Below are 57,671 nucleotides of genomic sequence, written 5' to 3' on the forward strand. Positions count from 1 at the left end.
TTCAGCAGGTCCAGTTTGCTAAGTGTCTGCACGGTTGCGAATGTCATGTGACTGCCGATATGGACCCTGCCTGCCGTTATCCTGCCCAGGATATCTTCTGGATAATATTGCCTTGCCCTATCGTATGACTGGTTCAGAAGGTCAGCCGTATGCGTTACCCACAGAGTTCTACGCTGCAGTTTCGCAGCAAGGGCTATCCCCATCTGTGTCTTGCCGCTGCCGCAGGGGCTTTGCAAGATGCCGCATCCAGCTATCTCCATTGCTTCCACAGCCTCCTTCTGATAGTCATATAAAGGGACTTCTGCGCCAGGGTATAGGATTGACCCATTATCCGCCAAATCCTGTTCAATGATGGTGTCTGCGCCCCGGTACGGCCTTACCAGCTTCCCCGCGCCACACGGGATCACCAGGCTTGATCCATCCACGTGATAGAAATACAACTGCTGGTCTGTATTTCCCGTCCAGAGTCCCATACGCTGCTTCTTGATATAATCCGGGTTCGGCATGGTGAGCTCCTGCCTTACCGTCTCAATCAGTTCCTGGGGCGGGTCTTGTATCCGTATTTCGTTGCTGATGGTTACTTTCATAACTGCTCAATCCTTTCAAGCCATGCACCCAAAGGCGCTCCATAATATTTCGCATGTCCGCGGTCTATATGCCGTATCCCATTGGACCATGCTTCTTCCAGGTCACTGATTCCCATGAGGAATGCCTCCCCATCCGGAAATCTCACCACAAAGATTCCTTCCGAGTTGCCACATTCCATCCATAGCTTCATAGCGTTTTTCTGGTTTTCCTCTATTCTGCGTAAATAAAAGCTGCCGGACCGACAATCCTTACAGTCAAATACCAACGTTTCCCCGTCCCTGGCCGCTATCACATCGAATGGCTGGCCGTTCTGGTTGTCCTGCATCCTGTGTACCCAGAATCCATGTTCTGAAAGCATCTGTGCAAATTCCTTTTCAAAGGCTGTCCCATTACTTTTATTGCTCATTTCTTATCACTCCAATCATAAGGTCTTACCATTTTCCGATTTTGTCTTACGCCGATTTTGCCAAAAAACAGCCCGAAACCCCAGTAAAATCAAGGGGTCTTACCATCTTACCTAAAAACCGGGAACATAGACGCACTTTTTTACAACACAAAAAAAAATATCATTTTTCTTTACTGGGGTTCTTCGTATGGTAACCGGTAAGACTAGTAAGACGGTAAGACTATATATCTTAAAGCCGCATTTTAAGCGGGTTTTATGGTCTTACCAAGCGTCTTACCAAAAATATTCCGGTAAGACTTTTAATCAAACGGCAGTTCCATCTGTCCATCTTCAATATCCTCCGCCTGCATAAATCCATCTTTATCTGTATCTGATTTCATAACTATCTTGATGTAACTGGCTTTTAGCCCGTATACCTTAGTCTGATGCACACATTTCCCCTGGGTATTCTTCACCAAATACCCTTTTTCAGCCCACTTCTTGCTAACTGCAGCATAGTCGAACCCGCCTTTTTCCAGGAACTCACACAGTACATCCTTGTTGATGACAGCCACCGGCGGTGTCTCTGGATGCTCTCCATCATCATCAATCCGGCCCCATACCTCCCCTTTGTTCGCGGAATCCTCCTCATTTGGGTTCTGAAAGCGTACCGGGTTTTTTGCGATCCAGTTCAAGATTGACTGATAAGACCGTTCTGCAACATCTACCTCATTTGCGCTACGCAGATACATTTTTACATCATCAACCGTGAGCGGCCTCTCACCTGTAAAAACAACTTCCGTTAGGATCCTGTCCGCCAATAAGATACAGGCCATTGCCATTGCCTGCTTCTCTGTGGTGTCCAGTTTGCACATGACATCAAAATATCTCTTGTACTCCTCCTGCAGTTCTTTCTTTTCCACTCCCTGGAGATATTCAACCAGTATTTTTCCGGCATATCCATAATTTTCTGTCAGGATACCCACCGTCCGGTTTCCATCTTCCAGGAGCTTTTCTTCCACCTCGATCTCTATGACACGGTTCTTAGAGCCTGCACGGCTGTTTTGTTTTGTGATCGGTTCTTCCCCTGTAAACATGTAGCTGCACCGCCATGTCTTTGTTTCTTCCACGCCGCCTGTAGCCCTGCCGCGCCCACGGTCAATACCTTCCGTTATCTGATATATCAGTTGATCAAAATTTGTCGTCCACTTGTCCTTCATTGTCTGCAGTTCATCACCCGCATATGGGATCGAGTACAAAAACGCAGATGTCCGCATGATATTTACCTTTGTGGTGTTCATGGTCTTGACAAGTCCGCCCATCTTAGGATTACCCCAAATGGACATAGCTGCCATAATAGCAACCGTCTTGCATGTACCTGATTCCCCTGACCAGATATGGAACACAAATGGCAGCGCATTCACCAGCTCGATCAGACAGCTTGCAAAACTAGCAGCAAACGCCATGCGCACGATCTTATTCTGCCGCAGGATGCTGCAGTGCTCTTTCCAGACGGCATAGCTGCCGTTTTCCTTGATGTTTTTATAGATCACGTCAAAAGTTTCGTCTCCGTCATATACAATATCATCTGCGTAGGGCATAAACTCACTCCCTGCCCATCCCAGACGGTTGATGGACTTTCTTGGTGCCAGTTTAGCCGGATTAAGCCCGATGCAGTCACTGATATACTTGACAAGAGGCTTTGCGTTCTCAGATGTGACCTCAATGCCGATATCACTCAGCACATCAACAATGGCGGAATTATCCGCACATACCTTACGGTTCACGGTTACATTCTGCCACTGTCCATATTTAAAATAGGCCAGTTTTACCCGTTCCCTTCCGGTATCCACATTTTTATAGATTTCTACCGGCAGGATGGGGTGGGTACAGGCGTTGACAAAGACCGGCTGTCCATGGTTGTCAAATTTCTGCATGGATACCCCCAGGTCATTCGCTCTCCAGGGTCCGCACTGCAGTTCCAGCACCTGGCCGGTGAAATTCGTAGTATTGCCCGTTTCCTTCATCTTCTGACTGTAATCCATAAAGAAGGCTTTTAGGATAGAATTGAACTCATTTGCCCGTTTCATCTGCCTTGCCTTATTTTTCAGAGCTTCTATGTACTGGGCGCGTTCCACATTGCCTTCTATCTCGAAGATCTTATAAAAGATTTCATCTGGAAATGGCTCCCCCGCCGTCAAAGCTTCCATACCAGTCAATAACTCGTTTTCGGATCTCTCCAACCTTCTTCACCGCCTTTTCATCGTTAAAATAATCCTCCAGGTCGTTCCTCAGGCAATCCAGGCGGTACTCTACGATCGTGAGCTCCTGTGCTGCCTCTACAAAATGCCGGTCCCGCGGGTCCCTTATCGCCTCACACAGGAGCCGTCTATACACTTCTAGCACGGTATAAGCTTCCCTCCGGAACTGTTCCCGCCGCTTTCTCTCCCTGATCCGCTGTTCCCTTTCTCTCTTTTCCCGGTAGGAAAGCCCTTCTGTTTTTATGGGCAGGGAAAAGTCTTCTATCAGCTTTCTGGCCGCGCCCTCATTATTGATCTCATACAGCCTGGAGACAAATGTGATAACATCCCCTCCCGCACCGCAGGAAAAACAATAATACCCCTTATCATTCGGATATATCTTCATGCTGGGCTTTTTGTCATTATGGAAAGGGCAGAGGCACCGCCCCTGCCTGTCCACCGGATATCCATAAAAATCAGCCGCCTGACGCATACCCACCTGCTGTTTGATCTCCTGGTAATCTTCTTTACATAAATGGAAGCTCTTCATCAATATCATCCGGGATGCCCATAAATCCCCTGCCTGCGAGTTGCGGATCTGAAGACGGGGCCGAAACAGGAGCAGATACTGCAGCGCTTGCTGTGTTTTCCAACAGCTTATCTTCTGGTATCTTTGCATCCTTCAGGCCGTCAATACTACGGATCTGAAATATCTTTGTAGCGAATGCCATCCTATGGTCATCTGTTTCAAACTGCTCACGCCCCATCACCGCACCGAATTTCTTTCCGATGAGAGTTTTTTCATTTCCCTCCTGGCCCCAAGGGAACTGATAACCAGGGTTCGACCTTTCGATGCTGGTCATCAGCCCCTTGAAAAACGGCAGGCTGGAGCCGTCCATGATCTGCTTATAAACGCCTTTCCATTTTGCTTTATCTCCGCTCATGCTCTTTGCCAGTTCATACTGGGACTGGTAAAAATCTTTATGCTCCCCTTCGGCAATATCAAACAGGATCGCCATCTGCGGTCTTTCATTCTGTGACTGTGTCTCACTGACCTGTCTTATCTTACAGATATACAGCCCTGCCGGAAGCTGCATGGATTCCCCTGTATAAGCCTGCGCTTCATCATACCCCTGTGGTTTCTTTATCATCTTTCTTATCCTCGCTTTCTTTGTTCTTTGGATTTTCTATCCCGTAATACTCCCTGATAGTGGTATCCACCATCAGGAGGTCATTGTCAATCTCAATATCGGCAAACATGTCATCCGGTGCCTTGCTCACCGCGCCATCCCTGGACTGAGTCACGAACGCATACCGCTCACCCTTGACTGCCCGCAGGACAATGGTGAACATCCCTTCCAGGCAGACTTTCTCATCCAGCAGCTTCCCGATAGTTTTGGGCTTGATATCCCCGAAATCGTTGGTGTCCTCATGCATGATGACATAAACGATCCTGTCCTCCGGAGCTTCATCTGCAATGCATTTCACCAGTCTGTAAAAATCATCGGCAAGCTGGTTATACAGGGAAAAGACGGCGTTCCCCTTGCCCGTGGTGTTGTGCCCGTCCATAAACTGTCCGGTGATCAGATAACCGGCGTCATCAATTACTATAGATCTCGGCCATTGTGCGCTCTTTACCGCTGCTTTGATCTTGCTGTAATCGCTGCACACATTCCCCAGCAGCTTCCCTTTGAAAGGCAGGGGTTTGTTCAATACACGTATTAGCCCAAAGTCTTTGTCTACACAGTTTTTTAAGCTCCGGCTTTTCCCTGCGCCGGACTTACCTATGATCAATACCGGTATCCCCATCTATTTGTCCTCCTTCCTGAAATCAATCCGCTCAAGCGCATCCAGCACCCGGTTCCCGTCATCTCCTAATTTACTGCTGCAGATGGCCAGGGCTGAACTGTCATTTTTCCAAAGCATGATATCTCCTTGTTCATTCCTGGCTGATGGCCCCATAGGTGCGCTCTCATTTTCCAGATCTTTCAGGTCTATTATTCCGTATAAATCTTCTGACACGGCGATCAGTCTGTTTGTATGCCTGCACTGCATTATCCTATAGGAGTTCCAGTTTGCGGCATATACGACAGGCGTCACTGTAAACGGAGTTTTTGCCTCCATAAAGCGCTCCGGAAGGTTCAGAAATGCATTTTCTGAAATCTCATATTGTATAGGACTGTCTTTTTCAGCCTTAAAAACACAGCCGTACTTTGGGAGTTCCCCCGTATATTCCATAACTGCGGCTTTTACCCAGTTGGGGATAAAATTCTCATCCACCCACACTACCCATGGGCTCCCGGCTATCACCAGTCCGTCATATAGGTAGCCAACGGTCAGTCCGCCATGATTAATAGCATTCTTTATCCATTTCTTAAATATTGTCTTATTTAGGAACATTTCTTTCCTCCTTGCCTTTTTCAATCCCATGCCGGATCCCGTCCAGCACAAACTCCATTTCCTCAAAAGTTAAGTGCCACACAGATGAGACCATGGTCTTGGTAAGCTTTGCTGATAGCTCCATGAGCTGGCCCATGCGGTATGGTGTCATTTCTATCTTCTCATCCATAAGCGTTACCTGATATTAAGGTGGGTCCCATATGGTCTGAATGCAGCCCATTCCACTTCCTTTTCTTTCAGCAGCTCACGCACCTTGTCCTTATCTACTATCGGTGGCTGTGGGATCAGGAACCTGCCTGGTATGTCATCCAGGTTGTCCGTGATCTCCAGGGGCTGCTTGCCGCCATTTTTTGATACACTAAAGCTGAACAGAGCAGTCTTAAATTTTGTCTTTCCGATAAATTCCAGGTTCGCCTGCAGGTTTTCCTTTAACCGCTGTGCCTTGTCCTCCAGGGACATCCTGCGGGCGGTAAGCCTTGCAGCTTCCGTCTTAAGAGATTCTGCATCAGCCAGCATGGATTTAATGAGTTTCGCATAGTTGTCGGCCTTGTCCTCAATCTCCCCCTCAATGGATTCCAAGGTATCTAAGATCACCTGCTCGTCTGTCTCACCGTCATATAACATTTGGGCAATTGCTTCCCATTCCTCTGTTAATTCGTATAATTTACTCATTGACTTTCCTCCCATCTTCCCTCTATAATGAGGGTGTGTTATTATTTTTGTGCCCCTGATTGCTTGCCGGCCTCAGGGGCTTTTCCATTCTCGAATCCCAAACTAAAGATTTTTTCAAGCTGCTTGCTTGTGTAACTGCGTGTTCCGCTTGTTATGTATCCGATCAGCCAGCAGCGGACACCATCATTGTCATATTCCTCTGTTTCACGCAGGCTTCTGACTTTTTCCGCTATCTCCGCATAAATCTTTTCAAACTCTGCATTGTTCATGATTTTTTCCTCCTCCCCTCTCCCCAGTCTTTGGCCGTTTCCAGACCAACAACCAGCAGCACAAAAATAAATATGTAGCACATAACTGCTTGTGGTGCATCCCGTGGCTGCCACCATCCTGTCATAGCTGCCAATGCTGTGCATAGGGCGGCATCTTTTACTGTGGTGTAGTGCATTGTGTATCACCTCCCCTACAAAGTCTCTGTGCCGTAAAATCCTAATGCTTTAGCGATTTCTTGTGGCTTGTACTCAGGAACATGTTTTCTTGCATTTTTATCAGCAAGCCTGTTTTTGAATTTCCAATAATCTGTAAAAGCAAGGTAATTTACTCTTTTCAAAGTTCCTTCGCCCATTACAGCAAATTCTCCGTATCTTCCCCTGTTTGCTTCGATTTCTTTCATATATTTTCTTGCGGTACGGTCGCTGATATGGAACTGTTCACAAATTCCTTTCACATTCATTACCGGGTTGCCATACATCTGTTGAATAACGGTCATTCTTCCTTCCCTTCCTTCTCATCATCCAGAAAATATTCAATGGGTACATTGAAGTGTTTAGCTACTTTTTTCAGATTCCTTAATGACGGGCACGAACTTTCCCAGCGACCAATAGTTCCATTACCGATATCGCATTTTTTTTCCAGTGCTGCAATGCTGATTCCTTCTTCATCTGCTAGTTTCTTAATTTTCTTAAAAATTTCAATCACCTCCAGTACATGTTTATTTATATGGATTTAGAGTAAAATCTATTGACTTTTTTTAGAGAATAGTCTAAAATATATTTTACCAGAACATATTTAGGTTACCTCTTTATTTAGGCTTTACTCTAAACCCTAAACTTATTATATAGAGTAACCTCTATTTTGTCAAGCTTATTTTTTAGATTTTTCTCTAAATTTTAGGAGGTACTCTATGACGAGTGTGGAAATAGTTAAAAACATTTGTAAAGAACGGAAAATACCAATTTCAAAGTTAGAAAAAGACTTAGGTTTTTCTAATGGCTATATTAGTCAATTAAAAAAGGGGGTTTTTCCTGCTGATAGATTAAAAAAGATTGCTGATTATTTTGGCACATCAATTGAATATCTTATGACAGGAACAGACACCTCCTCTAACAAAGCCGAATTAACCGCAAAAGATGAACGTGAAATAGGGAGGGATTTAGACCGGATAATGAAGGAAATAAAAAACGGTGACGATGGTCCATTGTTTTATAATGGCATTGAAATGGATGAAAGGTCTTTAATCCTTTTAGAAAATGCCATAGAGTATGCCTTAAGGGAATCAAGGAAAGAGAATAAAGTTAAATACAACCCGCACAAGAACAAAAAGTAGGTGGTTTTAATTGGTACGTAACAATGATATAAAAAAAATTGTCGCTTATTATGTCCGCCTGTGCGGAACAAATGACCCTTGGAAAATAGCAAAAATGCTGAATGTGCATATTGCCGTCCTACCAATGGGAAATGTTTTGGGAAATTACCGATACCTAAAGCGTATCCGATGGATTTTTATAAATGAAGATATCATGGATGATGAGTCTCTATTGAAAGTAGTAATGGCCCATGAATTAGGACATGCTTTAAGGCATTGTAAAGAAAACTGCTGTTTTATGGCTCATCATACTCTTTTACTTACATCTCGTGTCGAACGTGAAGCCAATGAATTTGCGGCACATTTATTGATATCCGATGATATGTTGCAGGAATATGCAGGATACACCCGTGAACAATTCTGTCTATGTACCGGATACCCAAAAGAACTTATCGATTTACGTTTAGAATAGATTAATTCGCTATGGCGTTTTAATAAATATTATTTCAAAGTAGGAGACGATAATAAATGAAGAAAAGAGTGGTTTTATTACTGTTATCCAGTATCCTTTCTATCGGCATGTTGGGTTGTTCAAACACATCAACAGCAGATAGTCCCAAAAGTAAGGATGACTTTAAAAGTGAAGTTGCATCACAATATGATTTTTATGATGAATCTGTTGCTGTCTTAAAAAAAGAGATGGACGTAAATTCAGAACAAGCAGATTCTATATTCCAAATTCTTGTATCGATAGGAATGGATGAAAAAATTACATATTGCTTCGATAAGGATGAGTTCTTTAAGGTTTGGTGGGGCTCAAATTCTGTAGATATGTATGCAAAAGATGGAATAGTGGAAAAAATTATGGATGGTTCCAACCAGTTATATCCCTCATCTGATAATATGAGCGATGCTGAAAAGATACTCTCATCACATCAAGATATAATTTGGAAAGATGATGAAAATATAGGAATAGTCAATCTTGAATTGGATGGTGAACATGTTAAAGAAGCAATTATAAACGATTTTTACGTTTCTATTGCGAATTATCTAAATGATTTGGATAAAAATACCCTTAAAGACTATGAAAGCTTACAATTTGTTGGAAATGTAATGAATGATGGAAAAATCAACTGCACAATTAAAGGCAGCATGAGTATCCCGGCGATAAAGTCTTATGAAAAGGAATTTGATTATATGGTTATTGAAGATAATATAACCGACTTATTTATTCCTAAACCTTTACAATAAATAAAAAATCGCCCCGGTGCTACTAACACCAGGACGACTTATACATCCGAAGATGCATACATATTACTTCGCATATAATATTGTATCATCTCCGGAGCAGCCATGCAAGCGGAACAATTGTTCCTGCTGGCTGTTATTTTTGTACCCTTTTTCGGTATCTATAAAAAGAAAGGATGATATGAATGTGGATTGAAAAACAGAATAACGGAAAATTTAAGTATGTAGAGCAGTACGAAGATTATCTAACAGGTAAACAAAAGCGTGTCTCTGTAACTCTGGATAAGAACACAGCTTCTACCAAGAAGACAGCCCTGGAAGTCTTAACACATATGATCGAGGAACGGCAGACGGGACACCAAGAAAAATCCGATATCACACTCGGAAGCCTGATCAAGAAATACCTGGAATTCCAGAAGTTGTCAGTTAAAAAATCCTCTTTTAACTCCACCTATTATCTGTGTAACTCCATTCTTAATATCTTCGATGCAGATATTATGGTGAGCCGGATTACAGCCAATTTCTTGAAAGAAACTTTGATTAGGACAGGCAGGTCAAATGGTTATCTGAACAATATCCGGAGCCGGATAATTGCAATTTTCCGCTGGGGTTATGAGAATGATTACATAGCTGATATTTCCTTCCTGGGGAAATTTAAACCTTTCAAGGATACCGTGCGCCGTGAAAAGCTGGAGGATAAATTTCTAGAATCGGATGAGCTACAAAAACTCATAGCCGGTTTTAAGAGTGAGAAATGGGAGCTACTAACTAAGTTCCTGTCTCTATCCGGTCTGAGAATTGGAGAGGCTATTGCCCTAAATACACAAGACATTGACTTTGCCAAGCATGTTATCCACATTAATAAGAGAATTTTCCCCGCAAAGAAAAGTATAGATGCACCTAAGACGATCTCCTCTAACAGGGATGTGTATATGCAGCCAGAGCTCGAAAAGGCGTGCAGGGATATTCTACTTTTCACCAAACAAGAAAGTGTGTTCAAGGGTTACCGCACCAAATTGTTTGTCTGCAATACGCATGGTGACTATGTGTCTTACATCGTCTATAATAATGCCCTCAAACGGACTGCGGAGAGAGTTCTGGGCTTCGAGGTTACGCCTCATGTTCTCAGGCACACTCACGCCTCCCTATTGCTTGCCAATGGAATGACCCTTGATGCTATCTCTCGGCGCCTTGGCCATGAGGATAGTGTTATAACAAAACAGATATATTTACATGTTACACAGAAACTAAAAGAGCAGGAAGAAGAACAAATTAAAAATATCCATATTGTCGGGTGATTTTTAAGGGGACAAAAAGGGGACAAAAGGGGGAAAAAGGGGGATTTTTTTGGTATTCTTCGTTCCGCGAAAAAGCAAGCGAAAACCCTCGAAACCCTTGATTTTACTGGATTTTTCCGCCATATAGCCACCAAAAGAAATCTGGTCTTTACAAATAGTTTTAAAAACTATATAATAGAGCGTAGAGGTGATAAGATGACAATTGATACCAAAGACATGCTGAACAGTATTCTGGCTAGTATTTCCCGTATTGACTATATAAAGCCTGAGGAAATTCCGGGAATTGATTTATATATGGATCAGGTAACCACTTTCATGGAGAATCACCTGTCCGCCTCCAAGCGCCACACGGACGACAAGATTCTGACCAAAACCATGATAAACAACTATGCCAAGAACGACCTTCTCCCGCCGCCGGTGAAGAAGAAATATACAAAAGAGCATTTGCTGATGCTGACCTTTATCTACTATTTTAAAAACATTCTGTCCATCAATGATATCCAGGTTCTGCTGGGACCACTCACAGAAAAGTATTTCAATAAGGACGGCGAGCTGAGCCTGACTGACATTTACAATGAAATCATGCATCTGGAGATAAAGCAGATTGACCCCCTGACAAAAGACATTGTCCGAAAATACAAAATGGCCTGTGATTCCTACGAAAATGCAGAGGAAGAAAACCAGGATTTCCTGAAAAAATTTGCATTTATCTGTATGCTGAGCTTTGACGTTTATGTTAAAAAACAGGTGATTGAAAAACTCATTGATGACATGGCGGAACCGAAAAAATAAAAAAGTACAATTTAAATGCTGCTTTTGGGTTTTCACTCCCGAAAGCAGCATGTTTTATTCTCTATTCACTTTTCATTTTATGTCTGAACACCAAAATAGCGATCACATCCACCGCTGCAGCATAGGCCAGCACCCACCAAAGTTCCGGCATGATCTTTCCGTATTCCCCTGCAAGGGCATATCTCCCCGCATCCACTGCGTGCAGAAAAGGCAGGCTCTTTGCCAGTTTTCCGAATACACCGCCAACCATGGCCGGATCAAACCAGGTCCCGGACAGCCATGCGCTCAGGTTGGTGAGCAGAGCGCCGCAGGCGCCTCCCACCTGTTTATCATTGAACACACTGCCGCACAGCAGGCCAATCCCGATAAACAGCAGTGCTGCCGGTATGGAGACAAGCACAGTCAGCAGAATATTCAGGCTGGCGGAAAGCCCAAGAAACAGGGCAGTGACAAAACAGATCAGAATCTGTGCCACTGCCATGGGAATCAGCGGAAGTGTATATCCGGCTATAAAATCCCCTGACTCCATAGGTGAGGCAAAGAGCCGCATCATGAAGGAACTTGTTCTGTCCTTTGCAATGATCATTCCTGAAAAAAGTGAGAGAAAGGACATACCGAATACAGCGATCCCAGGTGTCAGCTTATCCACATCAAACAGATCCACCGGTGCATTTGCCCCGATAAGAGACAAAAGCAGCAGCAGGATCACGGGAAATCCAATCCCAAATCCCAGGCTCGTCTTGTCCCTTAATATTTCCTTGGCGTTACGTGATGCAAATGCCATTATTTTCATGATAAACTGCCTCCTCTGCAGAGAGCGACAAACGCCTCCTCAAATTTTTCCTTTCCAGCCTTTTTCATCAGCTCCTCTGCAGTTCCAACCGCAGAAAGTCTGCCCCCGGCCATAATGCCGATTCTGTCGGAAAGGCTCTCCGCCTCCTCCAGATAATGAGTGGTGAGCACCACTGTCACTTTACCCTTTAATCCCTCGATCATTTCCCAAAGTTCTCTTCTCGCCAGCACATCCAGCCCCAGCGTGGGTTCATCCAGAAAGAGAATATCCGGTTCCGATATCAGTGCCATGGCAATAGAGAGACGTCTCTGCCATCCTCCTGACAGTGTTCCGGCTTTTTTTCCGGCTATTTCGTCCAGGCTGCATCTCTTGATCATATCCTCAGTCTTACCGGCTGCCTCCTCTTTTGTGATTCCGTAAATCCCGCAGATAAACTCCAGGTTCTCCCGCACAGTCAGGTTGGGAGCCACCGCTGTTTCCTGGGGCGAGAGATTGATTTTTTCTTTCACCTTCATCGGTGCTGTCACCACACTGTCCCCCAGCAGCCTGGCATCTCCGGATGTGGGCGCGGTCAGACAGGAAAGCATCTTGATCGTAGTTGTTTTTCCTGCTCCGTTCACACCCAGAAGCGCAAACAGTTCTCCCTGTTCCACAGACAGGCATAGGTCATCCACAGCAGTCACATCCTTATATTTCTTTGTCAGATTGTTCGTCTCGATTGCCCTCATCAAATCTTCCCCCTTTTTCCAGAATTTCCTTGGCAAGCTCCATGAAAATCTCTGTCTTCACCATGGCAAGGCCCTGCTCTTCATCCCCAAGGATCAGTAGACTGTCACCCGGTTTAATATTGAAAATATCCCTCGCCTTTTTCGGTATGACAATCTGTCCCCTCTCACCCACATTCACAGATCCAAATACATGCTTTCCCTTCGGCGGAATCTGCAGTCCTTCCTTCTTTGCCTGATAATTCACCAGATTATCTATGCTCACCCCATACAGTTCGGCAAGAGCAACGGTATTATCCAGATCCGGCACGGTCTCACCGTTCTCCCATTTTGCCACTGCCTGACGGGAAACACCGATTTTCTCAGCCACCTCCTCCTGGGAGTAGCCCATCTGTTTCCTCAGTGTATTCAAATTCACAGAAATCATATTTTTCACACTCCTTTCCATTAAGTATAACGCCCGGATGCGGATAGTTCTACCAATCTGTGTTAACAGAAACTGTTATTTTCAGTTGCGTAGCTGTAAATCAAAAAGAAAAAGCATGGCGTATACCGCTTTATATATCAGCGGCCTACCCATGCCTCTCCCCAATCAATTATCTCACCCATAAATCTCCGGATGCTCACTCAAAATCTTCTCCGCCAGCACCCGGCTCTCCACACAGACTTCCTCCATGATCTCATCCACATCCGGGAATCTCCACAGACCCATATAGGACTTGAAGATCACATCCGGGATACTTCCCTCTATCATCTCCAGACTGTCATCGTAGAGCACCAGAGTCCGTTCCATGCTGACAGAGATAAAGTTCCCGTACCAGCCCATTTTCTCTGCCTCCTCGTCGGACAGATCCGGCCTGTAATTATCCCGGATACTCATGTAAGTCTCCACACCGGACTTTGCAATCACATCAAGCAGTATATCATTGCGCAGTATGTCCCGGTAGAATGCCTCATATTTCTCCGAGGAAAAGACCATGTAATTCAGATTGACAAGAAGTCCTGAGTACAGGATCGGCTTCTTGTGCCGGCTCACATACATTTTTGCAAATGCGGCAAACCGGTGGTACATCCGCTGCACGATCTCCAGCGCAATGTCACGTTTTGTCTTGAAATGATAGGCCACCAGTCCCAGACTCACATCAGCGGCAGCCGCAATCTGCCGCATACTTGTCTTCTCATACCCTTGCTCTATAAAAAATTCCCGGGATACTTTCAGAATCTCTTCTTTCTTATTTTCCTGTTTTTTTCCTTCTCCCGCATTTGTTCCCATAAATACTTCCTCAACTTTTCATAAATATTCCGGCACTCCCATAATAGCAGTCTTATTTTTAGAAGTCAACGATTATTGTCCACTTTCTGGCTTGTTCCCCCTCTGGAGGTAACAGTTCAGACAAGATGAACCATTGCCTCTGCAGACACCCTGCCATGTGTGTTCCTGCATAAAGAAAGAAAATCTCCCTGCCCATACAGAGAGATTTTCCTGTTTAGATTTCCTTACCTGCAGTTGCAGTCAATGGCGTCATTCGGACAATTCATGGCACAGCGTCCGCACTCCAGGCAGCCAAAATGTTTAATCTCATATTTGCCGTCAGCCGTGGGATGGATCACGTCCTCCATGCAGGCCTCCTCACAGGTGCCGCATCCCACACAGCGCTCCGGATCGATCACATAAGCCCAGGGACGGACCTGTGCGCCGCCGAAGCAGAAGCGCAGGCGGCAGACAATGTCATCCTCAGGAAGATGGAAAATCTCCCCCTCCCCGCTGTCCAGGATAAAGATACGGAACATATCCAGATCCTTTCTGTACAGTGCCTTGGTTCCCGGATTCAGTTCCCAGTATTTTGTATAGATCTCCGGATGCACTTTTGGGTCAACCTCCGTCACATGGGCATTCAGCCTGACACTGGCAGACAGGCGCTTCACCGTCTCCCGGATGATCGTCCCCACCAGGTAGGGATTCTTCTGCAGTTCATAATAGACCGGCTTGCCCTTGGCAATTCCTATATAAAAATTGCCTTCTCCATCCAGATAGTGTACCTCCAGCCCTCTGGCTGTAGGCATTTTCCCGTCTATGGCTGTTGTGCCGAACACCATATAGCCCACTTCATGGACAAACTGAAACGCCGCGTTTTTGATTTCTTCATTGGAACTTTTCTCCGTCAGCCCCAGAGCCGGAGCCGGATTAAAATCTGACATTACAATACCTCCCCAATCTGATATTTTCTTCTGTAACCCTTATGCTTCCTCGTAGCTGACCTCGATCTCCACCTTGTGGAATTTCTGGCGGATCAGCGGATAAATACATGCAACAGCCAGATAGACCAGAATTCCGATCACATAATTCATGTGGATCTCCAGACACTCATAGTAAACAAATGCCGCACTGACAATGGCACCCATGACGCATAAAAATGTATATAATTTGTCATTGATATGGAACTGGGAGCGTTTCCAGATCTCCGGTATTTTCTTAGGCATGGTGATGATCGCCAGACACAGAATGACCTGTACGCAGTTTGCCAGTGTATTTCCGATATTCGCAATATCTCCTACGTTCATGCCGCTTAATATGATAACTGAGCAGAGCACATAGATGGTCAGGATAATATAATGAGGCGTACCAAACTTGTCATTACGTTTTGCAAATATCTTCGGCCACCAGCCGTCCTCTGCTGCCTGGGCAATAGGAGCCTGCAGCCATCCCAGATTGGCGTTCAGGGATGTGACCAGGGCCACCATGGCACCGCCCACGATGAAGAAAATGTACAGCGGAGCGGGAAGGATCTCCCTTGCCACCTTGGACAGGTTCTGACCTGCCACATGTTCTACCGGGAACACACCTGCTGCCACCACACCGACACCGATGTAAAGAATAGTAACGATCACGGTTCCCACAACGATACAGAACGGAATATCTTTTTTCGGATTCTTGGCCTCACGGCTCATATTGATAATAAAGGTAGCACCGCTTGTAGCCATGGACAGCAGTGCCGCCGCGGACATAACTCCCGTAAAACCACTTGTAAAGAACTGATTCTCATCAAAATACCCCGGTTCCAGATGGATAATTCCAAACCCGGTAAACAGAAGCAGCGCAATGACCAGAATAATAACCAGCGCATACTGTACCTTTGCTGCCACCTGGATTCCGCAGAGATTTAAAACCACGAATACGGTCAGAATTCCGAAAGCCACCAGCTTGCCATTGATCTCCGGAAATGCGGAGAGCACATAATCCGCAAAGGAAGCGGAATACATAGTCGCGCCAAAGAAATAACTGACGAACACAACAGAATACAGCCCTGCAAACCACTTGCCGCCGAACATGGCAGCCTGTGTATAGAAACCGCCGTTCATACGGATAGTCCCTGATAAAAAGAACTGCGGCAGCGCAACGATCGTAACCATGACCGCGCAGATAATATAGGACAGGACAATGGAGCGCCCTGTAATTCCAATGGCAAGACCGGTCATTGTCATAACACCGCCGCCAATCACGTTACCGATTGCGATCGCAAGCAGATCGCCGCGACCTAAACTTTTTGAACCATCAGCATTTGTTTTTGCCATAAATTTTCACCTCTCACACTCAGCCCAAACCTCAAGTTTCCCCTTGTTCCTTCAAACGGCAGATCAGTGCCGTGCCTGCCTGCGGACATTTTGTATAGCAGATGCCGCAGTCATCACAATCCATCTCTTTTATGTAATATTTTCCGTCATCTTTCTGATGGATCGCTCTCTCCACACAGTTTTCCTGACAGATACCGCAGCCCACACATTCCTCTGTGATGCGGTAGGTCATTGGCCGTATCTCTTCCCCGCCGAAGGCAAAACGCAGCCTGCGTATCCTTTCATTGGCATACAGATGGAAGATTTCCCCTTCCCCTCTGTCGATCCGGTAAAGAGCTACTATATCAAAATTTTTCCGGTACATCTCTTTTGTACCGGGATTCAGTTTGAAAAATTCATCCCATACCGCCTGGTCTGTTGTCTCGCTGACCCATGCGCTCAGGCGCAGGGAATATCGCTCGTCAACCAGCGTATTCATCACAAGCTGCGGGCGTTTGCAGAGCTGTTCATACGTGGGTTTACCCCTGGATGTCATGAAATACAGATTTCCGTCACTGAGCCGGTTAAAATCCAGAATCCTGTTCTCAGGCCGTCCCTCATTCACAGTGGCTGCCGGCATGAAGCGTATCTTTCCGATAAGAGCAAATGCCTTTTCCCGCACTTCTTCCATGGTATTGGAATCCGTAAGGCCCCACAAAATGTCTTTCTCGTCCATATGCTTTCCCCTTTGTCTACTTGCTTTCTCCAACCTCAATGAACTTTCCGCCTATATTCTTTACAATCCTGCCGGCCTGCTCTCTCACATATTCACTGGTGAGCAGAATGGTCATGAAGCAGTGTGGGCGGATGATCTCCTTGTAAACGATGGGACAGTGCTTAACCCCTGCCGGACAGTAGATGCATGTATTTTTCGTTATGGTATAAGGCTCCCCGTCAATATAGAAATCCGCCTCCCCCCACACGGCATTGATATCATCTCCCACACCGTTATAATTGGGCATGAAAAATACCAGCTCATCCACATCATGTACATGTTCATCCACATAGGGATTCTTGTTTGGGATTTCATAGAACCAGGACAGGCTCATATTCACCTTACAGTCCGGAAATAAATCGGAGGAGCTGTAGGTCTGCCCCAGTGTTCTCCCTGTTTTGATATCTCCTTTGTCATCTCTTTCATCATCCATCACCGGCGGTACATAATCCGGAGATATGATCAGATGTTCCCATTTTCTTTTACCCATTTTCTTACCTCCCATATGCAGCGCTTCCTTGGTGTGCACTTCCAAAAAGCGCTGGAATCTTAATGCCTTCCCACTAACTGAACGCGTTCAGTCGAATCTTGTCTATATTATACTGAACATGTTCAGTGGTGTCAAGTAAAACACTGCCTTTTTATTCTATTAAAGTGTATGTCCCCTGTCCCGGCAATATGATGGGACAAAAAAAGAAAAGCCGGAACTTTTCCAAGTTCCGGCTTCGCTTTTTTATGCTTCTGTTTCTTCTTTTTTGTCTGCTAATCTCTCAAAGACCATCTCATATCCGTCATTGCCGTAATTCAGGCTTCTGTTGACGCGGCTGATCGTAGCAGTGGACGCCCCTGTCTTCTCAGAGATATCCAGATATGTTCTCTTATCCTTTAACATCTTGGCAACTTCAAAGCGCTGTGAAAGGGAAAGAATCTCATTTATTGTACACACATCCTCGAAAAAAAGATAACATTCTTCTCTGTTCTTTAAACTGAGGACAGCATCAAACAGGGAGTCTACTGCCTCCGTATGAATTTTCTTGCTCATATACATACATTCTCCTTATTGTTTAGTTTTCACCCCAAGTGTAGTAACACATCACCCGTATATATAGTAGCACACTAAAATTTTAAAGTAAAGCAGTCTTGTGCGATTTTTTTGTACTAAAGTATTAAATTTTTATTAATTTTTGTTTTTATGCACATATTTCTTCAATTCTTCCACAGAACGGTTGACGATCAGCTCCTCGGGAAACTGCATTGCCTCTATGATTTTTTCCGAATAGCAGCGGCAGCCGATCAGCTCGTCCACATGGGCATCACTGTTCATGACAATGGGAACCTGATATTCCATACAGTATTTGAGCATGGTCTTCACATTCTCCTCCCCGTTCTCCCTGCTGCAGCGGGGGTCCAGGGAATTGTTGTTCAGCTCCAACAGTACATGGTACTCCTTAGCGGCCTGCACAAGTGCCAGAAAATCCACGGGATAACGCCCGTCATCAGGATGCCCGATAATATCCACATAGGGGTTCTTCATGGCTCCCAGATAGGCATGGGTATTCTCTTCCCGGGTTCCGGGCCTGATGGTGGGGATATGCATGCTGGCGATCACCACATCCATACGCTTCATAAGGCGCTCCTCCATATCCAGGTTTCCGTTATAGTCCATAATATTGGCTTCCACGCCGAACAGCATTTCCACACCGAACATGCGGCGGTTCAGCATTTTTGTATTGTCAAAGTAAAAGGCATTGCAGGTGCCGGGCATGGCAACTCCATGCTCCGTGATGCCCAGCAGCTCCAGCCCTTTTTCAGATGCAGCCATGGCCATCTCACGGATTGTATTATAGGCATGCCCACTTGCAAGGGTATGGGTATGCACATCCAGAACGTATTTCATTATTTTCACCTCATATATCTCTCGATTACACTGGGACAGTATAGCACACTTTGCCGCGGGAAAGCAACATTTACCGGATAAGGATACGGAAAAAAACTGCTGCAGCAGGCTTATTATAGGCCTGCTGCAGCAGTAATCTTAACATTTCTTAAATAATCTCACTGAAAAGGTCTTTCACTGTGGGATAAATCTTTGCAAACTTGCGGTATTTTTCCTCATATTTTGCAGCCAGTTCCGGTTCCGGCTCCACAGTGTCGATCACTTTCACGATTTTGGCAGCAGCATCTTCCACAGAAGCAAATTCACCGTTTGCCACAGCAGCCAGCATAGCGCCGCCCAGGGCCGGGCCTTCCTCGGATTCGATGACATCCACCTTGATATTCAGGATATTGGCGATCATCTTCTTCCACAGAGGGCTTTTTGCGCCGCCACCGCAGATTTTTGTGCGCTCGATCCGGATACCCAGGGATTTTGCCACCTCGAAGGAATCGCGGATGGCAAAGGCAACGCCTTCCAGTACGGCCTGTGTCATATCAGCTCTTGTGCTGTCCATGGTAAGACCAATGAAGGTTCCTCTGGCGTTGGGGTTGTTGTGGGGAGAGCGCTCTCCCATCAGGTAAGGCAGGAAATACACATTATTCTCGCCCAGCTTCTCGATTTTTTCCTGTTCTCCTGCATAGTCCTTTGTGCCGATGATCTCATCCATCCACCATTTGTTGCAGGAGGCAGCGCTTAACATGCAGCCCATCAGATGATAGCATCCGTCTGCATGGGCAAACGCGTGAAGGGCATTGTTGGGGTCCACACCGAAATCCTTGCTGGAAATAAAGATAGTTCCGCTGGTTCCGAGGGAGATATTACACATGCCGTCGCCCACGGTTCCCGTACCTACTGCTGCGGCTGCGTTGTCTCCTGCGCCTGCCACGATTTTACAGGAGGCCGGAATGCCCAGCTCGGCGGCAAGCTCCGGTTTCAGAGTGCCCACCGTTTCATAGCTTTCAAAGAGTTTCGGCATCTGTTCCTCAGTGATTCCGCAGATATCCAGCATCTCTTTTGACCAGCAGCGGTTCTTTACATCCAGAAGCAGCATGCCGGAGGCATCTGACATGTCACAGCAGTGTGTGCCGGACAGTTTGTATGCCAGATAATCTTTGGGAAGCATGATCTTTTTGATCTTTTTAAAGTTTTCCGGTTCATTTTCTTTCACCCAAAGGATCTTGGGTGCGGTAAATCCCGCAAATGCGATGTTTGCTGTATACTGGGACAGCTTCTCTTTTCCGATCACCTGGTTCAGATAGTCTGTCTCCTTACCGGTTCTTCCGTCATTCCACAGAATAGCCGGACGGATCACATTGTCCTGCTCATCTAAGATAACCAGTCCGTGCATCTGTCCGCCGAAGCTGATGCCGGCCACCTGGCTTTTGTCGCAGTCTGCAGTCAGTTCCCGGATACCTTCCAGGCTCTCTTTCCACCAGTCTTCCGGCTTCTGCTCAGACCAGCCGGGATGAGGGAAGGAAAGCGGGTATTCCCTGGAAACGATCTTCTCTATTTTGCCTTCGCCGTTCATCAAAAGCAGCTTTACGGCAGAGGTTCCTAAATCCACGCCAATATATAACATGCTTGATTCTCCTTATTTCATATAAATACATGCTCCGCTTTGGCAGCATGTTCAGATAGAGGCTGCTCTTTCGGGCAGCCTCCTGGATTTTATCAGCAGATCACTCTGCGGTTTATGCAAATGGATTTTCTGTGGGATACAGAACGCCCTTTGGCTGGTTGTAGTTGATCTCTTCCACTTCCACGCCTAAATATTTGAATACTTCATATAATGCTTTTCCAAAGTGTCCGAAAGCAACAGCTCCGTGATGCGGATAGTTCTTCTCAACCAGAACGTGGCGATAGAAACGTCCCATCTCCGGAATCGCGAACACACCGATTGCACCGAAGGAACGTGTTGCAACAGGCAGAACCTCGCCCTGTGCAATGTATGCGCGCAGCTTGCAGTCTGCTGTGCTCTGCAGGCGGTAGAATGTAATCTCACCCGGAGCGATATCTCCCTCCAGAGTTCCCTGTGTCACTTCTTCCGGAAGGGTTCTTGCCATGATCATCTGATATTTCATGGAGCAGAAGGACAGTTTTCCGGATGCGGTATTGCCGCAGTGGAAGCCCATGAAAGTATCCTTGTGTGTATAGTCGTATTTGCCTTTGATCTCACCTTCATACATATCAGCCGGCACGGTATTGTTGATATCCAGAAGCGTAACGGCATCCTGACTGATAACAGTTCCCAGGTATTCGCTCAGAGTTCCCCAGATGTCCACTTCACAGGATACCGGAATACCGCGTCCTGTCAGACGGCTGTTCACATAGCAGGGAACGAATCCGAACTGGGTCTGGAATGCAGGCCAGCATTTTGTTGTGAGGGTCACATATTTTCTGCATCCTCTGTGAGCCTCAACCCAGTCAAGCAGTGTGATCTCATACTGCGCCAGTTTCGGCAGGATTTCCGGTTTCATGTTGCCTTCACCAAGCTCGCTCTCCATATCTTTTACAACATCCGGGATACGCGGGTCATCTGCATGGTTCTTGTAGCTCTCAAACAGGTCTAATTCAGAGTTTTCCTCGATCTCAACACCCAGGTCATAGAGACGTTTGATCGGTGCGTTGCAAGCCAGGAAGTTCTGCGGACGCGGTCCAAAGCTGATGATCTTCAGGTTCTTCACTGCTACCAGCGCACGTGCAACCGGTGCAAAGTCTGCAATCATCTCTGCCACTTCTTCCGGTGTTCCTACCGGGTATTCCGGAATGTATGCTTTTAAGTTGCGCAGTTTCAGGTTGTAGCTTGCGTTCAGCATACCGCAGTATGCGTCGCCGCGGCCCTGAACCAGGTTGTCACCTCTTTCCTCAGCGGCAGCCACTACCATGGACGGTCCGTGGAAATATTTAACCAGAAGTGTTTCCTCTGTCTCAGGTCCGAAGTTGCCAAGGTAAACAACCAGGGCGTTGCAGCCTGCCTCACGCAGCTCTTTTAAAGCTTTCTGCATGTCAGTTTCGCTCTCCACAACAGTCGGACATTCGTAGATCTCTCCTTTGTAGGATGCAACGACTGCTTTTCTTCTGTTCTCTGACAGAGACATTGGGAAACAGTCACGGCTTACAGCCACAATACCAAGTTTTAATTCCGGCATGTTTGTTAAATTCATAATTCTTATCCTCCTGAATTTTATCTTTATTTAAATTGGTTTCTGCTCAACAATCCTTTACGGACAGGTTTTCACCCATCAATCCCTCAAATGCACCTTCGATTTTGGCGTCCTTGTGGGCGATCAGCCATTTGTTTCTGGCAAAAAGGAGTTTGTCCTCACCGGTGTTATTCTGTGCAGCCGGCGCCTCTGTGTTGGTTCCTTTCGGAAGGATGACTGCCGTACAGAATTTGTTTCCGTTTACATTGCATGGAGCATAGTGCAGTGTGGTAGCGTAAACCTCGATCACGGTTCCTGCCGGCACTAAAAACGCTTCCATCTTTGATGTGTCATATGTACTGTCTGCTTCAATATCCTGCTCTTTTCCGAGAATCAGGATCAGATCGGTCAGCGCTACATTCACCTCGCTGTCCCTGTGGTATTCCACCGCGTTCAGCAGATAGTTGCTTCCGTTGCAGTAGCCTATCTGGATGGGCATTCCGCCGAACAGGCTGTATGCAATTTTCTCAGCACAATCACAGGCTTCCAGCTTCTCATCCGATGCAACATAAATGACATCGTCGGGCTTTGGCGTTTCCTCCAGCGCTTTCAGAAGACTGCTCACATCAAGACCTTCCACGACCTTACCATAGGCCTTGAATTCGGCATCCCTGACATTTAAAATTTTCATGGGAATTGACCTCCTTATGAATTAGTTTATCCATTAAACTATATACTCATGCTACCATTGACGGAGGGAAAAATCAAGATGTTTTTTGAAAAAATAACAAGTTTTTTGAGGATGGTGTCCGTAAGGCGGCCGACCGGCCCGAAATAATAAAAGAACAAGGCAGAATCCAGACGTTTCCGCATTCTGCCTTGTTCTTTACTTTTTTATTATGATATCTTTTTCCAGATACTTCTTGGAAATCTCACTCAGCGTTCCGTCCTTTATCAACGGACTCAAAGCCTGATTTTGTATGGCCGGGATAAGACAGCTTCCCTTTTTGCCAAATACGGCAAGTTTGGTATATTCCGCTTTTTCTCCCAGTTTATCCTGTACCGATGAAACATCTGCGTAGGCTTTTGTGGCGGAGTAGTGTTCTTTGTTCCACTCGGTTATGCCTACGGTAGAGATAACACAGTCATATAAGTCTGCATCCAGGGAATTCAGAAGATTTTCCTCTGTAGTGTCTATGATCTCCAGGGACAGTCCGAGTTTTTCTGCCACTTTGGCGGCTGTATCCGGGGCAAAGCCAGCCGGTTTTGCTGTGCTTTCATCCACATAACCCATGGAGCCGTCATTCAGATTGATGCCGACTTTCAGGACGCCTTTTTCAATCGTTGTGATCTTCCCCTCCCCTTCACAGTCCTTTGGGGCTCCGCATCCGGTCAGCACCGCCGCCGTCAGAACTGCTGCTGCCAGGGCACAGACCATACGGCGGATTTTATTTTTCTTCAATTATAACCACCTCATTCTTTGTTTTCCATTTTGCAAATACCTATGAAAAAACATAACATGCCCGGCTCTTTTTGTCAAATAACTGTGAAAATATTAAGGATACCCGCCGGCTAACCTTTCGTATTTTCACTTGTAAAAGATTTTTCCTTTTGGTATGATAATAGAAAGCAGACCGTAACTGTACTTCAACAGAACAGCTGCGGCATACAACGGAAAGGTTTCTGGATATGAATGCATGGAATGGAAAACCCTATCACTCTTTTGATCATATGCTGAAGGAGCGGTTTTCAGAAAAAGTTTATAAGGTGGCCTTAAATGGCGGCATGACCTGTCCCAACCGGGACGGTACGCTGGGAAACAGAGGCTGTATCTTCTGCAGCGCAGGCGGTTCCGGTGATTTTGCGGGTGACAGGGATCTGTCTGTCACACAGCAGATTGATGAGCAGGCAGCTAAAATACGCAGCAAAAGAAATGCGGCCCATTTTATCGCCTACTTTCAGGCATACACCAATACCTACGCACCTGTGGAATATCTCCGGAAGATTTTTACGGAGGCAGTTTCACATCCCGATATTGTGGCATTGTCCATCGGTACCCGGCCTGACTGTCTGGGGGAGGATGTGCTGGAGCTTCTGGCTGAATTAAATGAACAGAAGCCGGTATGGGTGGAGCTTGGACTGCAGACCATGCATGACAGCACTGCTGCATACATCCGAAGAGGGTATCCCCTCTCTGTTTTTGAGGATGCCGTGCGCAGACTGAGGGCACGGAATCTGGAGGTTATCGTGCATACAATTCTGGGACTTCCCGGCGAAACAAAAGAAGATATTCTGGATACCATGTCCTATTTAAATACACAGGATATCCAGGGAATCAAGCTGCAGCTTCTCCATGTTCTGAAGGGCACAGACCTGGCCAAGGACTATGAGGACGGCAGATTCTCTGTCTATACAATGGAGGAATATATAGATCTTGTCATTGCCTGTCTGGAACACCTGTCCCCCCGCATCGTAGTGCACCGGCTTACCGGGGACGGGCCGAAAGAGCTTCTCTTAGCACCGCTCTGGAGCAGTGCCAAGAAGACAGTCCTCAATACCCTGCACCATGAGTGCAAGGTCCGGGGCGCTTACCAGGGACGGCTCTGCACAGATTCCGATGTACCGCAGAGGGCATGAAAAAGGAGGATTCTTTATGGCTGAACCACTCACTTTATACAAACTGATCATACTATACATGCTGCAGAAGGTGGATTTCCCACTGAGCAACGCACAGATATCAGGATTTATACTGGACAAAGGATATACCAATTACTTTCATCTCCAGCAGGCAATCTCTGAGCTGATCGAGTCCGGCCTGGTGCGCTCCGAGACTGTGCGCAATGCTTCTTATCTGAAGATAACGGAATCGGGAAATCAGACATTGGAATACTTTGGAACGGAGGTATCCGAGGATATCAAAAAAGATATCGGGGAATTCTTCCGTGAGAACTCCATGGAACTGAAGGAAGAACGCTCCGCCATGGCTGACTACTACAAAAGTGATAAGGAAGGGTATCTCGTGCGCTGTCAGGCAAAAGAAAGAGATATCCCCCTCATAGATATGACATTGACCGTGCCCACAAAAGAAGCAGCAGAAGCGCTGTGTGCGGCATGGAAAAACAAAAGCAAACAGGTATATGAAAGCCTGCTGGATATGCTTCTGTGAGCATTGTGTGGCTTATGGCATATTAGCTGTGCCATAAGTTCCACAATGCCCCCGGGCATACTAACCTCTATCCTCTGCGAATCCGTTCCAGATAATCTCTGATATTCTTTTCATACCCATTCTCCGTAGGCTCATAAAAATGACTCCCCAATATCTCTGCAGGCAGATACTGCTGCTCCACATAATGATTCGGATAATCGTGGGCATATTTATATCCCACACCATGTCCCAGCTTGGCTGCCCCTTTGTAATGGGAATCCTGGAGATGGGGCGGTACGGTTGTGCGGACAGACTTCACAGATTCGGATGCATGGAAAACTGCCATGCAGGCAGCATTGCTCTTGGGGGCGCTTGCTACATAGGTCACGGCCTGGGAAAGGGTGATCTGTGCTTCCGGCATGCCCAGGCGCTCCACTGCCTGCGCTGCTGCCACTGCCACCACCAGCGCCTGCGGGTCTGCATTTCCCACATCCTCTGAGGCGCAGATCATGATCCTTCTGGCAATGAACTTGATATCCTCACCTGCGTACAGCATCTTTGCCAAATAATAAACTGCCGCGTCCGGATCAGATCCACGCATGCTCTTTATAAATGCGGACACAGTATCATAATGATTGTCACCGGTCTTATCATAGCGCACCACCCGCTTCTGGATACATTCAGAGGCCACGTCCAGGGTCACATGTATCTTTCCGTCCGCCGCTTTTTCTGTGGTCAGCACTGCCAGTTCCAGGGCATTCAGCGCTGCCCTGGCATCCCCGCCTGCGATATCCGCCAGAAATTCCCTGGCATCCTCCTCCAGATCCACGTCATAGCTTCCCATCCCTTTCTCCACGTCCGTGGCGGCCCGAATGAGAAGCCTGCTGATGTCCTCACGCTCCAGAGGCTTCAGCTCGAAGACAATGGAACGGGAGATCAGGGCGCTGTTTACCTCAAAGTAGGGGTTCTCTGTGGTGGCGCCTATTAGTATCAAGGTTCCGTCCTCCACAAACGGAAGGAGGTAGTCCTGCTGTCCCTTATTGAACCTGTGTATCTCATCAATAAAAAGGATCGTTTTCTTCCCGTACATACCCAGATAGTCCTGCGCCTTTTTCACCACTTCCTCCATGTCCTTTTTTCCGGCAACCGTTGCATTCATCTGCTGGAACTGGGCGCTGGTGGTATTGGCAATGACTTTGGCCAGCGTGGTCTTTCCCGTGCCCGGAGGCCCGTAGAAAAGCACACTGCCCAGCTTGTCCGCTTTGATGGCACGGTAAAGCAGCTTTCCTTTACCGATGATATGTTCCTGCCCCACCACCTCTTCCAGTGTCGTGGGGCGCATCCTGGAGGCCAGGGGCGATTCATTCTCCAGAGTCTGTTCTTTCATATAATCAAATAGATCCATTATGTTCTCCTATTCCAGCAACAGTTCATCCACTGTCACAAATTGGTACCCTTCCTCCGTAAGCGCATCCGCGATCTGCAGGGCAGCTTCCACGGAGGTATCAAAAATATCGTGCATTAAAATAATATCACCTTCCTCCACATCTTTCACTACCCTTTTTACAATTTTTTCTGTATTCTGCGTTTTCCAGTCCAGTGAATCCACATTCCAGGACACAGGGATCATGGTAATGCAGAAATCCAGGTTCTTTTTCCAGGCGCCGTAGGGCGGGCGCACAAAAGAGGAATAGGTTCCTGTGGTCTCATATATCTTGTTACATCCCTTTAACACTTCATCCCTGGCTTTTGACTCGGATAATTTATTGAGCTGAACATGATTGTAGGTATGGCTGCCGATCAGGTGTCCTTCCTCCTGGATTCGTTTCACAAGCTCCTCATTTCCCTCAATATTCTTGCCGATCAGAAAAAAGGTGGCATGGATGCCGCGCTTTTTAAGACCATCCAGAAGTTTAGGGGTATAGACCGCATGAGGGCCGTCGTCAAAGGTCAGCGCGATCTTTGGGTGCTCCTCATCGGACAGTTCACCAGCTGTCTGTATGTGCATCTGTCCGACAGACTCCGTACTGTATTTCAGTGCTGCCGCTGCTGTCAGAACCAGAAAGACTGCCAGACAGAGCCATATTTTATTTTTACTCATTTTGCAACTCCGGCCAAACTGTTCCTTCTATTTATATGTATTTATTTTTCTGAAAAGACTTTCTCTTCACACGTCAATATGATAAAATATCAAAATAATAATTTCACAATGTCTGCAGCAACAGGCCGGAACAAAACCTATCGTGCTGCCGGCCGAGGGAGGGAGTTTTGACATGACATTCGATGTATTATCTTCACTGGCTGTATACGCCCTGGTGACAGGATGGTCGCCCGGGCCTAACAATGTACTGCTTCTGAGTACCACAGGACAGTTCGGATTGAAACGGAGCATGAAACTGATCACCGGTATATGGACCGGATTTCTGACTATTATGCTTCTCTGTGCAGTCTTCAGTGTGGGGCTTGGAAAACTGCTGCCCGGAGTGGTACCCTATCTGAAATACATAGGCGCGGCTTATATCCTGTATCTGGCCTTTACAGTGCTTAAGAGAAAGCCTGTGCAGGCAGATGACGGCACAGGAAAAGCGCCTTCTTTTGCCTCTGGTTTTCTGCTGCAGTTTATCAATGTAAAAGTTATCCTGTACGGCATCTCTGCTCTGAGCAGCTATGTCCTGCCCTATGAAAGCGGGGTTCCGGCGCTGATCTTCTTTGCCTTTTTCCTGACATTCTTCGGCGCCACAGGAAATCTTGTCTGGGCTTTGATCGGGAGTATCTTTCAGAAATGGTACAATAAGTATTATATCGCATTCAATATCATCATTGCACTGCTGCTTGTCCGCTGCTCTGTAAAACTGATCCTGTAGGCTGTCAAACCTGAAATCCGTAAATCATACGGTCAGCTTACAGACAGACAAAAACTGCCGCCGGTACGGCTTCCCTCTCGGAATGCAGTACCGGCGGCAGTTCTTATTTTATACTATTTAAAAGCATTCACCAGATCCTGTCCGTCATCATATCCCTGTGATTTCAGTTCTTTGACAAACCAGTCATCAATCCCGTCAACTGCTTTTTTGAAGGAATCAATGTCCAGATCTTTATATTCGGTGATCTTCACGCCGTTCTGATTCGCCCAGCGCGTCTTGATCTCATCATCTCCGGCGCGGTTGATCTCACGCTCGTATTTTACCGCTTTTGCGCCTGCTTCATCCACTACCTTCTGCTGTTCAGGTGTCAGGCTGTCATACAGCTCCTGGTTGATGCAGAAAAACAGGCAGTCATAGTTGGCATTCCACATGGAGCAGTATTTCTGTACTTCCTGGACACTGGCTGCGTCGATAGCGGGAAGGGGATTCTCCTGCCCCTCCACAGTGTTCTGCTGCAGAGCCGTGTAAGTCTCTGACCAGTTCATATTCGTGGCATCAGCGCCCCATCTCTTGTAGCATTCCATCAGCAGATTAGAGCCTGCCACACGAATCTTCAGCCCTTTCATATCATCTGCAGACTTGATCTCCCGTACGGAGTTGGTCAGTTCCCTGAATCCGTTCTCCGCCATGCCCATACAGTGCAGGCCGTATTCTCCCAGGATCTCTTTCATCTTCTCTCCGCCTTCCCCATCCAGTTTCTTATCTGCGTCCTCCACGGACTGGAATAAGTACGGTATAGAGACCACATTGAAACGCGGGTCAAAGGCTGAGTAGATCAGGTTGGAGTGCATGGAGATCTGTACCGGATCACCGTCCATCAGGGCCTGGATGCCCTCGGACTGGTTTCCGTTTGTGAGCTGGTCGGCAGCATAGACATTTACCTTTACTTTGCCGCCTGTGGCCTGCTCCATCAGCTCCCCGAATTTTTCACCGGCTTTTGCCCAGGTACTTGTCTCTGTGGTGGAGCAGGCAAAATTCCAGGTCTGTGCGTTCCAGTCAAGATCACTGGAATCCTCCATGGAATACTCTGCGGTGCTTCCCTCCGCAGAAGTAAACGCGCGGATCAGTTCCCTGACCTCTTCCTTGTCATACCCTTCTTTTACCAGTTCCTCCTCATACCACTGGGGAATGTCCTCCACAGCCTTTTTGAAGGAATCAATATCCAGGTCTTCATACGCTGTCACATCCATGCCGTTTTCTGTCTGCCAGCGGTTCAGGATCTCATCATCACCGGCACGGTTGATCTCACGCTCATACTGCACGGCCTTCTGGCCGATCTCGTCCACAACCTCCTGCTGCTCCGGTGTCAGTTTGTCATAGACTTCCTGGTTTATGCCGAAGAAGAGGCAGTCATAGTTGGCGTTCCACAGGGAACAATACTTCTGTACCTCCTGGACACTGGCTGCGTCAATAGCCGGAAGGGGATTTTCCTGGCCCTCCACGGTGTTCTGCTGCAGAGCGGTATAAGTCTCTGACCAGTTCATATTGGTGGCATCAGCGCCCCATCTCTTGTAGCATTCCATCAGCAGATTGGAACCTGCCACACGAATCTTCAGGCTCTTCATGTCATCCACGGATTTTACTTCCCTGACAGAGTTGGTGAGCTGGCGGAAACCGTTCTCAGCCATGCCCATGCAGTGCACGCCGTAGCTCTCCAGGATCTCTTTCATCTTCTCACCGGCTGCCCCGTCCAGTTTTGCGTCCGCGTCCTTCACAGAATCGAACAGGAAGGGCAGGGATACCACATTGAAACGCGGGTCAAAGGCAGAATAGATCAGGTTGGAATGCATGGATATCTGCACCGGATCCCCGTTCATCAGGGCCTGGATGCCCTCGGACTGGTTTCCATTGGTAAGCTGGTCGGCAGCATAGACATTCACATGAATTTTGCCGCCTGTGGCCTTTTCCATCATTTCACCGAATTTACGCCCTGCCTCAGCCCAGGTGCTGGTCTCTGTGGTGGAGCAGGCAAAGTTCCAGGTCTGCTCCTCCCAGGCAAGGTCACTTCTGTCTTCCACTTCATAATTACCGGATGTCCCGGAGGTAAAGGCTTCTATCAGTTCTTTTACCTCTGCTTCGTCATATCCCTCTTTTACCAGCTCCTCCTGATACCACTGCGGAATGTCTGCAACGGCATTCTTGAAGGAGTCAATATCAAGGTCCTCATACGCTGTGATCTTCACGCCGTTCTGTTTGGTCCAGCGCTCTTTAATCTCATCATCACCGGAGCGGTTGATATCGCGCTCATAGTCAACAGCCTTCTTTCCTGCCTCGTCCACTACCTTCTGCTGTTCCGGTGTAAGGCTGCCGTACAGCTCCTCATTGATGCAGAAGAACAGACAGTCATAGTTGGCATTCCACATGGAACAGTATTTCTGCACTTCCTGCACACTGGCCGCATCGATGGCCGGAAGGGGATTCTCCTGCCCCTCCACCGTATTCTGCTGCAGGGCGGTATAGGTTTCAGACCAGTTCATATTGGTGGCATCAGCGCCCCATCTCTTGTAGCATTCCATCAGCAGATTGGAGCCTGCCACACGGATCTTCAGGTTTTTCATATCCTCCGCGGTCTTCACTTCTCTGACGGAGTTTGTGAGCTGGCGGAAGCCGTTCTCTGCCATCCCCATACAGTGCAGTCCGTATTCCTCCAGAAGCGCATTCATCTTTTCCCCTGCCTCGCCGTCCAGTTTGGCATCTGCGTCCTCCACAGAGTTAAAGATAAACGGCAGGGATACCACGTTAAAGCGCGGATCGAAAGCAGAATAGATCAGATTGGAGTGCATGGAGATCTGTACCGGGTCTCCGTTCATCAGGGCCTGGATACCCTCGGACTGATTGCCGTTGGTAAGCTGGTCAGCCGCGTATACTTTTACGTGTACTTTGCCGCCTGTGGCTTTCTCCATGAGCTTTCCGAACTGTTCCCCGGCCTTTGCCCAGGTACTGGTCTCCGTGGTGGAGCAGGCAAAATTCCAGGTCTGCTCTTCCCAGCCCAGATCACTGTAGTCACCGATCTCATTGTAATCCTCAGAACTGTTTTCCCCGGCTGTACTGTCCGCATGATCTGTCAGCTTGGAGGTTCCCGTATAGGAGCTTCCGGCAAAAGCCTTGGGCAGGCACACAGATATCTGGGGGATATATGTGACCATCAGCAGCACCACTACACACGCTGCGATCATGGGCACAACTGCCCTGGATATCTGCTGCAGGCTGACTTCCAGTCCCTTTTTGATCTTAATACTGATGGCGACAAACAGATTGACACCCACAGGAGGCGTTACCTGTCCGATCGCCAGGTTGACGGTTGCCAGAATACCGAAGGCCACCAGGTCATATCCCAGCGCCTTGCAGACCGGCAGCATAATGGGAATAAATATGTACATGGCGGAGTTGGCATCAATAAAGCATCCCGCGATCAGGAAGATCACATTCACAATCAGAAGGAAAATGAACTGATTGTGGGCAACACTTCCTAAAAGCTCCGAGGCTGCCTGGGAGATTCCGAACTTTGTGCAGACAAAGGAAAACAGGGACGCACATGCCACAATGAGCATGATACCGCCTGTGGTCTTGGCTGAATCCACAAAGATATCGATCAAATCCCTGAACTTGACTTCTCTGTAGATGACCATACCCACAAAGAGTCCGTATACCACGGAAACGGCTGCTGCCTCTGTCGGTGTGAAAATACCGCCATAGATACCTCCCAGAATGATAACCGGCATCAGAAATCCCCAGAACGCGTCACCGAACGCGCGGAATCTCTCGCCCCAGGCGGCTTTCTTAGTTGTTGGCTGGATACCTTTTCTGCGGACTTCGATCATGATCACAAGGATCAGCGCAAGTCCCATAAGGATTCCGGGCAGGATACCGCCGGCAAACATATCCGCAATCGATACACCTGTGATGGATGCATATACCACGAACGCAATACTGGGGGGTATGACAATGGCAATGGAACTTGACGTTGCCATCATTGCCGTGGAAAACGGTGCCGAGAAGCCTCCCTCCTCCACCATGGCCGGGATCAGAACCGCGCCCAGCGCCGCAACCGTAGCCGGACCGGAGCCGGAAATTGCTCCGAAGAAGCAGGCCACAATAACACACACAATGGCAATGCCGCCTCTTCTGTGTCCCACACAGGTATTTACAAACTTAATGAGACGTTTGGATATTCCCGCCTTTGCCATAATATTTCCGGACAACACGAAAAACGGAATCGCCAGCAGCAGAAACTTGCTGATGCCGGAATACATATTGGTAGCCACGATCGTCAGGGATGTACCTGAGTACAGAATCGCGCACACGGAGGACAGGCCCAGACAGATGGCAATGGGAACATTCAGGATCAGAAAGATAAAAAAGGATAAAAACAATACCGCACTTACCATTTACGCCTCCTCCTTTCTCTTGACAAATTTAAAATCCGTACAGAAATCAATGCAGTATTCCACAAAATGCAGGATCATGCAGACGGAGCCAATGGGCACAAAGGACCAGAAGATCCATTCCGGCCAGTTCAGCACAAAGGTCCTCTTTCCATTGGCAAGCTGGGTCAGCACCTTATCCATGCCGTATTTAAACAATATTACAGTAAATATCACTGAGAGCACAGTCACAAGAACGACAACGGGTTTCTTTGTCTTCCCGGGCAGCCTATCCGTTACCAGCGTAAGGCTTACCAGCTCTCCTTCCCGGCAGGCCAGAGCGGCTGCCATAAGTGTGATCAATACAAAAACTGCCACCACCAGCTCTTCCGTAAATGACCAGGAGCGGTGTATTACTTTCCTGGAAAATACATTTCCCACGGTGAGAACCAGGATCAGCAGTGTGGATGCAGCCAGGATCAGCTTCTCAGCCGCTGCCAGCACATCCATGATCTTCTTGTAGACTTTCATCACATTTCCTCCTCTTGTTATAGTAAGACATATAAAATCGCACACATATGCCCGTGCAGGGCGCACATTCAGAGCATAAAAAAAGCCCCCCAATCATGAGGGACGAACTGAATCCGCGATACCACCCTTTTTCCGCGCAGGGTTACCCCTGCCGGCACTTGCAACATACTGACATATGTGTTTCCTGTAACGTGGAACCTACGTCAGCGCCTAATCAAACATAACGGCCTTTCAGCGCTGCTTCTCCGGGATGATACATAAGCCTCCCGGACGCCTGCCTCACACCTGCCGGCAGTTCTCTGAACATCCATCCTGAAACTTATGCTTCCCTTCATCGAATTTACAAATTCTGATTGTTCACATCTAATATTTTATAATATCTTAATGGATATTTTACTTCTTTTTCAGAATTACGTCAATACTTTTTTACGGGGCCTTTGGCCTGAAAGCACCTGGCGGGACAGCAGCGTGCGGTCCGTAACGCGCATCGGAAAAAAAGCCGCTGCCCCGGGATTGCTCCTTGGGGCAGCGGCTGTATGTTCCTTACGAATTAAGCAATTTTGGATTTAGCCAGCTCTGCCAGTGTTGCAAAGCCTTCTGCATCGTTGATAGCCATATCAGCCAGAACTTTTCTGTTCAGGTCAATGTTAGCCAGCTTTAAGCCATACATGAATTTGCTGTAGGACAGACCATTCATTCTTGCTGCAGCGTTGATACGTGCGATCCATAACTGTCTGAACTGACGTTTTCTCTGCTTTCTTCCTGCATAGGAGCTTGTCAGAGCTCTCATAACAGACTGTTTTGCAACTCTGTACTGTTTGGAACGTGCTCCTCTGTAACCTTTCGCCAGTTTTAATACTCTATTGTGTTTTTTCTTAGCGTTTAATCCGCCTTTAATTCTTGCCATTCTTAATTTCCTCCTGTTCTAGAACCTATCCTGTAATTAGATGTACGGTAAAATTTTCTTGATTGCTTTTACGTTACTTGCATCTGTGATAGCTGCTTTTCTCAGGTTTCTCTTTCTCTTCTGAGATTTCTTTGTTAAGATATGGCTCTTGTAAGCTTTATTTCTCTTTAATAATCCTGTACCTGTTTTTTTGAAGCGCTTAGCAGCAGCTTTCGTTGTTTTCATTTTTGGCATGTTTGTATTCCTCCTTAGACTCTTTTAGTGAACGTGTTTAACGTTTTTCTGTCAAATACATGGTCATAGTCCTGCCTTCTACCTTCGGTGCTTTTTCAATCACCGCGATATCAGCTACAGACTCTGCAAACTCATCAAGGATGTGTTTACTCTTATACATATGTGCCATCTCTCTTCCGCGGAAACGTAAGGTCACTTTGACTTTATTTCCCTTGGTTAAGAATTTCCTGGCATTATTGACCTTGGTGTTCAGGTCGTTTTCCTCAATATTAGGGGACAAACGCACTTCCTTAATCTCTATGGTTTTCTGTTTCCTCTTAGCTTCTTTTTCTTTCTGTGCTAATTCGTACCTGTACTTACCATAATCGATAATTTTGCATACGGGCGGTTTCGCAGTCGGGGCAATCTTTACAAGGTCAAGCCCTGCTTCCATTGCATGCTTCTGCGCATCTCTGGCAGACATGATTCCAAGCTGTTCTCCGTTCGCGCCGATCAGACGTACCTCTTTGTCTCTGATTTGTTCATTAATCATTAAATCGCTAATTGTAGTGCACCTCCATAATATTGATAAAACACTCTGTTCCTGGCCGGCCGTCCGGCCTTCCACCTCATAAAACATCCTGAAAGAAACAAGAAAAAAATGGATAGACGACGATCGACTATCCACACATATCCGCATAAAGAAAACGCTGAAGGCGCTTCGTTTATTACCGTATTAACCATAGTCACGCGATTGTGCTAAGGTGAGAGTGGATACTCTGCTTTCTTTTTCTTCAGACTAGGTAAGTTTATCACACCATTTTCGCCCCGTCAAGTGTTAAATATAATTTTGTTTATTATTTTTATAAGAAAAATCTTGTCTTTTGTCTGAAAAAATGGCATAATGTTTCACATACAACAAAAGATGCGCAAAGCATCGAAAAAAGGGAGAGAATCATGGAGAAAAAAAGAGGAGCATTTTCTAACAAGATGGGATTTGTCCTTGCCGCTGCGGGTTCCGCGGTCGGTCTTGGAAATCTCTGGCGCTTCCCGTACCTTGCAGCAAAATACGGAGGAGGCATTTTCTTACTCGTCTATCTTATTCTCGCCGTAACACTAGGGTTTACACTGATGGTTACAGAGATCGCCATTGGCCGGAAAACCGGTCTGAGCGCAGTCGGAGCTTTCAGAAAGCTGGACAAACGATTTGGTTTCGTCGGATATCTGGCCTGTATCGTTCCGTTTATCATCACACCTTACTACTGTGTTATCGGCGGATGGGTGATCAAATACCTGATCACTTTTGTCAGCGGCAATGTATCTGCTGCTGCCGGGGATGACTATTTTACCGGATTTATTACCCAGGCCGGTTCACCGGTGCTGTGGTTTGCAATTTTCGTTCTGCTGACTTCCATTGTCGTGATCGCCGGCGTGGAAAAAGGAATCGAAAAAGCCAGCAGGATTCTGATGCCTGTGCTGATCATACTGACACTGGGCATTTCTGTCTTCTGTATCACAAGACCGGGTGCAGGTGCAGGTGTGAAATACTATCTGCTGCCTGATTTCAGCCGTTTCTCAGCTACCACAGTGCTGGCTGCCATGGGACAGTTATTCTACTCCATGTCACTGGCTATGGGTATTATGATCACATACGGTTCCTATATGAAGAAGGACAACAGCCTGGAAAAATCTGTCCGCCAGATTGAAATATTCGATACCGGAATCGCCTTTTTGGCAGGTCTTATGATCATTCCGTCCGTATTCGCATTCTCCGGCGGCAATGAAGAGGCGCTGAGCAAGGGGCCATCCCTGATGTTCATCACTCTGCCTAAGGTATTTGACAACATGACACTGGGCGGACTGATCGGTGCAGTCTTCTTCCTTCTGGTGCTGTTCGCGGCACTGACCTCCTCCATCTCACTGATGGAGACCAATGTGTCTATCATCCGCGACAAACTGGGCTGGAGCAGAAGGAAAACTACCATTGTGGTCACCATATATGTACTGCTTCTGGGCGCGCTGGTATCCCTCGGTTTCGGACCGCTGGATTTCGTCCAGATCATCGGACTGGGACTTCTGGATTTCTTCGACTTCCTGAGCAACAGTGTGCTGATGCCGATCGTAGCCATTCTGACCTGTATTAGTATCGGTTTCTTCATCAAACCAAAAGCTGTGTGTGATGAAGTGGAGCTGAACGGACCGTTCAAAATGAAAAAATTCTATACAATAATGCTGAAATGGATCGCACCTATCTGCCTGATCATGATTCTGATCTTTGCAGTTTCTGAGGCAATGGGCTGGATCAAAGTCTGAGTAAAAGAGAGCCATACCTGTGAATTTCTCCACAGGTACGGCTCTTTTTCATATCTTATCGTTTTTCAAAGCTTCCGCATTTTGTCTCGTCACAGCGACAGGCACTTCCTCCTGTGATGGTGATCTTGTCTGCATGGCATTTCTCTTCTTTGTTGAAGGTACAGGTACATGCGCGGCAGTCCACATCAATGGTACGGCATCCGCAGCTTTCAGCAGCGGCTGAATTGGATGCAGATTCTCCTCTCTCCTCAAAGCTGCGGCAGCAGGTCTCGTCTGCAACCTTTGCATCGCTTCCGTCTACCAGAATGTCTCCCTTGGAACAGTATTCATCTTTGTTATAAATACAGGTTCTTGCAGTACAGCTTAATAATGGCATAGTCATTTCCTCCTTTAAATTTCGTCGGAAATAGTATGCGTCCGGCTGTACTTTTTTATACCATTGATTTTTTTATAAATTTATTTCTGCTCTTCTGCTTTCACTTCACGGATTTCCCTGCTTTTGATCTCTTCTTTGATGGCTGTGATAAATCCGCCCAGGTCTTTTTGACCCTCATCGCCCAGGAAACGGCTTCTCACGGACACAAGGCCCTCCTCCTCTTCTTTGGCGCCTACAACCAGCATGTACGGAATCTTTTCCAGTCTGGCCTCACGGATCTTGTATCCGATCTTCTCAGCCCTTGTATCCATATCCGCACGGATTCCCGCCTCCTGAAGCTCTGCCAGGACTTTTTTGCCGTAATCCATATATTTGTCGGAGATTGCCAGAACACGCACCTGGATTGGTGATAACCAGGTCGGGAATGCACCTGCAAAGTGCTCGATCAAAATACCGATGAAACGCTCAATGGAGCCGAATGCTACCCTGTGGATCATGATAGGACGGTGCTTTTCCCCGTCAGCGCCGATGTATTCCAGCTCAAAACGAAGGGGCAGCTGGAAGTCAAGCTGAATCGTTCCGCACTGCCAGGTTCTGCCGATGGAGTCCTCCAGATGGAAGTCGATCTTCGGTCCGTAGAAGGCACCATCCCCTTCATTTACCACATAGTCAAGTCCAAGGTCATCCAGAGCGCCCCGCAGAGCCTCTGTTGCCATCTCCCAGTCCTCATCGCTTCCCATGGAGTCCTCAGGGCGTGTGGACAGCTCCACATGGTATTTGAATCCGAACAGGCTGTAAACCTGGTCAATGAGGCTGGCAACACCCTTGATCTCATCCCTGATCTGGTCCGGTGTCATGAAAATGTGGGCATCGTCCTGTGTAAAACAGCGCACACGCATGAGTCCGTGAAGCTGGCCTGATTTTTCATGGCGGTGTACCAGTCCCAGTTCGCCCATGCGCAGGGGCAGGTCGCGGTAGGAACGCGGTTCAGACTGGTAAGCCAGAATGCCGCCCGGGCAGTTCATGGGCTTAATGGCAAAATCCTGTTCGTCAATGACGGTTGTGTACATATTCTCTTTATAGTGATCCCAGTGACCTGAGGTTTCCCACAGATGGCGGCTCAGCATGATCGGAGTGGAAATCTCCACATAGCCGGCTTTTGTGTGGATCTCTCTCCAATAATCCAGAAGGGTATTTTTCAGCACCATGCCTTTTGGCAGGAAGAAGGGGAATCCGGGTCCCTCATCCCGCATCATGAACAGGCCCAGCTCTTTTCCCAGCTTTCTGTGGTCACGCTTTTTGGCCTCCTCGATCCTTGCCAGATGTTCCTCCAAGTCTGCCTTCTTAGTAAATGCCGTGCCGTAGATCCTGGTGAGCATTTTATTTTTCTCGCTGCCTCTCCAGTAGGCACCTGCAAGGCTTGTGAGCTTGAATGCCTTCACCGGTTTTGTAGTCATGAGATGGGGGCCTGCGCACAGGTCTGTAAATTCTCCCTGTCTGTAGAAGCTGATCACAGCATCCTTTGGCAGGTCTTCGATCAGTTCTACTTTGTAAGGCTCCTCCTTTTCTTTCATGAAAGCAATGGCTTCCTCTCTCGGAAGTTCAAAGCGTTCCAGGGGCAGGCCTTCCTTCACGATCTTCTTCATTTCCGCTTCAATCTTTTCCAAATCCTCCGCTGTCAGGGGGATTTCTCTGTCAATATCATAATAGAAGCCGTCGGAAACGGATGGTCCGATTGCCAGCTTGGCATCCGGATACAGGCGCTTGATCGCCTGGGCCATGATATGGGATGCAGTGTGGCGGAATGCTGCCTTGCCTCCCTCATCCTGAAAGGTCAGAATGCTCAGCTCACAGTCGCTGTCCACAACTGTTCTCAAATCCACTGCCTGTCCGTCCATTTCTCCGGCACAAGCCATTCTTGCCAGACCTTCGCTGATATCAGAAGCGATATCAATCACAGACATGGCATGATCATATTCTTTCTTTGACCCGTCTTTTAATGTGATAATCATAATTCCTCTGCTTCTCCTTTTCTCTCTGCATTTGCTGGTTCCTGCGATGACGGCGGACTCCTTGGCAGCAAAAAACCCGTCCCATGCAGCCATTTCTGACTGCAAGGGACGGGTAACTGTCATTACTCGCGGTTCCACCCTTGTTGTACACTGTCTTCTTCTCAGAAGACCGGTTCACCACTCATTTGATGATAACGGAATCACCGGGCCGGATTGGGGCCGCTCGGAGGTAGTTTTCAAATGCTTCCTGAACAGGCTGCTTCCAGCATATGCAGCCCTCTCTGGGAACTTCCGCATTTTACTCGTCTCGTCATCGCGTTTTCTGTATGAATCTACTTTTCATTATAACGGCAGAAATATTTTTGTCAACCATTTTTCTCTGAGAGAACACAGGGACTCTGCCCGCATCCGGCACTATTTTAGCAGCTCCAGAAGATCCTCCCTGCTGATCCTGTGGTCTGCCACTGCCTGCCCTTCCATAACGTTTTCCGCAAGGCGGGCCTTCTTTTCCTGGAGAGACAGAATCTTCTCCTCTATGGTATTCTTCACCACTATTTTCATGACTGTTACAATATTCTCCTGTCCGATGCGGTGGGTCCTGTCTGTAGCCTGGTTCTGGGCTGCCACGTTCCACCACGGGTCATAGTGGATGACAACGTCCGCCTTTGTGAGATTCAGCCCCGTTCCCCCTGCTTTCAGGGAAATAAGGAAGACCTGGGCATCCCCGTTCTGGAACTTTTTCACCATCTCCCGGCGCTGTTCTTTTGTATTCTTCCCTGAAAGATAGAGATAAGAAATTCCCGCCTTGTCAAATTCCGCTGCAAGCAGTTCCAGCATGGTGGTAAACTGGGAAAACAGCAGAATCCTGTGTTCCGCCTGTACTAAATCCTGTACCAGCTCCACACAGCTTTCCTGTTTTGCGGAACCGCCTCTGTAATTCTCGTAGCAGAGCAGAGGGGAACAGCAGATCTGCCGCAGCCCTGTCAGCTCTGCCAGATATTTCATGCGCTGGCTCTGGTAATCCTCCTCGCTCTGGCCTGACAGCTCCATCTGCAGTCTGGCAACCCTGGCGTCGTAGAGCTTTCTCTGCTCCTCCTCCATCTTCACATAGATGGTCTTCTCCAGCTTGTCCGGCAGGTCTTTTAACACATCCTGTTTCTTTCTGCGCAGAATAAAGGGGTTCACCATCCGTTTCAGCCGCTCCATGACGTTCCCGTCCTCATTCTGGACAATGGGCTGTTCCAGCTCTTCCCTGAATTTTTTGTAGCTGTACAGATACCCCGGCATAATGAAGTCAAAAATACTCCACAGATCGCTGAGCCGGTTCTCAATAGGGGTTCCCGTCAGTGCCAGACGGTGTACCGCCGGTATCTCCTTCACAGCTTTTGCAGCCTGGGTGGCCGGATTTTTGATGTACTGTGCCTCATCTATGACCATATATGGAAAGACCTTCTCTTTGTACAGATCCAGATCACGTTTCAGAAGATCATAGGAGGTCACCAATATATCTTCTTTAGACGCATGTTCTATGATTTCTTCCCTCTGCCGGCTGTTTCCAACCGCCACTTTTACTGTCAGGTCAGGCGCAAACCGGAGGATTTCGCTTTCCCAGTTATAGACCAGGGAGGCAGGACAGACGATCAGCGCGCCCTCCTTCTTCATTTCCAGCAGTGCGATGACCTGCAGTGTCTTGCCAAGCCCCATATCATCCGCCAGAATGCCGCCGAAGCCCCACTGGGACAGCATGGCCAGCCAGCGGAATCCGTTCTTCTGATATTCTCTCAGTTCCGCGTTCAATTCTCCGGGAATCTCAAAATCACTGTCCTGATAGCTGTTCATATCTCGGATGAGCTGTTTGAATTCCGTGCTTCGTCTGGCATCCACTTTGCCGGAATGTGTTTTCAGGGTTTCCGCTATATAGGAAGCCCGGTATTTTGGAGCCTGGAAACTGCCTTCCCCAAACTCTTTCTCGTCAAAAGAAAGTCCCTGGGAGAGTTCAGATACCAGGGAAAGGCCATTGTCTTCCAGGCTGATAAAATCACCGCTTTTCAGACGGTAATACTTTTTCCGTCTGCGGTATCCCCGAAGGATATGTTCCATTTCTCCCGGATCCATGTCCTCCACCCGGATATCCAGATTCAGCAGATCCCCGGACAGACCAATGCCCACATTGACCTTCGGAGAGGGGAGAATGCGCATTCCACGGATCTTATCATCTACAAAAAGCGCTGCCAGTTCACGGATTTCATGGAATCCCATGTCCAGAAGCTCATACATTTTCTCTTCTGAGGTACACAGGCCGCAGTGTTCCCCTGTACCTTTACAGATGTCAAAATACTTTTCCAGGCATCTTTTCAGGTCCCCCTCCCTCTGCATATCGCGGTACTGGCTGGAGGGGTCCACGTCGTCAAAAAGATCATAGACCGTGGTTCCGTAAGCGGCTTGTGCACGCATACAGATGGCGTCCCGGATCTTCTCATCCACACTGAGGTAGACGCTGCACTCTGCCTCCTGGGGCTGGTATTCGTCAAAATCAATGTCATTCATCTGGATATCCGCATACTGTTCCAATATAGGGAGCAGAGCTGCGCAGAACGCGGTATAATCCTCCCTATTGAGAAAAATGGTGCGGTCCCTGTGCTGATATTGGTAATACTGTATACTGTCCGTATTCAGCGCTTTGATGATGGGCATCATATCCCTGGAAAACTCCGGCGTACACTGATAGATCGTATCCTCTGTCTGCAGATAGTCATGGACCGTACCCCTGATCCACTTTGGAGAATGCAGGTAAATACTGGCGCCCTCCTCCTCTGTCTTTACGATTTCCATCCTGATCACCGGATTGCCGCAGATGACCTGATAAGGCTTTCCGTCTATCTCTATGGTTCCGCCTGTATATTTCTGCAGGACCCTGTCCATGCCGTAATTGCTCAAACCGATTTTACGGAAATTGGAACTGTATACCTGGCTGCTGAACTCCATGTTGTGAAACTGCGTCTTCAGGCAGTCGGTCAGCAGGTCGATCCAGGAAAGAGCTTCCGGAGTAAAGGCAGAGCGGTCGTGGATAAATCCCAGGTTCTTTCCATAGGAATCATATTTTCCCTTTTCCACGCAGTCCAGCATTTTACAGATATTTTTTAAGACATACAGCTTGCCGGCACCTATTTTAAATTCAATGTGAAACTGGTTATAAGAAGAGGTGATGATCGGTTCCAGGCGTACCTGTCCGTAATACTCCCCCAGCAGATACGCATTGTTCCTCACCGCGTATTTTGCAATGGTATCCTTCAGGGTATCAGATGTCCTGCGGTTTGCGGGGGTTTTTGAAGGAAAATCAACGGTACCAAGAGAATCTGCCGGCATCTGGGTCTCCCGGTAGGCAAGCGCCACTGCCACGCAGTGTTTGCACATACCCAAATACGCTCCGGCTGCCGGACAGCTGCAGATATAATCCGTGATCTCATCCTCTGCATCAAAGACAACTGTTGTCTCATACCATTTGCCTTCGCTTCCCTTCACCTGGGCACTGACTTCTTTGTCGTCTTCCAGATAGTCCTCAACCAAAAAACTCTTATAGGCTTTTTTGTCAAAAAGTGCTTTCCCACGCTGATACATGGCAGGAAAACAATTGTCTTTGATCGTACTGATTTTTAACATTTCTTCTTCTCCGATTGCTGAAAATTAACGTTTTTACTGCCTCTTACATATTTCCCACTGCTTTGTCCTTCAGGACCCCGAAAAATTCTCTCACAAGATAATTCACCTGTAAAAACGCGTTGCTTTTTGCCGGGATTCCTTCCACATGCCTGCATCCCAGCTTTTTCCCAAGGCTGACACCTCTGTACACATGAAAATTGTTGGTAACTACCCCGATGGATGCCTCTTTTCCTCTGTTGTCTTCCTTTTTATCAATGATCTCCAGAGAAAATTTCAGATTCTCGCTGGTGTTTGTGGAATGCTCCTCTTTCAGAAGGCGTTCCGGGGAGATGCCCTTTTTCTCCAGATAGCGGTACATGGCCTCAGCTTCTGTGATATCCTCCCCTGTTCCCTTTCCCCCGGAGAGGACTGCTTTTGTTTCAGGGTTTTCCTCCAGATACTCCCCGGCACGCTCCACCCGGAGTCTCAGGGAGTTGCTCAGCTTTGTACCGTTTACCTGGGCGCCCAGCACGACCAGGTAGTCCAGATTTTCCGAAGGATGATGGAACATCCCCGTAAATATCAGAGCCTCCACTGTCAAAAAGACAAGGATGCAGAGGGCTGCCAGAACAATCAGACTGTTTTTTATAACCGGCGGAAGTGAAAATCCGGCCAGCACGCCGTGTCTGCTGTTCAGATGGAGAAGTACGGCGATTCCATAGAAGAAAACACCGCCTGCTGCCCAGATGCAGGGAAACAGGGAGGACAGGCCCGCATAGACTGTGATTCCTATAAAATAGAGGGAACAAAGGCTCCCCAGGATCATGCATAAAGTCTTCATTCGTATCCTTTCTAAACACAAAGGGGCGGTTCTCCACCGCCCCTCTGAAAATACTGCATCTTATTTGATTATTTATTTCTGCCGCAGCAGTGTTTATATTTTTTACCGCTTCCGCATGGACATGGATCATTACGTCCGATTTTCGGTCCTTTTACGACGGTACCGGATTTCTTCTGCTCCTTGTACAGCTCTTTTTTCTGCTCCTCTGTGAAGATCTCGTCCCACTGGGGAAGCTCATACAGCCAGTCTGCTTTTGCGTCTACCATATTCTTGTAGAGCATTTCCTTATCGAATCCCAGGTTTACCTCGGTATTCTCGTCCATCTCCTCAATCGGGTTCTGTACTTTCAGACTGTCATTGATGCCATCCAGGAATCCGACCATGGTCATAACGTCAACTTCAAATTTATCAGCCAGGTCTTTCACTGTGCCGCGAACTACTTCGTCCGGATTGGTCAGAAGTTTCTCATAGATTCCTTTTTCGATCAGAAAATAGTTGGTCCAGAATTTCTGCAGCTGCGCTTTGTCTGCTTCCTGAGAATAAGCAACATCTCTCCATTCCTGTAATAATGCCATGTATCTTTACCACCTTTTACTTATTATCGTATTTTTGAGGCGTCCCGAAACGCCTGACAGATATAGTATATACGATATGGCGGATTTTTTCAATCCTTACTTTTATCAGGCGTATTCGCGGTTTTCCCCTGCCAGGATCCATTTTCCATTTGTAAAGTCAGGAATTGCCACGGGATGTCCGCCAAGGGCAATAGACTCTTCTGCAAGGGCAGTGACGGACATCCACGCCGCTGCATCGTACACATCAATGGGGCATGGTCTGTGATTTCTCACACTGTCAAAGAATGCTTCAAACTCCAGCCAGTCCATGCCGTCATGACTGCCCTTTATACCCTCTGCTAGAAATTTTTTCCATGTGGGATGCTCGTAATCCTTTTCATATTCAGCGGCATTACCCCATTTTTCTTTCCATTTAAAATCATACGCCGCGTCTATTTTATCCAAAAAAACGGAATCGGTCGCTTCCTCATACATGCCCTTTGTCCCCCAGACTGTGAAATCGCGGCTGTAGAATCTGGGCAGGGTGGTGTTGAGTGTGAGAAGAATGGTTTCGCCTCCGGCACATTTTATTATGGTGTTCACCACGTCTCCCTGAGCAAATGCGGATGTGCTGTCTGATAAATATTCCCTAAGGCCTTCCGCTTTGGATACTGTTGAAGTGAGTGTAAGCATCCGGTTGCCTCTGTTGATATTCAGGATCTGGGCAATGGGACCTAATTCGTGGGTCGGATAGTTCTCCGCGTTTCTGTGTATGTAATTTCTCAGGCGGTAATGACGGTTTTCTTTTCCTCCGGCGATCTCTTCCCGCAGGTCGTGGAGATAGCCGCCTTTGCAGTGGATGATCTTCCCAAATATTCCTTTTTTTACCATGTTCATGGCCATCATTTCTCTTCTGCCATAGCAGCAGTTTTCCAAAAGCATAAAGGGAACCTTTGTGGCTTCCCAGGCATCCACCAGATCCCAGCACTGTTTTACACTGTAGGCACCGCCTACCTCCATGCCCACTGCCTTCCCGGCATGCATGGCTCTCACCGCAATGGGAATGTGGCTTTCCCAGGCAGAAGCTATAACCACAGCGTCAACCAGGGGGCTGTCCAGTACCTCCTGCACATCAACTGCCGCCAGGGGCGGCTTACCGCCTGCTTCCTCTGCAAGTTTTGACGCTGCCTGTACTCTGTCCTTATATTCATCGCAGACTGCAGTCACCTCCACATCCTGCATTCTGAGAATGACATCCCGCATAAGGCTGTATCCTCTGCATCCTAATCCTATGATTCCGACTCTCAGTTTCTCCATTTGACCGGCTCCTTTTCTGTCTGTGTGATGTATTTTGCTATAGAGTGTTTTAAATTTTTAATATGTTTTAGTTGTAACATAGCCGAATACAAATTTCTATAGGTATTTGGGGATATTATATTTGATATCGGATAACATTTTGTGCAGATATATTCTGTTGAATTTTTCCGCAGCTTTATTGCTGCTGTTTTCTCAGATAGTTTGCGGGAGATTCCCCTGTAGTGCGTTTGAAGACTGTGCTGAAATAGTTCCTGTCACAGAAGCCCAGAACTTCCGCGGTTTCATTGATGCCGCATCCTTCTTTCAGCAGCTCCATGGCACGGCGTATCTTCATCTGTGTAAAATATGTCATGATGCCGATCCCGGCGTATTTTGAAAATGTTTTTTTCAGAGATGCCGGGCTCATATTGCAGAGTCCTGCAATGTCTGCCTGGGTAAGATGCTCTGTAATATGTTTTTCCAAAGTGCGGACAATGAATCGGTAATTGTCTGCACTGACGGAAACATAGGCATCCATCCCGGGAGTTTTTTCGGTGAGAACGGACAGAAGAAAACTCTCAAAGGTATTAAAAAAGATCTGGGACTCCGCCTCTTTTCCGGAATGGACCCCTTTTACAAGAATTTCCCGGTCTCTGTTAAAAATGCTGCCCGCTCTTTCCATAAGGCCGGATATGGTGTTGTATTCTTCTTCGGTCAACTGAAACTGCTTTTCTTTTATCTGAGGCATAACATCCGCGGCAAAAGAGATCACACAGATATGAGGCTCTGTCTTTTTTTCCGACCAGAGACGGTGGAATTCCATGGGACGGTGCAGAACGGACTGGCCTCTTTCCAGAATACATACATCTTCCCCGGCCGTCACGCCCAGTGAGCCGTCCAGTACACAGACAAATTCCCAGAAGTCGTGGGATTCGCCGTCAAAATAATAGGTATCTTCAAAGATTTTTTCGTATATGGTGAATACGGATGTGATGTTGACATACTTGTTCACTGCACATCCCTGGAAGTATTTTTTCATAATTTTGCTCCCTGGATAAAAAAAAATAATTTTTTTCATTTCTTTTGTATAGCTTGTTTGATACCGGTCATACTATAAGTAGTCCACGGAGGGAAGGCACAAAGATGTGACGCTCTTCGAGGATTACAAAAGAAAAAGTAGAAATACTTATCCTCCCCTTTGAAGCCTCTGTAACCAGAAGAAGCCCACTGGTTACAGGGGTTTTACATAATGTGAAGTGGTAAAGTGGGCCTAAAAACTGTTGTCAAACTGTTGTCAAACTGTTGTCAGAATTTCAGGAACCCTTATGTTTCCCGGGGTCTGGGGTTTGTCAGAAGATACGTCTGTTTTCGTGGAAAATCCCTGGATGCCAACACCATCCCAAGTTATGATGATTACAAGATTTATTTTAAAACGTACGAAAATGACATGGTAAAAGCATTTGGTCGTAGACAAAAGGAAATCGCAGAGGAGAAAGAAGTCTGCCAAGACGCCTATAAATTCAGGTGGTTCCAGACATACTTCTTTTAAAGCTAAAACATTTGATAACATAACAAAATGCAGCAGATTGAATCAATTCATTCGTAGTAATTTAACAGAGCACAGCCCTATTTTATATTCCCACATTTCCGCTGTTTCTTCCCAACCCTGTATTCTCTGTAGGAAGCCATTCCATGGCACGTTTGATATAGGTATCCCAGAAATCCCATTCATGAGCCCCTGCTCCGCTTTCATATACTGCATTCACCCCGTTTTCTTTCAGAAAATGATACATATCCAGATTAACATCTCTCAGGCTGTCCTGCTCTCCGCATGCTATGTACACTTCTGGAAACTCTGCATTCTCTTCTTTTATTCGCCTGACAAGATATTTGGGGTTATTCTCACTTTCAGCCACTTGATCAAGATTTCCCCAGATGCTCTCCGCGTAATCTCTTCTTTCAAGCACATTTACGGTATCGTTTGTCCTGTGGGGCAGCTCCTCTATCAGGAACGCTCCGGAAAGAGACACAATATATCCGAATGTCTCATGATACTTCAGCCCGTTTAACAGGGCTCCGGCTCCGCCCATTGACAGGCCGCCGATAAAGGTATCTTCCCTTTTTCTTGAAAGAGGAAACATTTTCCGGGTCATCTCCACTAACTCTTTTCCCACAAACTTCCCGTAATTGTTCATGGCTTCCGGGTGATCCACATAAAAAGAATTATCTCCTGAAGGCATGACAACCGCCAGATCGTGCTCTTCCGCATACCGAATGATCTTAGTCCCTGTCACCCAATCCATATAGTTTCCGAAGATTCCGTGGAGCAGGTAAAGCGTTTTGTATGGTTTCTCCTCTCTGGCCGGCATTCCCGGCATCTGCTGCTTGTCTACCGGCAGGATCACATTCACCGGAACTGTGCGCATTAAATTTTGTGATAATATATTCATTTGGATAAAGGCCATAATCTGTTTTCTCCTTTTATTAATTTTGACATGCGAGTACTGCAATCCCTTCTTTTGCCGGAAGACGGACTTCAATCTCTCCCACTGCTGCCGCATAAATCTGTGTCCGGGTCATTTCCCAGACATCCAATACCTCAACGCTGTAGCAGCCGGCTTTCGGAAGTTTCATAGAACAAATAGAAGGACAGCTGCGGGCAAAATACCGCAGATATACTTTCTCTTTAAAATGTCCAAAATACTGAGGATCTGCAAGCAGCATTTTTTCTTTTTCTTTTTCCGTTAATTTTGTCATTGCAAAAGCAAAACCTCGAATGGACTCCGGAAGCTGCATCAGCTTCTGCAGCAATGCACTGTTATCTTCCTGTGTATCCCCTGATCCCTGTTGTTCATATCCGGAAACTATCGGAGACAAGGCTCCCGGAAAACTTTCCAGGATTTCCTTCAGCCATTGAATGCGCCTTGGGCTCTCCCCCTTTAAGCGGCCGCCTTTTGCCCACCAGAGTACCTCATGTTCTGCATAATAAGTTTCCCCATGGGAGGCATAAGCTCCCTGTGTGTATACACACCAGAACCGGTTCACTACTTCAAAAGCAGAAAGATTCCCCCAGTTTTGCTGCAGATTCCCTTCATATCCCATCTCGTCATAAATTACCGGTTTTCCATACCTTTTCATTAGAGTCCCTGCCTCCTGATACCAGCAGGATTGTATGGAAACATGACTTATGGTATCGTGAGAAGAATCATAAAATTTCTGCCAGTTATGACAGCTTATAAGATGTTTCTGAGTATCATTATCTGCAAGAAAACTTTCCAGTTCCCTCCAGTCCTCCTCCTTAAAATCATACATTACATCATATTCATTTGCAAGACTCCACCAGACATTCTTTCGAGCTGAGATTCGCTGAATAATATAGGATAGATATTTTTTTCGTTCACTCATGGTCAGATGCGCAAATCCCCATTTATCATATGGATGGAATAAAATGAGGTCTGCCTGCACACCCATTTCCTCCAGTTCATCCAGAACTGTCTCCAGGCGCTTCCAATATATTTCCACCGGACGATCTACACATATCTTATTCCCTTCCATTTCAAACGGAAACACATCCGGTTCTTCACGTACATACTCATAATATTTTGGAAAAATACAAAACCTGATTTTGTTAAACGGTGAAATCCTGAGTGTCTCCAAAGTCTCCCTGATCCTGTATTCCGGCTGATATAACAATGCATACACCGTTGTGCCAAAAGGGATATACGGTGTACCGTCCTCATACTCAAACCTGGATCCTTTTGTTAATACCTTTCCGCATTTCCTGTTCCCATTCATTTATCTGCACCTTTCTTTCTCCTGATTTTTATCTGCCGCAGCAAATTTATCTGTATCTATAACGCTTCAAGTTCATCTGAAAGAGATGTCAGTATTTCATTCAGTTCTACTGCATCCGGTACCATGGATATCATCACCATACCAAGAAAATCCGCAAGTTTGTCATTCAACATCATAGCCAGATCCCCTTCTTCCATCTTCTCCAGCAGTCCATCTGTATATTTATTTACGATTTGTACTGCGTCTTTATTCTTTATCACTTCAGAAACTCTGCTGTTTCCGTTTAGTTTGTATGCACTCTCCCCAATGATCCGCAGGGGAATTTCTGCAATGATATCCTCCTTGGCTGAAGATGTAGCTACATAAAGTTTAAACTTTCCAACCGGCAGTATCCAGCTCTTTTTATCAGCATCAAAGTACCGGAATGCATCTTTTGTTATCTGCACAGATATTTCTTGTTCCTCCTGGGGCTCCAGCTCTGCTTTTGCAAATCCAACCAGTTCCTTAACCGGCCGAAGTACATGAGGATTTTCTTCTGACGCGTAAATCTGTACCACTTCACTTCCCTTGCAATGACCTGTATTTTTTACTATAACAGAAATATCAAGCGTGTCTTCCTCCAGAACGCGGAATATCCTTTCCTTTTCCCTGCAGCTTATTTCAAATTTTGTGTAGGATAAACCGTAACCAAAAGGATACTGTACCTCCACTTTACGTTTTTCATAACTGCGGTATCCCACAAAGATCCCTTCCCCATAGTACACATGGTTTCCTTCCCCTGGGAAATTCGGATAGCACGGTGTATCCTCAAGCCTTTTCGGAAATGTCACCGGCAGCTTTCCTCCCGGATATGCTTCGCCAAACAGCATATCTGCAGCTGCTACGCCGCCCATACATCCCGGTATAAAAATACACAATATACTGTCAGCATATTTCTCCCATGTTCTCATGTCCACCGGACCTGCCACGTTCAGAAGGACAACTGTCTTTAGCCCTTTTTCTTTTGCCAGCTTCAACACCCGGGGAAGCCTCTGCCTGTCTTCCTTTTCTATATCCATGTCTGCACGGTCCGCATTCTCCCCCGCCGGTGCCGTAACGGTATAGACCAGTACATCGGCATTATCCATATCCTCATATGAAATCACAACATCCCTGTATTTTTCACATGCTTCAAATACATTACTATGTATACCTGTTATCACTGCAGTAGACCCGGTGCCGCATTCCATAAATTTCTTGCTGCGTTTTCCGTAAAATGTAACCCTACCGCTCTGCTTCAGTGGAAGCCCCCCTCCTTCATTCTTTAACAGAATACTGCCGGCAGCAATGCAGCGGCGCATTTTCTCACAAATTTCCTCCCGCTTATAAGTAAACTCTTTCCCAGCCCTGCTGTCTCGTATCCTAAGAATCAGATTCAGAATCCGCTCTACAGATCTGTCCAAGTCTTTTATAGAAAAAGTACCATTTTCCAGCTGCTTTTTTACCTCTGTCATATCCGTCGGACCACAGAGAATCATGTCCATACCCGCCATGATCGCCTCTGCTTTTCTCTCTTTTACCGCTCCCCAGTCACAGACAACTGTACCATCAAATCCCCACTCTTTTCTGAGCCAATCATTTAGAATTTCCCCGTTATAAGATGAAAATTTTCCATTAATAGAATTGTACGCGCTCATGATAGTCAGAACGTTTGCCCTCTGAACCGAATCCTGAAATCCTCTGCCGTAAATTTCCCGCAGCGCACGTTCCGATACATGTGTATCTGCAGTATTGCGGTTTGTTTCCTGGTTATTAGCCAGAAAATGTTTTGCGCAGGCGGCTGTTCCGGCGGACTGTATTCCTTTGATCACCTCGACTGCGGTATCTGCCACCAGTCTTGGGTCTTCGCCGTACATCTCATAACCACGTCCACCAAGGGGATCCCTGATAATATCCACATTCGGCCCCATGCAGTTATCCACCCCTGATGCCCGCATTTCCTGTCCTATAGCCTCACCGATGTCTCTTGCTACAGTTTTATCGAAGGCAGCGCCTATATTAATCCCCGAGGGAAAGCACAGAAACTCTTTTCCCCGAGGACGAAAGTGTTTCATATGCTGAATCACATTTAGCATCATTGGTTCTTCTTTATACTGTTTTTCTGCCTCATCGAGGTCTATTTCATTCAATACCGCCAATTCTGTAAATCTGGTAAACAGTTTTTTTGTCTCCTCTACAGCATCTGCACGCTCCGGCGCACTTAAATAGTCGAGTAATATCTGATTTCCATTAACACCGGTTGCCCCATCCAGCAGATACAAAGAAGGAATGTCCATATCCGGAATCGCCAGCGTATGGCACGCAGAATATTCCCCCACAAGATTCAGCTTTTCATCAATGGTCAATTCTCCCATAACCTTCTTAACGGATGCTTTATCAATTAATTTTGTTCTTGTTTTCATTCTTGTTCTCCTTAATCATTCTATCTTGTTCTAAAATAAAACAACACCCGTATTTTTCATATCACGGATGTTGTTCTTTTAATACGTATATTGTTTTTCTGTTACTGTCTCTGTCTTTGATAACTTTCTATATATTTATTCTGTTTGCGGTATTCTTTTGGTGTCACTCCATATACATCCTGAAACTTCTTTGTAAAATGGCTCTGGCTGGAAAAACAAAAATAATTCGCAATGATGGAAATCGGATAATTTGTATACCGCAGCATATTGGATGCGTGTTCGCAGCGTTCCCGCAAAATATACTGCTGTATTGTCATTCCTTCATTCTGTGAAAAGATTTTGGACAGATATGTCCGATTAATCGATAATTCATCCGCTATGTCATGTACTTTAAAGTTTGTCCGCAGATGATTGGCAATATAATCTTTACATCTTTCCACATGCAGGTTTTTTTTCTGTCGGCTCTTCTGTTTGCGTACTAATTTCGCATAGGTAAGCTCCATGTCAAAAGTTAATTTTTTCATATCTTTCATGTCCTTTGTCTGCTGCAGCTTCTGCAGGAAATAATCAGACAGATCATATGCCTCCTCCGGATTTGCTCCGCCGCGTACCGCTGCACGGCAGCACAGCGTGACACTTGCCACACAAAGATATTCCATCCGTTTCTTTTCCTCCCAGGCAACCTGTCCGACACCTTCCGGCTCCGGCATTTTTGAAAGTTCAAATAACTTCTCCAAATCCCCTCGTTCGATTGCCTCTAAGAATACAGTCTCATATTCAATACTGTTATGGATTCTGTTCCATTCAGACTTATCGAGCAGATACATTTCATATCCTTTTGCATCCTGCAGTATATGATATTCTCCCACCCAATGGATCTCCACCTCCTCTTCTATCATCTGTCTGCCAGTCAGAAAGAAATAAGAGGAAGCTGTCACATTGGCCAGACGCCGCAGGTCTTCCTGTACCGGTCCCCACACGACGGCTGTACCTGCATCATCTGTGAACATTCCATAGAAATGTGTCTCTGTACTGCCGTAAATAAACGGTTTTCCAATTTCCTCAAGTTGTTTCATCCAACGGGCTATCGCCTCATCATCTCTATTCCACTCCACCGCATCCGTATTTTCTTTTGGAATGCAGATATGTTTTACGGTTTCGTCTGACTGTCTTTTATATATACTTACAGGAACCCTGCTCCCAACATAAAGTCTGTTCAGGAAAAATTCTATTCTATCCATACCAATCACCTCATTTCATTCTATCACATTTTGAGGCTTTATTCAGCACAAAAAGCCCTGCCCAAAATTCTTCTGAACCGAGCAGAGCTTCTTTGAATATGATTCTTTTATTGTACTGCAGCCTTTCGCCTTTCTTCCAGTTCTTCACGGATTTTCGGCATCTTCTTATCCAGATCAAACAGTCTGATAAAGAGAATCAGAAATGCATACAGTACTGCAGGTATCCAGCAGTACAGCGCCACAATAGATCCCATTGCTGTTGAAGACTGGACAGCCAATGTCCCGTCGAATCCACAGATTCCCATCAGAAGTCCTACACCGCCGGCAGCAATCCCACCTGACAGTTTCCCGGCAAAGCTGTTGATCGCACTCAGTACACCCTCCACTCGTACACCCTTTTTCCATTCATGGTAATCCATAATATCAAGGAGCAGCAGAACTGTATAGTAAGAGGGCGCCATACTTGCAAGTGACTGGAATAAGCTGCCCAGAACCAGCAGTGGTATATTGGCCCCTGCAATACCTCTGATTACGCTTCCGATGATTCCAATAAAAAATGAATACAGAAACAACTGTTTCAGGGATATCTTACTCAGCAGTTTTGGCATCAGCAACAAAAGGAATGGTGTGATAAGTCCCAGCATATTCACAATACTCAGAAGCTTGATATCACCTACCACATATGCGAAATAATAAGTTCCAACACTGGAAACGGAATTGCTAATCAAGTTTACAAATAAAGTGATTCCACAAAAAATCCATATGTATTTATTCTGCATTGCCGGAACAAAATCCTTAAATCCTATTTTTACTGCAGCACCTGCCGTTGTATCCACCTTTTCTTTTACAAGCAGGAACCGTCCCATACCAATCAGCATCATCGGGATTGCCATGATCAATGTCATTGTCGTCCATCCGCCTTTTGTCGTTCCAAGAGTTCCCATCAGGATTGGGAAAACCATACCAGCCGCCGTGCAGAAGAGCATGACAAGCAGACCGTTTACAGACAATAATTTTGTTCTGTCATCTTCATACTTAAAGGCACGGACAAGATAAACCGCCTCAGAAGCATTGAGCAGTGTTACACAGATACAGTTGATGAACGAATAGATTGCAAAAACCCACACTGCCTTACCGAGATTTCCCAAATCCGGACAGCTGAAAAGTAATACTGTTGCTGCCCATACAAACAATATACTGAATTCATACGGTCTTGCCTTTCCCCAGCGTGTCTTTGTTTTGTCAATCAGTACACCTGCAAAGATATCTGTAACACCATCAAAAATCTTACTTGCCATTAACAGCGTACCTACAAGAACCGGTGACATAGCAAGGATATTCGTACAATAAAAGGTAATCTGCATAAGAACAATTACATTGACTGCTATGGAAATTGCTCTCCCGGACCATCCTGCCATCTGAATTGGACGCATTCTATATGGATCCTGTTGATACTTTTTTTCTTTTTTCATTTTTTATTCTCCTTCTCTGTTGACTGCCTCAACCAACTGCTCCAGCATTTCATATGTAAGCCCCGGAGCAAAAGATAACATTGCCCGCAGAGGCATTGCGTTGGACGTGGCTTCCAGTGCCTTTTTATTCATAAATTCATCTTCTATATCTTCATCCTGCTGTTCCTGCATATGAGGAAAGAACTGCCCCATAAGTTTCATGGCTTTTGGACTTTTTTTGAAATCACCCATGGGCGAATTGATGGTAAATCTTTCTTTTTTTAAATATTTAGGCTTTACTTTCACTTCCGCTGTGTGCAGAATCTGTTCTGCTGACGCCCCAATCTGTATCGCATAACTTCCCTCCGGTACATACCAGTCATGCAGTCCTTTATCCCACTGTGCAAATGCTCTCCTGTCAAGCCGGATATGTATCTTTTTCTTTTCCCCGGATTTCAACTCTGTTTTTTCAAATGCACGAAGCTCTCTGACTGGCCGGACCGATACCCCATGTAAAGGTTCCACATATATCTGGACCAGTGCTTTTCCTGTTCTATCACTGATATTTTCTACATCGACAGATACATGCAGTGTTTCACAATCTGTCATTTCCCTGCGGTCAAGCTGCAGGTTAGAATATCGAAATTCAGAATAAGACAATCCATGGCCAAACGCAAACAAAGTCTCCTTTTTCACCGTCCCGTAATATCGGTATCCCACCAGCAGTCCTTCTCTGTAAATAATATCCTCTTTTTCTCTGCCATAATACGGATAGACAGGTGTATCCTCCACTCTCAGTGGAAATGTCTCCGCAAGATGCCCGGAAGGATTGACATCACCAAATAAAAGCCGTACAGCCGCCTCACCGGCAGCTTCACCTGCAAGATAAAGTTCCAGGATTCCCTTTACCTGATTCACCCACGGCATAGTAACAGGCGCCCCGTTATGCAGCACCACAACCATATTAGGATTAACTTTTGCCACTTCACAAATCAGATGGTTCTGATATTCCGGCATATCCATTTTGTTTCTGTCCAGCCCTTCTGATTCGAAGTATTCCGGAAGTCCGGCAAAGATTACCACCTTGTCCGCATACTTTGCCAGCTCTGCCGCTTCTCTAAGCAACCTGTCATTATTTTTACCCTGATCACAGTATCCTTGAGCAAAAGTAATGTTTTCCATATCCGCCACTGCACTTTTTGCTGATGTAACTCTATATGGATGGATATGGGAGCTTCCTCCGCCTTGATATCGAGGTTTATCCGCATATTCCCCAATGAAAAGTATCTTGTCTTCTTTTTTCAAAGGAAGAATCTGCTCCTCATTTTTTAATAATACTGCACTTTCCTCTGCAGCTTTTTGTGCAGCTGCATGCCCCAGTTCAAAATCATATGCCGGCATACATTCCTGCTTTGCTGCCCGCTGCTGAATATCCAGAACTCTTCCAACTGCCCGGTCCAGAATCTCCATCTTTACCTTTCCGTCTTTCACTGCCTCTTCTATGCGCCTCACATTATCCCTGGCTGGTCCCGGCATTTCAAGATCCAGCCCTGCCTGCAGACTTTCTACCGGATCATTACAGGCACCCCAATCGGTCACAACGACTCCATCGAATCCCCATTCACTCCGTAAGATATCTGTCAGATATAAGCTATTTTCGCATGCATAAGTCCCATTTACCCTGTTATAAGAACACATCACTGTCCATGGTTTTCCATCTTTTACTGCCATCTCAAATGCAGGAAGATAGATTTCCCGCATTGTCACTTCATCCACCACAGAATTACTTGTCTGGCGGTAATATTCCTGATTATTTGCCAGAAAATGTTTTGGACTTGCGCCCACTCCCTGGTTCTGTATACCTTTGATGAATCCAACTGCTATCTTTCCTGAAACATAGGGATCCTCCGAATAATACTCAAAACTGCGTCCGCAAAGGGGAGACCGTTTTATATTAATGGACGGTCCTAATACCACACCAACGTTTTCCGCTCTGGCCAGTTTTCCAATCTCTGTACCTACCGCTTCCGCCAGATCCGGATCAAAGGAAGATGCAAGTGCACATCCTGCCGGAAAACAAACTGCGGTATTGCTCTCATTCAGTCCCAGATGGTCTGTAGCTTCAGTCTGCTTTCTCAGACCACTCGGCCCATCTGTCATCAGCATGGGCGGTATACCGGATTCTTCATCTCCCCATGTCTGCCAAAAATCTTTGCCCGCACACAATCTGGCCTTTTCTTCTATAGTCATAGACTGTAATCTCTCTTTTATCTCTCTACTGTACATGATCCGCCTCTTTTCTCATCCCCTCACCTTTATGATTTTACCTTCTGTTATACCATTTTCGTTAAAGGTATCTACGCGGATGTAAACCGGCTGACCGGCTACCAGAGCTCCTATTCGGCCTTCCGTGGCACCCATGATTGTTCGGCTGTGATACATTTTATCCGGTGCATATCCCCACAAAAGATTGGCATGTACACCTTCTTCTGCCTCCCAGGTCACCTTTAAATCCATCTCACTCTCCGGTACAAAGCTGACTTCCCGGGCCATTGCAGGCATTGTTCCATTTCCCTTTCCGAATATACGGATTCCTGAAATGCATGGATTGGCACCATATGGAACCTTCATAACCGTCACTTTTATAAAACGGACTCTCTTCGGGATTTCCCACTCCAGGAAATCATGGGGCAGATCAGACCTTGCCTGTGATTTATCTTCAAGCACCTCATAGTCTGACCCGTTTGTTGATCCTTCCATAACCCAACAAGTAACCTGTTTTTCTAAATCCAGCCATCGTTCTTCGTATGGAAGCACCTTTGGCTCTTGTCCTTTTGGAAGTTCACGCAAAATTCCGTCATCTGCAAAATTAATCTGCACGGCTGACACATCATATACTTCTCCCAGATCGATCTCTGCCCATTCTCCCGGAGCAGCCGCTGCTGCCTTCCAAATCGTCTGGATATTTTCATCTGTAACGTTCTGAGCACCGTCACCGGACGATACCCTCACTTTTTTTCCGTAGGAAAGCAACATCCAGTCTGGTTTTGCAAAGGCAGGAGCATCCATGGCAATTGGCCAGTCTCCAAACCGCTGGTCACAAAAAAGTTCACCATCTTCATCAAATCCGGCCTTCCACAATCCAAGTCTTCTCTCAAAATTCTCATTATGGCTGATACGCATGGATGATATATGCCAATACTTTCCTTTTCTGTCCTCTAAGGTTGAGCCATGGCCTGCACCTGTAATAAACCCTCCGGGCTTATAGGAATAAGGATTGTTATTTGCCGGTTTAAATGGACCAAGCGGTGAATCTCCTATATAAGTTCCATCTCCATAAACATTATACTCCGTTCCTGGTATTGCATACTGGAGGTAATATCTTCCTTCATGTTTTGTCATCCAGGCTCCCTCGATATACGGCCGGTTGCTGAAATATCCACGAAGCTGCGCCTTTACTTGTTCCTCCGGAAGCGGCAGTTCTGCCCCCTCTTCTTTT

General features: G+C 46.5%; 57 protein-coding genes and 1 other annotated feature (2 of these 58 only partly in view). Of the genes, 9 read left to right on the forward strand and 48 right to left on the reverse strand.

Going from position 1 to position 57,671, the window contains the following annotated elements; genetic code table 11:
• From MUB35_RS05835 to MUB35_RS05895, 13 genes are all read right to left on the reverse strand, one after another.
• On the reverse strand, positions 1 to 587 hold the beginning of the coding sequence (locus MUB35_RS05835) for a DEAD/DEAH box helicase (protein WP_244805865.1). It extends 799 nt beyond the left edge of the window; the window shows 587 of its 1,386 coding nt (coding positions 1-587); its start codon is at positions 585 to 587; its stop codon lies off the left edge, out of view.
• Complete coding sequence (locus MUB35_RS05840; RefSeq protein ID WP_244805866.1) at positions 584 to 994, reverse strand: Holliday junction resolvase RecU; 411 nt, start codon at positions 992 to 994, stop codon at positions 584 to 586. Before MUB35_RS05840 ends, MUB35_RS05835 begins: the two co-directional genes overlap by 4 nt.
• 299 nt (positions 995 to 1,293) lie before the next feature.
• Positions 1,294 to 3,216 (reverse strand): DUF927 domain-containing protein, encoded by a 1,923-nt coding sequence (locus MUB35_RS05845; protein ID WP_244805867.1) that lies wholly within the window; start codon positions 3,214 to 3,216, stop codon positions 1,294 to 1,296.
• The gene (locus MUB35_RS05850; protein ID WP_244805868.1) at positions 3,146 to 3,763 is read right to left on the reverse strand and encodes a CHC2 zinc finger domain-containing protein; all 618 of its coding nucleotides are present in this window, start codon (positions 3,761 to 3,763) and stop codon (positions 3,146 to 3,148) included. The genes MUB35_RS05845 and MUB35_RS05850 overlap by 71 nt, the downstream gene beginning before the upstream one ends.
• Positions 3,741 to 4,364 carry a hypothetical protein gene (locus MUB35_RS05855; RefSeq protein WP_244805869.1) on the reverse strand — a complete coding sequence of 208 codons (624 nt, stop codon included), beginning with the start codon at positions 4,362 to 4,364 and terminating at the stop codon, positions 3,741 to 3,743. Before MUB35_RS05855 ends, MUB35_RS05850 begins: the two co-directional genes overlap by 23 nt.
• The gene (locus MUB35_RS05860; protein ID WP_244805870.1) at positions 4,339 to 5,022 is read right to left on the reverse strand and encodes an AAA family ATPase; all 684 of its coding nucleotides are present in this window, start codon (positions 5,020 to 5,022) and stop codon (positions 4,339 to 4,341) included. Before MUB35_RS05860 ends, MUB35_RS05855 begins: the two co-directional genes overlap by 26 nt.
• Positions 5,023 to 5,613: a hypothetical protein gene (locus MUB35_RS05865; protein WP_244805871.1), complete on the reverse strand. Its 591-nt coding sequence runs from the start codon at positions 5,611 to 5,613 to the stop codon at positions 5,023 to 5,025. It lies immediately after the preceding gene.
• The gene (locus MUB35_RS05870; protein ID WP_244805872.1) at positions 5,600 to 5,782 is read right to left on the reverse strand and encodes a hypothetical protein; all 183 of its coding nucleotides are present in this window, start codon (positions 5,780 to 5,782) and stop codon (positions 5,600 to 5,602) included. Before MUB35_RS05870 ends, MUB35_RS05865 begins: the two co-directional genes overlap by 14 nt.
• Positions 5,783 to 5,787: 5 nt before the next feature.
• The gene (locus MUB35_RS05875; RefSeq protein ID WP_244805873.1) at positions 5,788 to 6,285 is read right to left on the reverse strand and encodes a siphovirus Gp157 family protein; all 498 of its coding nucleotides are present in this window, start codon (positions 6,283 to 6,285) and stop codon (positions 5,788 to 5,790) included.
• A gap of 41 nt (positions 6,286 to 6,326) precedes the next feature.
• On the reverse strand, positions 6,327 to 6,554 hold the full coding sequence (locus MUB35_RS05880) for a hypothetical protein (RefSeq protein ID WP_244805874.1): 228 nt from the start codon (positions 6,552 to 6,554) through the stop codon (positions 6,327 to 6,329).
• Complete coding sequence (locus tag MUB35_RS05885) at positions 6,551 to 6,730, reverse strand: hypothetical protein (RefSeq protein WP_244805875.1); 180 nt, start codon at positions 6,728 to 6,730, stop codon at positions 6,551 to 6,553. Before MUB35_RS05885 ends, MUB35_RS05880 begins: the two co-directional genes overlap by 4 nt.
• A 15-nt stretch (positions 6,731 to 6,745) precedes the next feature.
• The gene (locus MUB35_RS05890; RefSeq protein WP_244805876.1) at positions 6,746 to 7,051 is read right to left on the reverse strand and encodes a hypothetical protein; all 306 of its coding nucleotides are present in this window, start codon (positions 7,049 to 7,051) and stop codon (positions 6,746 to 6,748) included.
• Positions 7,048 to 7,260 carry a helix-turn-helix domain-containing protein gene (locus MUB35_RS05895; RefSeq protein ID WP_244805877.1) on the reverse strand — a complete coding sequence of 71 codons (213 nt, stop codon included), beginning with the start codon at positions 7,258 to 7,260 and terminating at the stop codon, positions 7,048 to 7,050. Before MUB35_RS05895 ends, MUB35_RS05890 begins: the two co-directional genes overlap by 4 nt.
• 205 nt (positions 7,261 to 7,465) lie before the next feature.
• Between MUB35_RS05895 and MUB35_RS05900 the strand changes: the two genes are divergently transcribed.
• The 5 genes from MUB35_RS05900 to MUB35_RS05920 all read left to right on the forward strand — a co-directional run bounded on the left by MUB35_RS05900 (position 7,466) and on the right by MUB35_RS05920 (position 11,205).
• A complete protein-coding gene (locus tag MUB35_RS05900; RefSeq protein WP_244805878.1) occupies positions 7,466 to 7,888 on the forward strand; it encodes a helix-turn-helix domain-containing protein in 423 nt (140 codons plus the stop codon).
• A 10-nt stretch (positions 7,889 to 7,898) separates the two neighbouring features.
• On the forward strand, positions 7,899 to 8,339 hold the full coding sequence (locus MUB35_RS05905; RefSeq protein WP_244805879.1) for an ImmA/IrrE family metallo-endopeptidase: 441 nt from the start codon (positions 7,899 to 7,901) through the stop codon (positions 8,337 to 8,339).
• Positions 8,340 to 8,395: 56 nt separating this feature from the next.
• Positions 8,396 to 9,118: a hypothetical protein gene (locus MUB35_RS05910; RefSeq protein WP_244805880.1), complete on the forward strand. Its 723-nt coding sequence runs from the start codon at positions 8,396 to 8,398 to the stop codon at positions 9,116 to 9,118.
• A gap of 182 nt (positions 9,119 to 9,300) precedes the next feature.
• On the forward strand, positions 9,301 to 10,413 hold the full coding sequence (locus MUB35_RS05915; protein ID WP_244805881.1) for a tyrosine-type recombinase/integrase: 1,113 nt from the start codon (positions 9,301 to 9,303) through the stop codon (positions 10,411 to 10,413).
• Positions 10,414 to 10,608: 195 nt separating this feature from the next.
• Positions 10,609 to 11,205: a DUF1836 domain-containing protein gene (locus tag MUB35_RS05920; RefSeq protein ID WP_033141607.1), complete on the forward strand. Its 597-nt coding sequence runs from the start codon at positions 10,609 to 10,611 to the stop codon at positions 11,203 to 11,205.
• A gap of 61 nt (positions 11,206 to 11,266) precedes the next feature.
• Here MUB35_RS05920 and MUB35_RS05925 read toward each other — a convergent pair whose 3' ends face one another.
• From MUB35_RS05925 to MUB35_RS05990, 14 genes are all read right to left on the reverse strand, one after another.
• The gene (locus MUB35_RS05925) at positions 11,267 to 11,998 is read right to left on the reverse strand and encodes an ABC transporter permease (protein WP_244805882.1); all 732 of its coding nucleotides are present in this window, start codon (positions 11,996 to 11,998) and stop codon (positions 11,267 to 11,269) included.
• Positions 11,995 to 12,726, reverse strand: a complete 732-nt coding sequence (locus MUB35_RS05930; RefSeq protein WP_244805883.1) for an ABC transporter ATP-binding protein — start codon at positions 12,724 to 12,726, stop codon at positions 11,995 to 11,997. The genes MUB35_RS05925 and MUB35_RS05930 overlap by 4 nt, the downstream gene beginning before the upstream one ends.
• Positions 12,686 to 13,150 carry a helix-turn-helix domain-containing protein gene (locus MUB35_RS05935; RefSeq protein ID WP_033141610.1) on the reverse strand — a complete coding sequence of 155 codons (465 nt, stop codon included), beginning with the start codon at positions 13,148 to 13,150 and terminating at the stop codon, positions 12,686 to 12,688. The genes MUB35_RS05930 and MUB35_RS05935 overlap by 41 nt, the downstream gene beginning before the upstream one ends.
• Before the next feature lie 174 nt (positions 13,151 to 13,324).
• Entirely contained in the window at positions 13,325 to 13,996 is a 672-nt protein-coding gene (locus tag MUB35_RS05940; protein ID WP_033141611.1) for a TetR/AcrR family transcriptional regulator, read from the reverse strand.
• A gap of 224 nt (positions 13,997 to 14,220) precedes the next feature.
• Entirely contained in the window at positions 14,221 to 14,922 is a 702-nt protein-coding gene (locus tag MUB35_RS05945) for a 4Fe-4S binding protein (RefSeq protein WP_244805884.1), read from the reverse strand.
• A gap of 39 nt (positions 14,923 to 14,961) precedes the next feature.
• Positions 14,962 to 16,296: an APC family permease gene (locus MUB35_RS05950; protein ID WP_033141612.1), complete on the reverse strand. Its 1,335-nt coding sequence runs from the start codon at positions 16,294 to 16,296 to the stop codon at positions 14,962 to 14,964.
• Between the two features lie 31 nt (positions 16,297 to 16,327).
• On the reverse strand, positions 16,328 to 17,011 hold the full coding sequence (locus tag MUB35_RS05955; RefSeq protein ID WP_244805885.1) for a 4Fe-4S dicluster domain-containing protein: 684 nt from the start codon (positions 17,009 to 17,011) through the stop codon (positions 16,328 to 16,330).
• A 16-nt stretch (positions 17,012 to 17,027) separates the two neighbouring features.
• Positions 17,028 to 17,540 (reverse strand): hypothetical protein, encoded by a 513-nt coding sequence (locus MUB35_RS05960; RefSeq protein WP_244805886.1) that lies wholly within the window; start codon positions 17,538 to 17,540, stop codon positions 17,028 to 17,030.
• 243 nt (positions 17,541 to 17,783) lie between these two features.
• Entirely contained in the window at positions 17,784 to 18,092 is a 309-nt protein-coding gene (locus MUB35_RS05965; RefSeq protein WP_033141622.1) for a YerC/YecD family TrpR-related protein, read from the reverse strand.
• Between the two features lie 135 nt (positions 18,093 to 18,227).
• Complete coding sequence (locus tag MUB35_RS05970; protein ID WP_118593757.1) at positions 18,228 to 18,947, reverse strand: phosphatase; 720 nt, start codon at positions 18,945 to 18,947, stop codon at positions 18,228 to 18,230.
• Between the two features lie 148 nt (positions 18,948 to 19,095).
• On the reverse strand, positions 19,096 to 20,565 hold the full coding sequence (gene xylB, locus MUB35_RS05975; protein WP_033141616.1) for a xylulokinase: 1,470 nt from the start codon (positions 20,563 to 20,565) through the stop codon (positions 19,096 to 19,098).
• A 112-nt stretch (positions 20,566 to 20,677) separates the two neighbouring features.
• Positions 20,678 to 22,150: an L-fucose/L-arabinose isomerase family protein gene (locus MUB35_RS05980; protein ID WP_033141617.1), complete on the reverse strand. Its 1,473-nt coding sequence runs from the start codon at positions 22,148 to 22,150 to the stop codon at positions 20,678 to 20,680.
• Between the two features lie 46 nt (positions 22,151 to 22,196).
• The gene (locus tag MUB35_RS05985) at positions 22,197 to 22,820 is read right to left on the reverse strand and encodes a DUF4867 family protein (protein WP_244805887.1); all 624 of its coding nucleotides are present in this window, start codon (positions 22,818 to 22,820) and stop codon (positions 22,197 to 22,199) included.
• Between the two features lie 195 nt (positions 22,821 to 23,015).
• Positions 23,016 to 23,591: a transporter substrate-binding domain-containing protein gene (locus tag MUB35_RS05990; RefSeq protein ID WP_052099500.1), complete on the reverse strand. Its 576-nt coding sequence runs from the start codon at positions 23,589 to 23,591 to the stop codon at positions 23,016 to 23,018.
• A gap of 227 nt (positions 23,592 to 23,818) precedes the next feature.
• Here MUB35_RS05990 and MUB35_RS05995 point away from each other — a divergent pair, with 227 nt between their 5' ends.
• Positions 23,819 to 24,766, forward strand: coding sequence for a TIGR01212 family radical SAM protein (locus MUB35_RS05995; protein WP_033139427.1), 948 nt, complete (start codon positions 23,819 to 23,821; stop codon positions 24,764 to 24,766).
• 16 nt (positions 24,767 to 24,782) lie between these two features.
• On the forward strand, positions 24,783 to 25,295 hold the full coding sequence (locus tag MUB35_RS06000; RefSeq protein ID WP_033139426.1) for a DUF4364 family protein: 513 nt from the start codon (positions 24,783 to 24,785) through the stop codon (positions 25,293 to 25,295).
• Positions 25,296 to 25,362: 67 nt separating this feature from the next.
• Here MUB35_RS06000 and MUB35_RS06005 read toward each other — a convergent pair whose 3' ends face one another.
• Both MUB35_RS06005 and MUB35_RS06010 read right to left on the reverse strand, forming a co-directional pair.
• Positions 25,363 to 26,679, reverse strand: a complete 1,317-nt coding sequence (locus MUB35_RS06005; protein WP_103732140.1) for a replication-associated recombination protein A — start codon at positions 26,677 to 26,679, stop codon at positions 25,363 to 25,365.
• Between the two features lie 9 nt (positions 26,680 to 26,688).
• Positions 26,689 to 27,375, reverse strand: a complete 687-nt coding sequence (locus MUB35_RS06010; protein ID WP_033139424.1) for a polysaccharide deacetylase family protein — start codon at positions 27,373 to 27,375, stop codon at positions 26,689 to 26,691.
• 172 nt (positions 27,376 to 27,547) lie between these two features.
• Between MUB35_RS06010 and MUB35_RS06015 the strand changes: the two genes are divergently transcribed.
• A complete protein-coding gene (locus MUB35_RS06015; protein WP_148392575.1) occupies positions 27,548 to 28,138 on the forward strand; it encodes a LysE family transporter in 591 nt (196 codons plus the stop codon).
• A 113-nt stretch (positions 28,139 to 28,251) separates the two neighbouring features.
• On the opposite strand, the gene MUB35_RS06020 is transcribed toward MUB35_RS06015, so the two are convergent.
• From MUB35_RS06020 to infC, 5 genes are all read right to left on the reverse strand, one after another.
• Positions 28,252 to 32,586 carry a DctP family TRAP transporter solute-binding subunit gene (locus MUB35_RS06020; protein ID WP_244805888.1) on the reverse strand — a complete coding sequence of 1,445 codons (4,335 nt, stop codon included), beginning with the start codon at positions 32,584 to 32,586 and terminating at the stop codon, positions 28,252 to 28,254.
• A complete protein-coding gene (locus MUB35_RS06025) occupies positions 32,587 to 33,093 on the reverse strand; it encodes a TRAP transporter small permease (RefSeq protein ID WP_033139422.1) in 507 nt (168 codons plus the stop codon).
• A 95-nt stretch (positions 33,094 to 33,188) separates the two neighbouring features.
• Positions 33,189 to 33,437: a binding site (T-box leader), on the reverse strand.
• Positions 33,438 to 33,643: 206 nt separating this feature from the next.
• A complete protein-coding gene (gene rplT, locus MUB35_RS06030) occupies positions 33,644 to 34,000 on the reverse strand; it encodes a 50S ribosomal protein L20 (protein WP_033139421.1) in 357 nt (118 codons plus the stop codon).
• A gap of 36 nt (positions 34,001 to 34,036) precedes the next feature.
• The gene (gene rpmI, locus MUB35_RS06035) at positions 34,037 to 34,234 is read right to left on the reverse strand and encodes a 50S ribosomal protein L35 (RefSeq protein ID WP_033139420.1); all 198 of its coding nucleotides are present in this window, start codon (positions 34,232 to 34,234) and stop codon (positions 34,037 to 34,039) included.
• 37 nt (positions 34,235 to 34,271) lie between these two features.
• Positions 34,272 to 34,766 carry a translation initiation factor IF-3 gene (infC, locus tag MUB35_RS06040; protein ID WP_033139419.1) on the reverse strand — a complete coding sequence of 165 codons (495 nt, stop codon included), beginning with the start codon at positions 34,764 to 34,766 and terminating at the stop codon, positions 34,272 to 34,274.
• Between the two features lie 404 nt (positions 34,767 to 35,170).
• On the opposite strand from infC, the gene MUB35_RS06045 reads away from it, so the two are divergent.
• Positions 35,171 to 36,526, forward strand: a complete 1,356-nt coding sequence (locus MUB35_RS06045; protein ID WP_103732171.1) for a sodium-dependent transporter — start codon at positions 35,171 to 35,173, stop codon at positions 36,524 to 36,526.
• A gap of 55 nt (positions 36,527 to 36,581) precedes the next feature.
• Here MUB35_RS06045 and MUB35_RS06050 read toward each other — a convergent pair whose 3' ends face one another.
• The 14 genes from MUB35_RS06050 to MUB35_RS06115 all read right to left on the reverse strand — a co-directional run.
• A complete protein-coding gene (locus MUB35_RS06050) occupies positions 36,582 to 36,902 on the reverse strand; it encodes a DUF1540 domain-containing protein (RefSeq protein ID WP_033139417.1) in 321 nt (106 codons plus the stop codon).
• Positions 36,903 to 36,982: 80 nt separating this feature from the next.
• Positions 36,983 to 38,914: a threonine--tRNA ligase gene (gene thrS, locus MUB35_RS06055; protein ID WP_033139449.1), complete on the reverse strand. Its 1,932-nt coding sequence runs from the start codon at positions 38,912 to 38,914 to the stop codon at positions 36,983 to 36,985.
• A gap of 414 nt (positions 38,915 to 39,328) precedes the next feature.
• Entirely contained in the window at positions 39,329 to 42,574 is a 3,246-nt protein-coding gene (locus MUB35_RS06060; protein ID WP_244805889.1) for an SNF2 helicase associated domain-containing protein, read from the reverse strand.
• Between the two features lie 43 nt (positions 42,575 to 42,617).
• Positions 42,618 to 43,394: a YdcF family protein gene (locus tag MUB35_RS06065; RefSeq protein WP_225305374.1), complete on the reverse strand. Its 777-nt coding sequence runs from the start codon at positions 43,392 to 43,394 to the stop codon at positions 42,618 to 42,620.
• A 68-nt stretch (positions 43,395 to 43,462) separates the two neighbouring features.
• A complete protein-coding gene (locus MUB35_RS06070; RefSeq protein ID WP_033139414.1) occupies positions 43,463 to 43,969 on the reverse strand; it encodes an SEC-C metal-binding domain-containing protein in 507 nt (168 codons plus the stop codon).
• Positions 43,970 to 44,074: 105 nt separating this feature from the next.
• The gene (locus MUB35_RS06075) at positions 44,075 to 45,265 is read right to left on the reverse strand and encodes a Gfo/Idh/MocA family protein (protein WP_227211643.1); all 1,191 of its coding nucleotides are present in this window, start codon (positions 45,263 to 45,265) and stop codon (positions 44,075 to 44,077) included.
• A gap of 175 nt (positions 45,266 to 45,440) precedes the next feature.
• Complete coding sequence (locus MUB35_RS06080; RefSeq protein WP_244805890.1) at positions 45,441 to 46,283, reverse strand: AraC family transcriptional regulator; 843 nt, start codon at positions 46,281 to 46,283, stop codon at positions 45,441 to 45,443.
• Positions 46,284 to 46,875: 592 nt separating this feature from the next.
• The gene (locus MUB35_RS06085; RefSeq protein ID WP_244805891.1) at positions 46,876 to 47,709 is read right to left on the reverse strand and encodes an alpha/beta hydrolase; all 834 of its coding nucleotides are present in this window, start codon (positions 47,707 to 47,709) and stop codon (positions 46,876 to 46,878) included.
• Positions 47,710 to 47,728: 19 nt separating this feature from the next.
• Positions 47,729 to 49,039: a DUF5605 domain-containing protein gene (locus tag MUB35_RS06090; protein WP_244805892.1), complete on the reverse strand. Its 1,311-nt coding sequence runs from the start codon at positions 49,037 to 49,039 to the stop codon at positions 47,729 to 47,731.
• A gap of 56 nt (positions 49,040 to 49,095) precedes the next feature.
• Positions 49,096 to 51,480: a glycoside hydrolase family 3 N-terminal domain-containing protein gene (locus MUB35_RS06095; RefSeq protein ID WP_054352204.1), complete on the reverse strand. Its 2,385-nt coding sequence runs from the start codon at positions 51,478 to 51,480 to the stop codon at positions 49,096 to 49,098.
• Between the two features lie 101 nt (positions 51,481 to 51,581).
• Positions 51,582 to 52,721 carry an AraC family transcriptional regulator gene (locus MUB35_RS06100; protein ID WP_054352203.1) on the reverse strand — a complete coding sequence of 380 codons (1,140 nt, stop codon included), beginning with the start codon at positions 52,719 to 52,721 and terminating at the stop codon, positions 51,582 to 51,584.
• A gap of 107 nt (positions 52,722 to 52,828) precedes the next feature.
• Positions 52,829 to 54,193, reverse strand: coding sequence for an MFS transporter (locus tag MUB35_RS06105; RefSeq protein WP_103733142.1), 1,365 nt, complete (start codon positions 54,191 to 54,193; stop codon positions 52,829 to 52,831).
• A 3-nt stretch (positions 54,194 to 54,196) separates the two neighbouring features.
• Complete coding sequence (locus tag MUB35_RS06110; RefSeq protein WP_118593760.1) at positions 54,197 to 56,458, reverse strand: glycoside hydrolase family 3 C-terminal domain-containing protein; 2,262 nt, start codon at positions 56,456 to 56,458, stop codon at positions 54,197 to 54,199.
• Positions 56,459 to 56,473: 15 nt separating this feature from the next.
• Positions 56,474 to 57,671, reverse strand: the 3' portion of a protein-coding gene (locus MUB35_RS06115) for a family 43 glycosylhydrolase (RefSeq protein WP_118593761.1). 626 nt of this gene lie beyond the right edge of the window; 1,198 of the gene's 1,824 nt are visible here — the last part of the coding sequence; its start codon lies beyond the right edge, outside the window; it ends in the stop codon at positions 56,474 to 56,476.

Source organism: Blautia sp. NSJ-175, from assembly GCF_022867815.1.
Lineage (GTDB): Bacteria > Bacillota > Clostridia > Lachnospirales > Lachnospiraceae > Blautia > Blautia celeris.

What these genes read in the sequence shown, in the direction of transcription:
- MUB35_RS05840 (WP_244805866.1), bottom strand. Translation starts at nt 994, where the DNA reads ATGAGCAATAAAAGTAATGGGACAGCCTTTGAAAAGGAATTTGCACAG.
- MUB35_RS05850 (WP_244805868.1), bottom strand. Translation starts at nt 3,763, where the DNA reads ATGAAGAGCTTCCATTTATGTAAAGAAGATTACCAGGAGATCAAACAG.
- MUB35_RS05855 (WP_244805869.1), bottom strand. Translation starts at nt 4,364, where the DNA reads ATGATAAAGAAACCACAGGGGTATGATGAAGCGCAGGCTTATACAGGG.
- MUB35_RS05860 (WP_244805870.1), bottom strand. Translation starts at nt 5,022, where the DNA reads ATGGGGATACCGGTATTGATCATAGGTAAGTCCGGCGCAGGGAAAAGC.
- MUB35_RS05865 (WP_244805871.1), bottom strand. Translation starts at nt 5,613, where the DNA reads ATGTTCCTAAATAAGACAATATTTAAGAAATGGATAAAGAATGCTATT.
- MUB35_RS05870 (WP_244805872.1), bottom strand. Translation starts at nt 5,782, where the DNA reads ATGGATGAGAAGATAGAAATGACACCATACCGCATGGGCCAGCTCATG.
- MUB35_RS05875 (WP_244805873.1), bottom strand. Translation starts at nt 6,285, where the DNA reads ATGAGTAAATTATACGAATTAACAGAGGAATGGGAAGCAATTGCCCAA.
- MUB35_RS05880 (WP_244805874.1), bottom strand. Translation starts at nt 6,554, where the DNA reads ATGAACAATGCAGAGTTTGAAAAGATTTATGCGGAGATAGCGGAAAAA.
- MUB35_RS05885 (WP_244805875.1), bottom strand. Translation starts at nt 6,730, where the DNA reads ATGCACTACACCACAGTAAAAGATGCCGCCCTATGCACAGCATTGGCA.
- MUB35_RS05890 (WP_244805876.1), bottom strand. Translation starts at nt 7,051, where the DNA reads ATGACCGTTATTCAACAGATGTATGGCAACCCGGTAATGAATGTGAAA.
- MUB35_RS05900 (WP_244805878.1), top strand. Translation starts at nt 7,466, where the DNA reads ATGACGAGTGTGGAAATAGTTAAAAACATTTGTAAAGAACGGAAAATA.
- MUB35_RS05910 (WP_244805880.1), top strand. Translation starts at nt 8,396, where the DNA reads ATGAAGAAAAGAGTGGTTTTATTACTGTTATCCAGTATCCTTTCTATC.
- MUB35_RS05915 (WP_244805881.1), top strand. Translation starts at nt 9,301, where the DNA reads ATGTGGATTGAAAAACAGAATAACGGAAAATTTAAGTATGTAGAGCAG.
- MUB35_RS05920 (WP_033141607.1), top strand. Translation starts at nt 10,609, where the DNA reads ATGACAATTGATACCAAAGACATGCTGAACAGTATTCTGGCTAGTATT.
- MUB35_RS05925 (WP_244805882.1), bottom strand. Translation starts at nt 11,998, where the DNA reads ATGAAAATAATGGCATTTGCATCACGTAACGCCAAGGAAATATTAAGG.
- MUB35_RS05930 (WP_244805883.1), bottom strand. Translation starts at nt 12,726, where the DNA reads ATGAGGGCAATCGAGACGAACAATCTGACAAAGAAATATAAGGATGTG.
- MUB35_RS05935 (WP_033141610.1), bottom strand. Translation starts at nt 13,150, where the DNA reads ATGATTTCTGTGAATTTGAATACACTGAGGAAACAGATGGGCTACTCC.
- MUB35_RS05940 (WP_033141611.1), bottom strand. Translation starts at nt 13,996, where the DNA reads ATGGGAACAAATGCGGGAGAAGGAAAAAAACAGGAAAATAAGAAAGAA.
- MUB35_RS05945 (WP_244805884.1), bottom strand. Translation starts at nt 14,922, where the DNA reads ATGTCAGATTTTAATCCGGCTCCGGCTCTGGGGCTGACGGAGAAAAGT.
- MUB35_RS05950 (WP_033141612.1), bottom strand. Translation starts at nt 16,296, where the DNA reads ATGGCAAAAACAAATGCTGATGGTTCAAAAAGTTTAGGTCGCGGCGAT.
- MUB35_RS05955 (WP_244805885.1), bottom strand. Translation starts at nt 17,011, where the DNA reads ATGGACGAGAAAGACATTTTGTGGGGCCTTACGGATTCCAATACCATG.
- MUB35_RS05960 (WP_244805886.1), bottom strand. Translation starts at nt 17,540, where the DNA reads ATGGGTAAAAGAAAATGGGAACATCTGATCATATCTCCGGATTATGTA.
- MUB35_RS05965 (WP_033141622.1), bottom strand. Translation starts at nt 18,092, where the DNA reads ATGAGCAAGAAAATTCATACGGAGGCAGTAGACTCCCTGTTTGATGCT.
- MUB35_RS05970 (WP_118593757.1), bottom strand. Translation starts at nt 18,947, where the DNA reads ATGAAATACGTTCTGGATGTGCATACCCATACCCTTGCAAGTGGGCAT.
- xylB (WP_033141616.1), bottom strand. Translation starts at nt 20,565, where the DNA reads ATGTTATATATTGGCGTGGATTTAGGAACCTCTGCCGTAAAGCTGCTT.
- MUB35_RS05980 (WP_033141617.1), bottom strand. Translation starts at nt 22,150, where the DNA reads ATGAATTTAACAAACATGCCGGAATTAAAACTTGGTATTGTGGCTGTA.
- MUB35_RS05985 (WP_244805887.1), bottom strand. Translation starts at nt 22,820, where the DNA reads ATGAAAATTTTAAATGTCAGGGATGCCGAATTCAAGGCCTATGGTAAG.
- MUB35_RS05995 (WP_033139427.1), top strand. Translation starts at nt 23,819, where the DNA reads ATGAATGCATGGAATGGAAAACCCTATCACTCTTTTGATCATATGCTG.
- MUB35_RS06000 (WP_033139426.1), top strand. Translation starts at nt 24,783, where the DNA reads ATGGCTGAACCACTCACTTTATACAAACTGATCATACTATACATGCTG.
- MUB35_RS06005 (WP_103732140.1), bottom strand. Translation starts at nt 26,679, where the DNA reads ATGGATCTATTTGATTATATGAAAGAACAGACTCTGGAGAATGAATCG.
- MUB35_RS06010 (WP_033139424.1), bottom strand. Translation starts at nt 27,375, where the DNA reads ATGAGTAAAAATAAAATATGGCTCTGTCTGGCAGTCTTTCTGGTTCTG.
- MUB35_RS06015 (WP_148392575.1), top strand. Translation starts at nt 27,548, where the DNA reads ATGACATTCGATGTATTATCTTCACTGGCTGTATACGCCCTGGTGACA.
- MUB35_RS06020 (WP_244805888.1), bottom strand. Translation starts at nt 32,586, where the DNA reads ATGGTAAGTGCGGTATTGTTTTTATCCTTTTTTATCTTTCTGATCCTG.
- MUB35_RS06025 (WP_033139422.1), bottom strand. Translation starts at nt 33,093, where the DNA reads ATGAAAGTCTACAAGAAGATCATGGATGTGCTGGCAGCGGCTGAGAAG.
- rplT (WP_033139421.1), bottom strand. Translation starts at nt 34,000, where the DNA reads ATGGCAAGAATTAAAGGCGGATTAAACGCTAAGAAAAAACACAATAGA.
- rpmI (WP_033139420.1), bottom strand. Translation starts at nt 34,234, where the DNA reads ATGCCAAAAATGAAAACAACGAAAGCTGCTGCTAAGCGCTTCAAAAAA.
- infC (WP_033139419.1), bottom strand. Translation starts at nt 34,766, where the DNA reads ATGATTAATGAACAAATCAGAGACAAAGAGGTACGTCTGATCGGCGCG.
- MUB35_RS06045 (WP_103732171.1), top strand. Translation starts at nt 35,171, where the DNA reads ATGGAGAAAAAAAGAGGAGCATTTTCTAACAAGATGGGATTTGTCCTT.
- MUB35_RS06050 (WP_033139417.1), bottom strand. Translation starts at nt 36,902, where the DNA reads ATGCCATTATTAAGCTGTACTGCAAGAACCTGTATTTATAACAAAGAT.
- thrS (WP_033139449.1), bottom strand. Translation starts at nt 38,914, where the DNA reads ATGATTATCACATTAAAAGACGGGTCAAAGAAAGAATATGATCATGCC.
- MUB35_RS06060 (WP_244805889.1), bottom strand. Translation starts at nt 42,574, where the DNA reads ATGTTAAAAATCAGTACGATCAAAGACAATTGTTTTCCTGCCATGTAT.
- MUB35_RS06065 (WP_225305374.1), bottom strand. Translation starts at nt 43,394, where the DNA reads ATGAAGACTTTATGCATGATCCTGGGGAGCCTTTGTTCCCTCTATTTT.
- MUB35_RS06070 (WP_033139414.1), bottom strand. Translation starts at nt 43,969, where the DNA reads ATGGCATTATTACAGGAATGGAGAGATGTTGCTTATTCTCAGGAAGCA.
- MUB35_RS06075 (WP_227211643.1), bottom strand. Translation starts at nt 45,265, where the DNA reads ATGGAGAAACTGAGAGTCGGAATCATAGGATTAGGATGCAGAGGATAC.
- MUB35_RS06080 (WP_244805890.1), bottom strand. Translation starts at nt 46,283, where the DNA reads ATGAAAAAATACTTCCAGGGATGTGCAGTGAACAAGTATGTCAACATC.
- MUB35_RS06085 (WP_244805891.1), bottom strand. Translation starts at nt 47,709, where the DNA reads ATGGCCTTTATCCAAATGAATATATTATCACAAAATTTAATGCGCACA.
- MUB35_RS06090 (WP_244805892.1), bottom strand. Translation starts at nt 49,039, where the DNA reads ATGAATGGGAACAGGAAATGCGGAAAGGTATTAACAAAAGGATCCAGG.
- MUB35_RS06095 (WP_054352204.1), bottom strand. Translation starts at nt 51,480, where the DNA reads ATGAAAACAAGAACAAAATTAATTGATAAAGCATCCGTTAAGAAGGTT.
- MUB35_RS06100 (WP_054352203.1), bottom strand. Translation starts at nt 52,721, where the DNA reads ATGGATAGAATAGAATTTTTCCTGAACAGACTTTATGTTGGGAGCAGG.
- MUB35_RS06105 (WP_103733142.1), bottom strand. Translation starts at nt 54,193, where the DNA reads ATGAAAAAAGAAAAAAAGTATCAACAGGATCCATATAGAATGCGTCCA.
- MUB35_RS06110 (WP_118593760.1), bottom strand. Translation starts at nt 56,458, where the DNA reads ATGTACAGTAGAGAGATAAAAGAGAGATTACAGTCTATGACTATAGAA.